The sequence below is a fragment of the Pseudovibrio sp. Ad13 genome (genome assembly GCF_001623225.1).
Taxonomy (GTDB): domain Bacteria; phylum Pseudomonadota; class Alphaproteobacteria; order Rhizobiales; family Stappiaceae; genus Pseudovibrio.
Genome location: NZ_LMCC01000004.1, coordinates 285,120 through 342,790 on the forward strand (window position 1 = coordinate 285,120; position 57,671 = coordinate 342,790).

At 51.3% G+C, this 57,671-nt stretch carries 50 protein-coding genes and 1 pseudogene; 28 read left to right on the forward strand and 23 right to left on the reverse strand.

The features are described 5' to 3' along the window. Positions 1–807: 807 nt before the first annotated feature. Together PsAD13_RS06105 and PsAD13_RS06110 are read left to right on the forward strand one after the other, a co-directional pair. Positions 808–4,149: a M10 family metallopeptidase C-terminal domain-containing protein gene (locus PsAD13_RS06105; protein WP_063317568.1), complete on the forward strand. Its 3,342-nt coding sequence runs from the start codon at positions 808–810 to the stop codon at positions 4,147–4,149. Positions 4,150–4,238: 89 nt separating this feature from the next. After that, complete coding sequence (locus PsAD13_RS06110) at positions 4,239–4,646, forward strand: hypothetical protein (RefSeq protein WP_063317569.1); 408 nt, start codon at positions 4,239–4,241, stop codon at positions 4,644–4,646. Positions 4,647–4,894: 248 nt separating this feature from the next. Here the strand turns inward: PsAD13_RS06110 and PsAD13_RS28050 are convergent, their stop codons facing one another. The 13 genes and pseudogenes from PsAD13_RS28050 to PsAD13_RS06175 form a co-directional block, all read right to left on the reverse strand. Next, positions 4,895–5,200 (reverse strand): tyrosine-type recombinase/integrase, encoded by a 306-nt coding sequence (locus PsAD13_RS28050; RefSeq protein WP_343228952.1) that lies wholly within the window; start codon positions 5,198–5,200, stop codon positions 4,895–4,897. Between the two features lie 9 nt (positions 5,201–5,209). Further along, a complete protein-coding gene (locus PsAD13_RS28055) occupies positions 5,210–5,431 on the reverse strand; it encodes a hypothetical protein (protein ID WP_208986457.1) in 222 nt (73 codons plus the stop codon). Positions 5,432–5,958: 527 nt separating this feature from the next. Beyond that, complete coding sequence (locus PsAD13_RS06125; protein ID WP_063317572.1) at positions 5,959–7,137, reverse strand: NAD(P)/FAD-dependent oxidoreductase; 1,179 nt, start codon at positions 7,135–7,137, stop codon at positions 5,959–5,961. Positions 7,138–7,234: 97 nt separating this feature from the next. Beyond that, positions 7,235–9,280, reverse strand: a complete 2,046-nt coding sequence (locus PsAD13_RS06130; protein ID WP_063291410.1) for a methyl-accepting chemotaxis protein — start codon at positions 9,278–9,280, stop codon at positions 7,235–7,237. A gap of 357 nt (positions 9,281–9,637) precedes the next feature. Further along, positions 9,638–10,726 (reverse strand): TRAP transporter substrate-binding protein, encoded by a 1,089-nt coding sequence (locus tag PsAD13_RS06135; protein ID WP_063317573.1) that lies wholly within the window; start codon positions 10,724–10,726, stop codon positions 9,638–9,640. A 116-nt stretch (positions 10,727–10,842) separates the two neighbouring features. Then, the gene (locus tag PsAD13_RS06140; protein WP_057461017.1) at positions 10,843–11,394 is read right to left on the reverse strand and encodes a TetR/AcrR family transcriptional regulator; all 552 of its coding nucleotides are present in this window, start codon (positions 11,392–11,394) and stop codon (positions 10,843–10,845) included. Positions 11,395–11,797: 403 nt separating this feature from the next. Continuing rightward, positions 11,798–12,010 (reverse strand): cold shock domain-containing protein, encoded by a 213-nt coding sequence (locus PsAD13_RS06145; protein ID WP_057461006.1) that lies wholly within the window; start codon positions 12,008–12,010, stop codon positions 11,798–11,800. 336 nt (positions 12,011–12,346) lie between these two features. After that, on the reverse strand, positions 12,347–13,402 hold the full coding sequence (locus PsAD13_RS06150; RefSeq protein WP_063295228.1) for a branched-chain amino acid ABC transporter permease: 1,056 nt from the start codon (positions 13,400–13,402) through the stop codon (positions 12,347–12,349). Between the two features lie 12 nt (positions 13,403–13,414). Continuing rightward, complete coding sequence (locus PsAD13_RS06155) at positions 13,415–14,443, reverse strand: branched-chain amino acid ABC transporter permease (protein ID WP_063317574.1); 1,029 nt, start codon at positions 14,441–14,443, stop codon at positions 13,415–13,417. Continuing rightward, positions 14,440–15,165: an ABC transporter ATP-binding protein gene (locus tag PsAD13_RS06160; RefSeq protein WP_063317575.1), complete on the reverse strand. Its 726-nt coding sequence runs from the start codon at positions 15,163–15,165 to the stop codon at positions 14,440–14,442. The genes PsAD13_RS06155 and PsAD13_RS06160 overlap by 4 nt, the downstream gene beginning before the upstream one ends. Beyond that, positions 15,158–15,955, reverse strand: a pseudogene (locus tag PsAD13_RS06165) (ABC transporter ATP-binding protein). Before PsAD13_RS06165 ends, PsAD13_RS06160 begins: the two are co-directional and overlap by 8 nt. Positions 15,956–15,966: 11 nt before the next feature. Next, on the reverse strand, positions 15,967–16,866 hold the full coding sequence (locus PsAD13_RS06170; protein ID WP_063317576.1) for a bile acid:sodium symporter family protein: 900 nt from the start codon (positions 16,864–16,866) through the stop codon (positions 15,967–15,969). A 174-nt stretch (positions 16,867–17,040) separates the two neighbouring features. Further along, positions 17,041–18,243 carry a substrate-binding domain-containing protein gene (locus PsAD13_RS06175; RefSeq protein WP_063317577.1) on the reverse strand — a complete coding sequence of 401 codons (1,203 nt, stop codon included), beginning with the start codon at positions 18,241–18,243 and terminating at the stop codon, positions 17,041–17,043. 885 nt (positions 18,244–19,128) lie between these two features. On the opposite strand from PsAD13_RS06175, the gene PsAD13_RS06180 reads away from it, so the two are divergent. Beyond that, entirely contained in the window at positions 19,129–19,524 is a 396-nt protein-coding gene (locus PsAD13_RS06180; protein ID WP_153040851.1) for a hypothetical protein, read from the forward strand. Between the two features lie 54 nt (positions 19,525–19,578). Here PsAD13_RS06180 and PsAD13_RS06185 read toward each other — a convergent pair whose 3' ends face one another. Then, positions 19,579–19,992, reverse strand: a complete 414-nt coding sequence (locus PsAD13_RS06185; RefSeq protein ID WP_063317579.1) for a rhodanese-like domain-containing protein — start codon at positions 19,990–19,992, stop codon at positions 19,579–19,581. Positions 19,993–20,215: 223 nt separating this feature from the next. On the opposite strand from PsAD13_RS06185, the gene ftrA reads away from it, so the two are divergent. Further along, entirely contained in the window at positions 20,216–21,205 is a 990-nt protein-coding gene (ftrA, locus tag PsAD13_RS06190) for a transcriptional regulator FtrA (protein WP_063317666.1), read from the forward strand. Here the strand turns inward: ftrA and PsAD13_RS06195 are convergent. Continuing rightward, complete coding sequence (locus PsAD13_RS06195) at positions 21,196–22,449, reverse strand: TIGR03862 family flavoprotein (protein WP_208986458.1); 1,254 nt, start codon at positions 22,447–22,449, stop codon at positions 21,196–21,198. The two genes, ftrA and PsAD13_RS06195, sit on opposite strands and share 10 nt — an antisense overlap. Positions 22,450–22,646: 197 nt before the next feature. On the opposite strand from PsAD13_RS06195, the gene PsAD13_RS06200 reads away from it, so the two are divergent. Together PsAD13_RS06200 and PsAD13_RS06205 are read left to right on the forward strand one after the other, a co-directional pair. Beyond that, positions 22,647–23,774, forward strand: a complete 1,128-nt coding sequence (locus PsAD13_RS06200; protein WP_208986459.1) for a glycosyltransferase family 4 protein — start codon at positions 22,647–22,649, stop codon at positions 23,772–23,774. A gap of 70 nt (positions 23,775–23,844) precedes the next feature. Then, the gene (locus PsAD13_RS06205; protein ID WP_063317668.1) at positions 23,845–24,282 is read left to right on the forward strand and encodes a VOC family protein; all 438 of its coding nucleotides are present in this window, start codon (positions 23,845–23,847) and stop codon (positions 24,280–24,282) included. Positions 24,283–24,488: 206 nt separating this feature from the next. On the opposite strand, the gene PsAD13_RS06210 is transcribed toward PsAD13_RS06205, so the two are convergent. Together PsAD13_RS06210 and PsAD13_RS06215 are read right to left on the reverse strand one after the other, a co-directional pair. Then, a complete protein-coding gene (locus PsAD13_RS06210; protein WP_063317580.1) occupies positions 24,489–25,451 on the reverse strand; it encodes a glycosyltransferase in 963 nt (320 codons plus the stop codon). A gap of 123 nt (positions 25,452–25,574) precedes the next feature. Next, positions 25,575–26,489 carry a glycosyltransferase family 2 protein gene (locus tag PsAD13_RS06215; RefSeq protein WP_063317581.1) on the reverse strand — a complete coding sequence of 305 codons (915 nt, stop codon included), beginning with the start codon at positions 26,487–26,489 and terminating at the stop codon, positions 25,575–25,577. A 376-nt stretch (positions 26,490–26,865) separates the two neighbouring features. Here PsAD13_RS06215 and PsAD13_RS06220 point away from each other — a divergent pair, with 376 nt between their 5' ends. The 3 genes from PsAD13_RS06220 (at position 26,866) to PsAD13_RS06230 (ending at position 30,987) form a co-directional block, all read left to right on the forward strand. Beyond that, the gene (locus PsAD13_RS06220) at positions 26,866–28,029 is read left to right on the forward strand and encodes an acetyl-CoA acetyltransferase (RefSeq protein ID WP_063317582.1); all 1,164 of its coding nucleotides are present in this window, start codon (positions 26,866–26,868) and stop codon (positions 28,027–28,029) included. Positions 28,030–28,201: 172 nt separating this feature from the next. Beyond that, a complete protein-coding gene (locus PsAD13_RS06225; protein WP_063317583.1) occupies positions 28,202–30,454 on the forward strand; it encodes a hypothetical protein in 2,253 nt (750 codons plus the stop codon). Between the two features lie 134 nt (positions 30,455–30,588). Further along, complete coding sequence (locus PsAD13_RS06230; protein WP_063286871.1) at positions 30,589–30,987, forward strand: RidA family protein; 399 nt, start codon at positions 30,589–30,591, stop codon at positions 30,985–30,987. A 94-nt stretch (positions 30,988–31,081) separates the two neighbouring features. Here the strand turns inward: PsAD13_RS06230 and PsAD13_RS06235 are convergent, their stop codons facing one another. Beyond that, positions 31,082–31,273 carry a hypothetical protein gene (locus PsAD13_RS06235; RefSeq protein ID WP_063317584.1) on the reverse strand — a complete coding sequence of 64 codons (192 nt, stop codon included), beginning with the start codon at positions 31,271–31,273 and terminating at the stop codon, positions 31,082–31,084. Positions 31,274–31,370: 97 nt separating this feature from the next. Here PsAD13_RS06235 and PsAD13_RS06240 point away from each other — a divergent pair, with 97 nt between their 5' ends. The 6 genes from PsAD13_RS06240 (at position 31,371) to PsAD13_RS06265 (ending at position 37,501) form a co-directional block, all read left to right on the forward strand. After that, positions 31,371–32,276, forward strand: coding sequence for a LysR substrate-binding domain-containing protein (locus PsAD13_RS06240; RefSeq protein WP_063317585.1), 906 nt, complete (start codon positions 31,371–31,373; stop codon positions 32,274–32,276). Between the two features lie 487 nt (positions 32,277–32,763). Continuing rightward, entirely contained in the window at positions 32,764–34,233 is a 1,470-nt protein-coding gene (gene cysG / locus PsAD13_RS06245) for a siroheme synthase CysG (RefSeq protein ID WP_208986460.1), read from the forward strand. A gap of 11 nt (positions 34,234–34,244) precedes the next feature. Then, positions 34,245–34,550, forward strand: coding sequence for a DUF2849 domain-containing protein (locus tag PsAD13_RS06250; protein WP_057460990.1), 306 nt, complete (start codon positions 34,245–34,247; stop codon positions 34,548–34,550). Between the two features lie 24 nt (positions 34,551–34,574). Then, a complete protein-coding gene (locus tag PsAD13_RS06255) occupies positions 34,575–36,230 on the forward strand; it encodes a nitrite/sulfite reductase (RefSeq protein WP_063317587.1) in 1,656 nt (551 codons plus the stop codon). Continuing rightward, positions 36,220–36,963 (forward strand): phosphoadenylyl-sulfate reductase, encoded by a 744-nt coding sequence (locus PsAD13_RS06260; protein ID WP_063317588.1) that lies wholly within the window; start codon positions 36,220–36,222, stop codon positions 36,961–36,963. The genes PsAD13_RS06255 and PsAD13_RS06260 overlap by 11 nt, the downstream gene beginning before the upstream one ends. Before the next feature lie 7 nt (positions 36,964–36,970). Beyond that, positions 36,971–37,501, forward strand: coding sequence for a DUF934 domain-containing protein (locus PsAD13_RS06265; protein WP_057460987.1), 531 nt, complete (start codon positions 36,971–36,973; stop codon positions 37,499–37,501). 59 nt (positions 37,502–37,560) lie between these two features. On the opposite strand, the gene PsAD13_RS06270 is transcribed toward PsAD13_RS06265, so the two are convergent. Then, positions 37,561–38,769 (reverse strand): hypothetical protein, encoded by a 1,209-nt coding sequence (locus PsAD13_RS06270; protein ID WP_063317589.1) that lies wholly within the window; start codon positions 38,767–38,769, stop codon positions 37,561–37,563. Positions 38,770–39,018: 249 nt separating this feature from the next. Here PsAD13_RS06270 and PsAD13_RS06275 point away from each other — a divergent pair, with 249 nt between their 5' ends. From PsAD13_RS06275 to PsAD13_RS06285, 3 genes are all read left to right on the forward strand, one after another. Further along, complete coding sequence (locus PsAD13_RS06275; protein WP_208986461.1) at positions 39,019–40,887, forward strand: ABC transporter ATP-binding protein; 1,869 nt, start codon at positions 39,019–39,021, stop codon at positions 40,885–40,887. A gap of 89 nt (positions 40,888–40,976) precedes the next feature. Continuing rightward, positions 40,977–42,455: an aldehyde dehydrogenase family protein gene (locus PsAD13_RS06280; protein WP_063317590.1), complete on the forward strand. Its 1,479-nt coding sequence runs from the start codon at positions 40,977–40,979 to the stop codon at positions 42,453–42,455. Positions 42,456–42,485: 30 nt separating this feature from the next. Next, positions 42,486–43,238, forward strand: coding sequence for an SDR family oxidoreductase (locus PsAD13_RS06285; RefSeq protein ID WP_057460984.1), 753 nt, complete (start codon positions 42,486–42,488; stop codon positions 43,236–43,238). 19 nt (positions 43,239–43,257) lie between these two features. Here the strand turns inward: PsAD13_RS06285 and PsAD13_RS06290 are convergent, their stop codons facing one another. Next, entirely contained in the window at positions 43,258–44,541 is a 1,284-nt protein-coding gene (locus tag PsAD13_RS06290) for a diguanylate cyclase (RefSeq protein WP_063286882.1), read from the reverse strand. 463 nt (positions 44,542–45,004) lie between these two features. Beyond that, on the reverse strand, positions 45,005–46,405 hold the full coding sequence (locus PsAD13_RS06295) for a glutamine synthetase family protein (protein ID WP_063317591.1): 1,401 nt from the start codon (positions 46,403–46,405) through the stop codon (positions 45,005–45,007). Positions 46,406–47,125: 720 nt separating this feature from the next. On the opposite strand from PsAD13_RS06295, the gene PsAD13_RS06300 reads away from it, so the two are divergent. The 10 genes from PsAD13_RS06300 (at position 47,126) to PsAD13_RS06340 (ending at position 54,817) form a co-directional block, all read left to right on the forward strand. Next, positions 47,126–48,217, forward strand: coding sequence for a polyamine ABC transporter substrate-binding protein (locus tag PsAD13_RS06300; protein WP_063317592.1), 1,092 nt, complete (start codon positions 47,126–47,128; stop codon positions 48,215–48,217). 74 nt (positions 48,218–48,291) lie between these two features. Further along, positions 48,292–49,461, forward strand: a complete 1,170-nt coding sequence (locus PsAD13_RS06305; protein WP_063317593.1) for an ABC transporter ATP-binding protein — start codon at positions 48,292–48,294, stop codon at positions 49,459–49,461. Positions 49,462–49,471: 10 nt separating this feature from the next. Further along, positions 49,472–50,473 carry an ABC transporter permease subunit gene (locus tag PsAD13_RS06310; protein WP_063317594.1) on the forward strand — a complete coding sequence of 334 codons (1,002 nt, stop codon included), beginning with the start codon at positions 49,472–49,474 and terminating at the stop codon, positions 50,471–50,473. Further along, on the forward strand, positions 50,473–51,294 hold the full coding sequence (locus PsAD13_RS06315) for an ABC transporter permease (RefSeq protein ID WP_063286886.1): 822 nt from the start codon (positions 50,473–50,475) through the stop codon (positions 51,292–51,294). The genes PsAD13_RS06310 and PsAD13_RS06315 overlap by 1 nt, the downstream gene beginning before the upstream one ends. A 302-nt stretch (positions 51,295–51,596) precedes the next feature. Continuing rightward, positions 51,597–52,292: a CoA transferase subunit A gene (locus PsAD13_RS06320; protein ID WP_057460977.1), complete on the forward strand. Its 696-nt coding sequence runs from the start codon at positions 51,597–51,599 to the stop codon at positions 52,290–52,292. Positions 52,293–52,307: 15 nt separating this feature from the next. Continuing rightward, positions 52,308–52,937 (forward strand): CoA transferase subunit B, encoded by a 630-nt coding sequence (locus tag PsAD13_RS06325; protein ID WP_063317595.1) that lies wholly within the window; start codon positions 52,308–52,310, stop codon positions 52,935–52,937. Between the two features lie 71 nt (positions 52,938–53,008). Next, positions 53,009–53,722, forward strand: a complete 714-nt coding sequence (locus tag PsAD13_RS06330) for a YrbL family protein (protein ID WP_208986463.1) — start codon at positions 53,009–53,011, stop codon at positions 53,720–53,722. Positions 53,723–53,739: 17 nt separating this feature from the next. Then, positions 53,740–53,883 (forward strand): hypothetical protein, encoded by a 144-nt coding sequence (locus tag PsAD13_RS27925; protein ID WP_206599612.1) that lies wholly within the window; start codon positions 53,740–53,742, stop codon positions 53,881–53,883. Positions 53,884–53,892: 9 nt separating this feature from the next. Further along, entirely contained in the window at positions 53,893–54,117 is a 225-nt protein-coding gene (locus PsAD13_RS27930) for a RidA family protein (protein WP_206599762.1), read from the forward strand. Positions 54,118–54,190: 73 nt separating this feature from the next. Continuing rightward, positions 54,191–54,817 (forward strand): LysE family translocator, encoded by a 627-nt coding sequence (locus PsAD13_RS06340; RefSeq protein WP_063317671.1) that lies wholly within the window; start codon positions 54,191–54,193, stop codon positions 54,815–54,817. A gap of 82 nt (positions 54,818–54,899) precedes the next feature. On the opposite strand, the gene PsAD13_RS06345 is transcribed toward PsAD13_RS06340, so the two are convergent. Next, entirely contained in the window at positions 54,900–56,639 is a 1,740-nt protein-coding gene (locus tag PsAD13_RS06345; protein ID WP_208986464.1) for an iron ABC transporter permease, read from the reverse strand. 33 nt (positions 56,640–56,672) lie between these two features. After that, positions 56,673–57,659: a Fe(3+) ABC transporter substrate-binding protein gene (locus PsAD13_RS06350; protein ID WP_244273179.1), complete on the reverse strand. Its 987-nt coding sequence runs from the start codon at positions 57,657–57,659 to the stop codon at positions 56,673–56,675. Positions 57,660–57,671 lie beyond the last annotated feature (12 nt).

A 57,671-nucleotide genomic window follows, 5' to 3' on the forward strand; every position in this document is an offset into this window, starting at 1 on the left:
CGTTAAGTTCCCAAAAGTGAAATTTCCTCAAGAACGTCGATCAACCGCAAGCTGGTTATAATGATAAATCTTCACAACCTCAGATAGGTTATGAATAAACGCAATCGCACGAAATAGCGGTAAAGTAATTTGTCGTATTATTGATTAAATATTTTAGCATTACGTTTGGTAACTTAAAAATTATCATCTTTAACAGCGTTGACTTTAAACCTCATTTAAAAAAGAATTCTAGCACTGCATGCAGTGTGCTTAGGTTAAATCTACACAAGGCATTGAAGAACCAAAAGAATTCTGATGTGCTTGCTCTGGAGGGGCGGCACTTCACCTGAACTTGGGGCTGTCGAAATGTTTGATTACTATGAGGAATCTCTTGCCGAATGTATCGATAAGCGCACTCGTTCTTCGCGAGCCACAACTAGTACCATCGCCAGCCGGTTTCTGGGAGGAACCGACAGCCCAGAAAACTTATGGGAACCTCTTAGAGGCAGCATTTACGCAGCCAGTATTGCTCTTACTCGCAGATTGAAGCCTACGCTTTTACTCAGTCCGGGTTCATCAAATTTGGGCAGTCTGATTAGCTCTTATCGGGCTCATTCTGAGGCATTTACTGCTGCAAGATCTAGGGCAACCTCTAAGCAAAGAATGCCTCAGGCCGCAGCTTTCATAGCCTCTTAGCCAATCAATTCCTTCAGTCATCCTTCAATGCCGTTGAATGCATTCGTGCATGCGATGTCAGGCTTTAATTGGCCGCACCATAAAACCAAGCAGCATTAAACACCCAAACTTTGTATAACGGGAGAGACAAAGATGCCAAATTCAAACCAGCCCAACGATCAGTGGTGGGTTAATGACCAAACGCCGGATAATCCGTTTGGTAAAAGTGAAGATTACGAAGCTTATATTGATTACGTCAGCGCACTGCCTCGCAGCCTTACACCTGAGATCGCAGCACAGCCGCTGGTGATCAATGTCAGCGGATTGAATGATTACCCGGAATACAAAGCGGCAGCTATTGGCGCTTTGGAGGTGTGGTCTGCTGTTACTCCTCTCCAGTTTGAAATTGTAGATGATGTGCCGTTCGACTCTGAAACACAGTGGATGGAGGTCGTTAGTCCTGCGATAGGTGAGCAAAGCGACGGTAGCGCTTTTTCAAGCAACCGCTATGTCAGTATCGGTCAGAAGTTCCACGATACAGAGCCAAACAAAACAGACATCGGCGGTTATGTTTTTGACAGCTTCATCCATGAGTTCGGTCATGAATTTGGCCTGAATCACCCGGGTCTTTATAACTACAGCGGCCCTGGAGGCGTTCAGATCAACTATCTGAACAACGCGACCTGGATTTATGATCGTCAGCAATACAGTGTGATGTCCTATTTTGATGGCATTGACGTTGGAGAAACAACGCGTTGGTCAGCTTCCACACCATTGATGGCGGATATCGAAGCCACCATCCGTCGCTTTTTCTCCGAGGTCGACGAGGATGGTGCACGGACTTACCAGAAGATCGATCTCAACACGGGTGACAACACGTACGGCTTCAACAGCACAGAGTATGGCTATGAGCTAACATCCTCTGGCATGCAGCACGATATCGGATTTACTATCCACGATACCGGTGGTGTTGATACCATTGACTTCTCCGGATCAACGGCAGGCACGATCCTTGACCTGCGTGCTGGTCAGTTCTCCAGCGTCAATGGGCACAGCAACAATGTGTCTATCTTTGCTGGCCACAATGCAGACCAGACCGAATACTACATCGAGAATGGCATCGGTAGTGAATACGATGACATCTTGATCGGTAACGATGGCGACAACGTTCTGGACGGTCGTGGCGGTGCTGACAAAATGGCTGGCGGCAAAGGAGACGATGTTTACTTCGTCGATTCCGCTGATGATATCGTACGCGAGGAAGCCGACGGCGGAAACGATACGATCATTGTGCTGAACAGCGACCTGGACCTGGGTGAAATCGAGAACGTCGAAAACATCATCTACGTGGGTGGCACTCCGACCCAACCAGTCGATACCGGTAACGACGACACCTCAAGCGATTCCGGCGATTCTCTGACCAGCCTCATCTTTGGTGATGAAGACAACAACACCCTTGAAGGTGGAGCTGGTGGCGACACGATCTTTGGTCTGGATGGTGATGACCTCATCATTGGTGGTCGTGACTCATTGGCGAGCCGTGATATCAACAACACCATTGCATTCGAAGATCTTGAAGATCAGACCGAGAGCGATGACGGAAATGACGTGCTTTATGGTGGTCGCGGCAACGATACCATCTTTGGCGGTGCTGGTGACGACATCCTTGATGGCGGCGACGGCGACGACACACTGATGGGTCAGGATGGTGTTGACATCTTCCGCGGTGGTGACGGCGTTGACACAGTGGACTACAGCCACGAGAGCCCATTCCAGCTGCTTGTCAATCTTGAGACCAATGTTGCCAGCGGTGGTACTGCATCAGGTGATACGTTCTATAGCATTGAAAACCTGATCGGCTCTGACGACCGTATTGACCGCTTCATCGGTACAGACGACAACAACCATTTCTGGGGTCGTGGTGGCGGCGATGTCTTTAACGGCGGCGGCGGCGATGACATCCTCGACGGCGGCAACGACGGTGACCTGCTGTATGGTGATGAAGGCAATGATACGCTCATCGGTGGCTCTGGTCAGGATTATCTTGACGGTGGCGAAGGCATCGACACAGTCGTTTACTCAGGAAGTTCTGAGGGAGTAACGGTTGACCTTGCCAACGGCACAGCACGCGGTGGCGACGCAGATGGTCCAGTCCAGATTGTAGGACGAGGCACAGTCATCAGGCATGATATCATCGTTGACGTTGAAAACGTTGTTGGCTCTTTCTTCGATGATCACCTCATTGGCAATGACCAGACAAACGAACTCTCGGGCGGTTCAGGTAACGACATTCTGACCGGTGGTGAAGGTGCTGACATCCTGAACGGTGGTCGCGGCAGTGATACTGCGGACTATTCCGACGCAACCAGCGGTGTCAATCTCAATCTGGGACGCGGCAAGTCAGAAGGTGACACTTACATCTCGATCGAGAACCTCTCAGGTTCTGGACATAATGATCGCATGAAGGGTGATAACGCTGCCAACACCTTGACCGGTCAGGGTGGCAACGATGTTCTTCGTGGTGGCAAAGGCGATGATGTCCTCTTCGGTGACTTCGCTGATCAAGGTGAACCTATCCCACGCCCAGGTATGGGTACAGGGTACGCGACGCTTGGTCCTGATGCGACGAACAACTCAATCGCGACTGCATTCGATATCTCCAATAACTTCTCTCTGACAGAAGATCCTGACATCTTCGATTCAACAACTGTTCTTCATACAACAGTTAATGCGACCGGAAATGGCCAGGGTGGATACTATGGTATCGAGCTTGCTGCAGGTACGACCATTACTGTCGATATCGACGGTATTGCAGATCCAAACGTCCATGACAGCTGGGTCAGACTGCTTGATGCTGATGGAAATATTGTCACCCAGAACGATGATGGTGGCGGAGATCCCGGCTCTACAAGCAACCGTGATTCAAGCATAGTCTTCGTTGTTGAAGAAACCGGCACCTACTACATTCTGGAGGGTGCTTGGTCACCGGACGTTCCAGGTGATGGTTGGTCAGAAGCAGTGCCAGAGGGTTCAACATACAAACTCAACGTATCCGTTGAATTCCCACCTGAGCCAATTCAGCCGGGTGAAGCTGGTAATGATAAGCTCTACGGCGGAAAAGGTAGTGACTTCCTTGACGGCGGCCTAGGTACTGACATTCTGGTTGGTGGCGCAGGTGAAGATTCCTTCCGCTTCTCAACAGAGCTTGGCAACGACAATGTCGACAAGATCAAAGACTTCAGTGTTGGTGAGGATCTGATCCTTCTCGACAATGATATCTTTGCTGAACTGGGCGGCACTGGCGCTCTTGATCTGACTGCATTCCACATGAGTGCTGCAGGCGTTAGCCAAGATGCTGCTGACCGCATCATCTACGATACCGACAGCGGTGCTTTGCTGTATGATGCAGATGGTTCAGGAGACATTGGTGCAATTCAGTTTGCACAGCTTAAGACTGGTCTGTCACTTTCTGCAGATGACTTCGTTATCGTCTGATAACTTACAGGAGGGGGGCTCTCACGCTCCCCTCTTACTATCTTTATGCATCTAAACTGTTCTGATGACGCAATCCGATGGGGAAAAGAATGAAACCTCTGATCAATCGTAGTGCAGCTTTGTTGGCAGCCGGTCTATTGGCCGCTGGAACCGATGCGTTCTCTAAGACCACCGAAGCACAAGCATCAGACATTCGCGGCACCCTCACGTTCGCAGGTGATACAGAAATTCCCAAAGGCCAAATCAAAATCTACATTGAAGACACTGCCATTAAAGACAGTACACGAGAACTCACCACCGAGACCCATCTCAAAAGCTCAGGCAAATCAAAAGCCATAGACTTTTCCGTCACTCGCCCCTCCAACATTCAGGCGTCACCAAGACTCCGGATCATAGCCCAACTACAACGCCCCGACGGCTGGCTCCTCGCCCAAGGCAGCATTAAACTTAAAAGCAACAAGCCATTGGCTATCATGCTTTACAGGACGATGTATTGAAAGGGCATGGTGTTCTATGAAGACTTAGCCTTGACATTTTTACACTTGGGTCAGCTCAAGCTGTCTAGGGACAGGCCGCGGCAGCAATCATGCATGTGGCAACCCGCAAAAACTTTGCCATTGTCGTGAGCTTAGAATGGCCAAACAGTGCTTGGATCTTCCAGATATCGGCACCAGACTCCAGAAAGTAGATTGCAAAACAATATCGCAATGTATGCAGCGTTAGATGTCTGGTGAATCCAACTTGTCTAGATGACACATGGAACAGCTACGAAAAATGCTGTACCGATAGATGTTGCAGCGATGTTGCGGGGAAAGAATCCGCTTGGGCGTGGGCACATTTTTTCCTGACCAGTTGGATGTTCCCTCCACAGTTCCCGCAATAACTCCAGAAGATTTGTTGAAAACATTATGTAGCGATCCTTGCCTTTCTTAGCTTGCGCAATGTAGATGATGCTATGGGTGCTGTCGATATCACCAGTGGTTAGCTGAATGACTTCGCCCGTGCGCATGCTGCAGCCATAAGACTGAGATAGCATGGCGCTTACTCTCAGATTGAGAGCCTAGGTCAGAATGCGCTTGACTTCCTTTGGACTGAGCACAAGCGGCACCCGGCCCGGTTCACTGATATGGAAAATCTCGGCTACCAGATCATGTCGCAGCAAACTTACCCGGAAAAGAAACTCGACGTCTGGTATAGTCTGATTGTTGGTGCTGATGCTCACGCCGCTTTCAATCAGGTACTGTTGGAACCTCGTCGCATAATCTGCAGTTGCAGAGATCATGAGAGCCAGACCACAAAGTGTTTGCAAGTAAGCAAGTGACTGGTCTGAGGTGCTGGCCCGGATTACGCGCACTTATATACGGAATGATGCTAGTATGAAGCGTTGTTATAGTCGCTGGTTTGTGAGTGCTTATGAGGAAACTCTTTGTTAATCGAGTTAAGATCAATTCGACAAACAGCGGTAGTTCTAATGACGTAAATTTATGAAACGAAAAGAGCCTAATTCGTTGTATATTCTAGGAGAGCGAGCTCTAAAAATTGTGTCAAAAGCACTTTTGGAGATGACGATACCTGAAATGAAAATTGCGACACTAAAAGTGCGTGATTGGCACAAAACTGGTACTATACACTTCTACTCAGTTCAATTTACCTAGACTACGCCAGTGTCATAAAATGATTTAATGAAATTGTTATTTGTGAACAATGAAATTTAGTTGCTTGGTAAGTTTTTTCATATGTAGAAAGCTATATGATATTCGACATTACAAACTCTACCGCATCATTACAGACTTTATTTTACCGTCACATCTAAGCAAACTGCCCGGCTGCATGGCCGGAAGACCAGGCCCATTGGAAGTTGAAGCCGCCGAGGTGGCCGGTGACGTCGACGACTTCGCCGATGAAGAAGAGGCCGGGGACGGAGTTGGTTTTCATTGTTTTGGAGGAGAGGGCCTTTGTGCTTACGCCGCCTAAGGTGACCTCAGCAGTGCGGTAGCCTTCGGTGCCGACGGGCTTGAGGGTCCACTCGTTGATAGCCAGAGCGGCTTTGCGGAGCACCTTGTCGGAGGTGTCGGCCAACCGTCCGCCCAGCTTATGCTCCTCAGCAATGTGTGTGGCCAGCTTTTTAGGCAACAAGCTTGCCACCGCAGTCTTAATGTCCTGCTTCGGCTGGCTTTGCTTAGCGGACTTCAGGGCCTCAAAAACATCTGTGTCTGGAAGTAAGTTGACGCGAATGTCTTTGCCTTCTTCCCAGTAAGAGGAGATCTGCAGAATGGATGGCCCGGAAAGGCCGCGATGGGTGAAGAGTAATCCTTCACGAAAACTGGTCTTTTTGAAAGACACAACAGCATCCACTGAAACGCCTGCCAGATGTTTGGTCCGTTCCCGCATCGTATCATCAAAGACGAACGGTACGAGAGCAGCGCGAGGGGTGACGAGCGGCAGATCAAACTGTTTGGCAATCTCGTAGCCAAAGCCGGTGGCACCCATCTTTGGAATGGATGGACCTCCGCATGCCATAACCACAGACTGCGCTCGCATGGTGTCTCTGGAGGTGCCAACGGTAAAGCGATCATCAGGCTTGGTAAGAGAGGTGACACTGGTGCCCAGCTGAATGCGAACGCCAGATTGCTGGCAGAGCTGGAGCAGCATGTCGATGATCTGCTGAGCGCTGTCATCGCAAAACAGTTGGCCCAGTGTTTTTTCGTGCCAACTGATGCGGTGCTTGTCCACCAGCGCGATAAAATCATGCTGGGTGAAACGCTTCAAAGCAGAAACAGCAAAACGCGGGTTCTCAGAAAGATAGTTCGCGGGAGAGGCGTGCAGGTTTGTGAAGTTGCACCGCCCGCCACCGGAGATCCGGATTTTGTCCGCTGGGCGCTTGGCATGGTCAATCACCAGCACAGAGCGTCCGCGCTTTCCAGCCTCAATGGCACACATCAGGCCGGCGGCACCTGCACCTATTATAAGAACGTCAATGTTTTGCATGGCGCTCTTATATGGGCTTTCCAGCCAAGGTCAACTCGGGATCAAATAAAAGAGGAGGGCCGGAGCCCTCTCCATGCATTTCAGCAATGTTTAACGCTTAAGCCGCAACAACATCTCTCAGGAAGTTGGAAATGGTCTGGCGCAGCTCCGTTGCCTGTTTGGAAACAGAAGAAGAAGCCTCAAGCACGTCATTGGCAGAGTGGTTGGTTTCCTGAACCGAGCTCGTGACAACGCTCATGCTGTCCGCCACATCCTGAGTGCCCTGTGCAGCCTGCTGAATGTTCTGGCTGATGGATGATGTCGCTGCATTCTGCTGAGCAATCGCAGTGGCAATGGAGCTGGTGTACTCATTCACCTGATGCATTGTACCAGCAATCTGCTCAATAGCGGTCACAGCTTCCTTCGTAGAACCCTGAATACCGGAGATCTGAGAGGAAATCTCTTCTGTCGCCTTGGAGGTCTGGGTTGCCAGCTCCTTCACCTCGGATGCAACAACCGCAAAGCCCTTACCCATTTCGCCAGCACGCGCTGCTTCAATGGTTGCGTTCAGAGCCAGCAGGTTGGTCTGCTCGGCGATGTCACGAATGAGATTGACCACTTCGCCAATCTTCTGAGCCGCAACATCCAGATCCGCCACATGATCGTTGGTGGCAGTTGCAACACTGGTTGCATCATCAACAGTCTGCTTGGTCTGGGAGATCTGGCGCCCGATCTCTTCGATGGATGCAGAGAGCTCTTCAGCAGCAGAAGCCACGGTCTGCACGTTTTGCGAAGCCTGCTCAGAGGAACCAGCAGCGCTGTTGGCACGGTCAGATGTGGTTGTCGCTATGTGCGTCAGAGAGTCAGCGGTTTGCTGCATCTTACCGGTGTTGTCATCAACCCGGTCAAGAACGCTGGAAACCTGGTCATTAAACACACTGATCAGCTGATCCACGTGCATCTGGCGGTCACGCTCCTGTTCATGCTCTTTCTCAGAAAGGCTCTGCAGTCGCTTTTGCTCAGCAACCGTATCGCGGAAAGACATAACAGCGTTCGCCACCTGGCCAACTTCATCAACGCCAGTCGCACCAGCGAACGTCACAGTGGTGTCGCCTTCAGCCAGTTTGCGAGCATCGCTAAGTAGGGCTGTTACCGGAATAGATACACTGCGAATGATCGTGTAAGCCGCGCCAATACCCAGCACCGTCACAATGCCGGAGATGATGAGGGCCAGCATAAACTCCCACTGTGCATTCGCAGTCAGTTTTTGCGCATGCATCACCAGTTCGTCCGCAAGGTAGTCTTCAAAATCCTTCAGCGAGTCGATACGTTCGGTCGCCAGGTCAAACCACTCAGTACCGGAGATGGAGGAGATATCGCCACCAAACGCAGCGGCATACCCCAGCTTACGGGCAGCATCAACCTGGCTCATGATAGGCCGGTTGAAGATCTTCTCAAGAAACTTCACCTGAGGCCCGGTCATCAATGATTGCGCAGTTTTGAAGTGCGTATCCTGACTAGCGCCAAGACGAACGAAGCGATGGTAGATAGTCGGATTGAATTCCTGCGCACTAAAGCCGTTTGCGCCAATTGCGCGCTCTATGCCTGCGTTCTCTTTTCCAAGCAGCACTTCTTCATACATGCTCAGCTTGCGAACAAGGCTTGCATCGCGGCTTACGGCAATTGTACTTGGCAAAAACTTGAAGGCCTCGTTGATTGTGCCACTGTAGTAAGCAACAGTTTCGCCAACGGTTGTATTCAGGCTTTTGACGTTATTGCGGATCCGGGCAATGTTTGCCAGACGGCTGTTCACCATGTCCACCTGAGCCGCAAGGCCCTTGTCAATGGAAGCAAGGTGGATGTTGTCCAGCGCAGTCTTATAGATGCGGATTTTGCTGTCAGTCAGCTTGTGCTGGTCAGCAAGGCCCTCTGCAAAGGCTTTGCCCTTTGCGCCAAGATATCCGGCGGAGCGGCCACGTTCTTTTTGCAGTTCGTGAACAACAGCACTCAATACAGGAACAAACTCTGCAACCTGACCAATAGAGGATGCTTCCACCTTTTTGTTATAGGCGGTGGTGGTTTGTGAGCCAGCAAAATAGAGCATGGGCACAAACGCAAGCATGAATATCGCGATGATACGATACTTTAAAAGAATACGACGCATGAGAGCACCTGAAAGGGGAACTCGAGTTCCAAATTTGAGCGGGGCACTGCTGCCCGTTACACTGTTTCGTTATTACACGCACAAATTGAGTCAGTAATTCTTTATAGAGCGTTTATTCTATAGCTTGGATTTGTACTAACTACCTACTTATTCTCACCTAAGTAATATAAGTAGGTGAAATACTTAGTTCCTAAGTATATGTGTAGATTGCAATTGATTACTATTTCGGAAATATACTTGAGTTTTCAGCGAGTACAAGAGCATCGACGATAATTAGTGAGCTTTTGATGATTCGTTTAAGCAGTCTATGGAAAGGGAAGCAAAACTCCCCATTCCAAAATCTCGGTCAAGTGATGCTTACGTAGACCACACCTGCGCACGGTCCTGATAAAGCTGTCCCTCCATGCGCGCACCGTACAGAGAACAAGCTTTCACGTAGCCCATGTAGGAACCGTGGATCTTCTCGCTCATTGCATCGCCAGCAGGATAAGCCGCAATCACTTCACGCGCAGCCGCGCCAATCGCTTCAATCACATCCGGTGGGAAGGAGGAGAGAATAGCACCGCGTTCCACCAGTGTGGAAAGAGCGATGGTGTTGTTGTAGCGGAATTCCGCCGTGCTCTCTTCAGCCTGTGCTGTCGCCGCCTGCGCCAGAACTTCCTTCAGCCAAGGGCTCAGGTTCTCATAGGTGTTCTGGTTTACGATCATTTCCAGACCCGGACCCGGCTCATGGAACGCTGGCAAGTGGTAGTACGGCGCAATCTTGTAAAGGCCGAGAGCAAGATCGTTCCACGGGCCAACAAACTCAGCCGCATCAACCACACCGGACTGCAGGGCAGGGTAGATTTCTGGCGGAGGTGTGACAACAGTCGTCGCACCCACTTTGCGCAGAATGTCGCCGCCAAGGCCAGCAATACGCATCTTCAGCCCGACAAGATCATCCAGAGACTTGATTGGCTTCTTGAACCAGCCACCTGCCTGAGCGCCCGAGCTGCCCGCATAAAATGGTTTCACACCATGCGGTGCATACGCTTCGTCCCAAAGAGCCTGTCCGCCACCATGACGCAACCAGCCGGAAAGTTCAGTCGCATCCAGGCCAAACGGGAGAGTGGTGAAGTACATAGTCGAGCGGATCTTGCCCACCTGATAATAAGGCGCGTTGTGACCGATATCAGCAGTGCCAGAGGAAACGGCAGAGAATGTTTCGAACGGAGGAACCAGTTCGCCGCCACCAAAATACTTGATGGAGATCTTGCCGTCAGAAAGCGCCTCGATGCGTTTGCCCAGCTGCTCAGCTGAGGTGCCCACGCCCGGGAAGCCCTTTGGGAAAGAGCCGACGAGTTTCAGGTTCAATGTGGCGTTTGCAAGTGCTGGCGCAGCAAGGACAGAAGCGCCGCCCGCAGCACCGGTTGCCATTGCTGTTTTCAGAAAGTCACGGCGTTTCATCTGCCCGTCTCCGCTAATTCATAAAGTACATAGGTATTAATGCTAGCAGAGGGCAGGTGGGGCTGGCGATATATTTCAGCAGTCAGGGCTGAGAAGAAATCAAGTCAGAGAGAGCTTTACTTGAGTATCTCGAACATGCGCTCGAGTTGCTCTTCCACATTCAGCTGGTCCTCATCAAGAACCTGAAACATCCCGTTGCTGTGAATGCCTTCAACAGCCAGATAGACAAGGGTTGCCAGCTCTGGGTCTTCAGACTCGTCCTGAATGCGCGCGTACATGTCTTTATGGAAGACGCGGACGGGGTCAAGCAGGCTCGGGTCGTCTGCAATGGCGGCCAGCATACCGGAGGCTGCCTTGTTGTCTTCTTTAATCTTGCTGCAAAGCCCCTTCAGGAATGCCCGCATAAGTTTATGACGATAGGGATCATCAGCAAGCTTCTGCTCTTCTGTGGCAATGTTATCGCGCGTGCCATCTACATGGTATTGAACCATGGAGCGGATGAGAGCTTGTTTGCTTGGGAAGTTATAGAGCAGCCCACCTTTGGAAACACCTGCATGCTTGGCGATTGCATCCAACGAAAACTGCCCACCGCCTTGTGCTTGCACATAGTCGATGGCCGCTTCAAGAATGCGATGCTGCGTTCTGCTGGCTTTGGTCGTGCCCTTCACAATGAGTCCCTTGCCCAATTCTGCGAGAGGTCGCAGAGAAAAAAGTTGTTCTTATAAGCGCAGATCTGCGACTTTTGTCAGTATAGGCCATCAGTGGCAACTTTGCGAGGCCAAGTCGTCATGTGAACCACGAAATTTATGAAGTGAAAACAACGATGTTCGTTGAACCAGATAAAATAGCCGTGATTGCGGCTCTTTTAAGAAGTTCTCAGCTGAAAGATGGGGGAGAGAGAGCATTAGGCAAGCTCTGATCAGAACAAGGAGACGGCTGGTCTGATGTAAAAAATAAAAGGCCTGACGGCGCCTGGCAATTGCCGGCGCGCATCAGGCCAATTATGTGGCGGTCACAAAGTTCATTCAGCTTGCGCTGAAACAAACTCTGGAGCCTCGCAAATCGTACAGATTAAGCAAGCTCAATCTGGGAAGCCTGCAAACCGCGGCCACGACGATCTTCTTCAGCAACAAAAGTGATCGCTGCACCTTCAGCAGGAACTGCGATGCCAGAGCGTTCGAAAGCTGTGATATGAACAAAGATGTCTTTGGAACCGTCAGCTGGAGTAACGAAGCCGTAGCCTTTGTCGTGGTTGAAGAATTTGAGGGTACCGTCTTGTCGCATGGAAACGTCCTTTAAGCCAAAAAAGTCAACTCGCCTGGTTAAGGCGGGTCAGTCGTGACGAGCAATGTAATCAAAGGCAGAAAAGGACATTGTTCCGATACATGCACCGCAACATTGCCAGCCGTGTCTCTAATAACAGCCCGCAGTCATAAGGTCTGAGCTCTCATTCTTTCTAAAAGAAATCAGTCCTAATGGTTCATATAGGGAGGCGGGTCATATGTCGCCCCTCTAATACTACGGGATAAGCAAATCTCTTAGCTTGCTCGTCCCTACCGATGTAGTTGCTCCTTAAGAAATCCACAAGGTGCAATTTAAAAAAAGAGCCCAATTGAGGCATTATGTTCCTCTTAAACGGCCCACGATGCCCTTAGGGAACCAGTAAATACTGCAGATAAATAACATTCCCAACCAAAGCAGCCAGCGTTCCGGTGAAACCACCTCTGACACTATAGGCAGACTACCCAGCGATTCCTGAAGGAGGCCCAAGAGGTTCTGCAAATAGGACTGGGTGAGAAGGAACAGGACAGCCCCGATAACGGCGCCGTACATGCTCCCCATTCCGCCAATCACAACCATCAACAGAATGTCCACCATTATATCCATGGAGAGCGTCGTCGCTGGCCCAGTGTAGCGCAGCCAGAGTGCCATCAAGGACCCTGCGAGCGCTGCCATTACAGCAGACAGAATTGTCGCCACGCTGCGATATCGCACGACCTTGTAGCCAATCGCTTCCGCACGGAATGCATTCTCTCGGATAGCTTGCAGAACGCGGCCAAACGGAGAGTTCACCATGCGCAGCAAAACAAGGAACAGACACAGGCTGCTGAAGAAGACCACATAGTACGTGATCAGTTTGCCATTGAGGCGAACCCCGAGCACCTTCTCCTTCACCAGCTTGAACGCAGGCGTCATCTCCCGCGGGATACGATAGCTCAGCCCGTCCTCACCGCCAGTGAAGCCGGAAAGTTGCGAGACCAGCACCAGAAACGCACTCGCCACAGCCAGCGTCATCATGGCAAAGAAGATCGCCTTGACCCTCAGTGAGAACAGCGCAATCACAAACGCAAAGGCCCCGGCCACCAGCGCACCACACACAGTGCCAAGCGCAATCGCGCTGTAAGAGGCGCCCATGTTCACCAGTGCAATGGCCGTCCCATAAGCCCCGATACCAAAGAACATGGTGTGCGCGAACGACACCACACCCGTATACCCCAGCAGTAAATCATAACTGGCCACCAGCACAATGAAGATGCAGATGCGAGCAGCCGTATCTAACGAACGCGTACCGGGAAACAGAAAGGGCGCAAACAGCAACCCAAACAGAATGAGCAGCAGGACAGCACTGAGCATTTTGCTGCGTGGACGGTCACCAGAAAGGAGTTTCACAATCATCTGACAAACTCCTCAATGCGCTTTGACAACGGGGTAAAGCCCCTGAGGTCGCCACATCAGCACAGCCCCCATCAGCAAAATGGTCGAGACCAACGCCAGTTTGGGGATCAGGAAGCCGGTGTAGTTGGTCAGCAAACCCACCAGCATAGCGCCGATGAAACAGCCCTCAATGGAGCCAAGCCCGCCGATAATCACCACGATAAACACGGAGATCATCACCTCAGCCCCCATGTGGGCCGTAATGGTTTCCTGATACATGCCCCACATCACACCGCCGAGCCCCGCTAAAGCACAGCCCACCATGAACACCGCCAGAAACAGCTTCTCTATCGGATACCCCAGGGCCTCCACCATCTCGCCATTCTGAACCCCAGCCCGCACCAGCAGCCCGATGCGTGTCCGGTTTAAAACCAGCCGCATGGCAACAAACAAAGCCAGCCCGATTACAATGGCCAACACACGGTATTTCTCAATGGCAGCGCCCAGCACCACAAAGGACCCCTGAAACGCAGCAGGCCGCGCCAGCACGATCTCATCCGGCCCCCAGATCACATAGATCAGCTGCTGCGTCACAACCAGCCCGCCCATGGTCACGAGGATCTGCTTCAGGTGTTGCCCGTACACCGGCTTAACAATCAGCCGCTCAAAGCCATAGCCCGCAAGACCCGTCACCAGCATGGCAAATGCTACAGCCAGCAGAACAGCCCCCAGATTAAGCGCAATGCTGGGGCTCTCAATCCAGCCACCCAGCAGGCCCAAAATGGTAAACCCCGCAAAGGCCCCAAGCGAAATAAACGCCCCATGCCCGAAGTTGATCACGTCCATCAGGCCGAAGATCACAGTAAGGCCAGACGCCATGATGAAAATCATCATCCCCATCGCCAGCCCCGCCGCCGTCAGCGTCAACCAGGTGGAGCCGGAACCAATCGCGAGCAAGCCGATCATCATCAGCACAGGTACAAGCAGCAGCGGTGCCTTTGCCTCGATAGTCTGAGAGAGGGAAGGGCGCTCGATGCGCGGTTTAATCAGGCTGTCACTCATTGGTGTGCCTCCAGTGAAAGTCCCATCAGCCTCTCCTGCAATCCGGCATCAGCTGCCAGCTCTGCCATGTCACCGGAATAAACAATCCGCCCGTCATCCATCACGGCGACGGTGTCTCCCACTGCGCGCGCCATGGAAAAGTTCTGCTCCACCAGTAAAATCGTGGTCTGCATCTCTTTCAGTTCTTTCAGGGCTGCGATCATAGCGTTGATGATTGCTGGAGCCAGTCCTTTGGTTGGCTCATCAATCAGGATCAACTTCCTCGGCTCAATGATTGCGCGAGCCACTGCCAGCATCTGCTTTTGCCCGCCGGAAAGATTCCCCGCAGCACTTTGCCAGAATGTTTTGAGGGGAGGGAACAGGCCAAAGATCCATCCCAGCCGTTCCTCATCAATCGCATTGTTCCGTGCAGCCAGAAGCATGTTTTCGTGCACGGTCAGGTCGGTAAAGATGCCCATATCTTCCGGCACAAAAGCAATCTCGCGCTGGGCAATGGCAGGTGTCGTCTCTTTCTGGATCTCCGTTCCATCAAACTGGATCGTCCCTTTTGAGGCCTGCCACAGCCCCATGATGGTCCGCAGCGTCGTGGTCTTGCCAGCGCCATTCCGCCCTAGCAGAACCGTGACACCACCGCGTGGAACTTCCAGATCAACGCCCTGCAAAATGTGGTAGGGGCCAATATGCGTGTGAACGCCGTTTAGGCTGAGAAGAGCATCAGACATGCGCACCCTCTGTTTTCTCTTCAGGTGCAACACCCAGATAAGCCTGCTGAACCACAGCAGAGGCGATCACCTCAGTAGGGTCTCCATCTGCCACCAGCTCTCCGTTGTGCAGCACGATAATCCGGTCAGCCAGTGAGCGGATCACATCCATCTTGTGCTCAACCAGCAAAATCGTGCGGTCCTTGTCCTGCTTCAACTCACGGATCAGGTCCAGCACAACCGGCACCTCATCAACGCTCATGCCTGCTGTCGGCTCATCAAACATCAGCACCTGCGGACCAATGGCAATCATCAGCGCCACCTCCAGCTTGCGCTGATCTCCATGTGACAGCTCGGACGTGATCTGCTCGGCTTTATCCAGCAAATGCACCTCTGCCTAAATGTGCTCGGCCCGTTCAATAAGCTCCACATGGCTGTCCGCCATAGAAAACAAATCCATGCCCATCCGCTGATGAGCCTGCACCGCCAGCCGTGCATTCTCCCGAACGCTCAGGCCGGGAAACAGATTGGTCATCTGAAACGCCCGCCCGATGCCCCGCAGGGTCCTGTCGGCAACTGAAAGGCGCGTGATGTCTTCGCCATTAAACCAGACATGACCAGCGCTGGCGGCTAACTGGCCGGAAATCAGGTTGAAGTAAGTGGTCTTGCCAGCACCATTCGGCCCCACAATGGCAGTTAGTGTCCCGCGATGAAAATCACAGGACACTGCATCCACAGCCACATGCCCACCAAAACGAATGGTCAGATCATGCGTACTCAGAACCGGCTTTTCGTCTTTCCGTAATTCCAAAGACCTGCCCTTTATGAGAGTTCATTTTGGGCGCGAAGGCTCGGGTTTGCCCGCGCTTTCCGCCGTGCCCAGAGGATGAAGAGGAAGGCACAGCCATACATGGTGATGCCGTAAATACCGGAGGCCAGACTGTATGGCGGCAATGCTTCGCCGTTCATTGCGATCAAAGCCCCAACGGTGATCCCAAGCGTGGCATTTTGGACGCCCACCTCCATAGCAATCGCAACACTGTCAGGATGCGAGAGCTTCATAAGCTTGGCGCCGCCATACCCAACCAGCAGCATCACAACATTCAGCAAAATAAGGACTGGCCCTAGCTCCAGAATGTTGGCCGTCAGCACAGACCAATTAGTGGCAATGGCTCCAAGCACGATCACCACAAACAGCACGGAGGCCAACAGCGACACCACTTTGGAAATTGCCGCGGTAAACGATGGCGCCATATGATTGACGAGAACCCCAATCGCAACGGGAACAGCCGTAATCAGTGCCATGGAAATGCCAATAGACGTCACATCAATCTTGGGCATGGCCGCACCAAGAAAGTAGTTTGCGGATGCCGCTGCAAAAACCGGCACCGTCAACACGCACAGCACACTGGTCACGGCTGTGAGCGACACCGCCAGCGCGACAGAGCCGCCGCTGAACCGTGTCAGCATGTTGGAGGTGACACCACCCGGGGCGAAGGCAAGCAGCATCACGCCAAACGCCATGGTCGGCTCCAGCTCCACCACTTGTAAAATGAGAAAGGCAACAACGGGCAACAAAAGCAACTGCCCCAGCATGCCAATGCTGAACGCACGCGGCATCTGCACCACGCGTTTAAAGTCCTGCAATGTGAGGGAGATCCCGAGAGAAAACATGATGAACGCCAGCGAAAGCGGCAAAAACAGCTTTAAGAGAATGTCCATGGTCTTGTACTTCGCTCTTTGAGGCTCTGATATTCCGTAAGCGGGACAATCTGCAACTGAGGATGAGGTCAGTAATCCTGCAAAAACCCCTCACGGCTCCAAAGCGTTATCTTTTGCGATTAAGGAGAGCGAGCGAGTGGCCCGCTCCCTCTCTGAGCTATGTAAAACGGGGACCTACTGGTTCTGAACTGGGATATCCATGTCCTCAATCTTGAGTTCGCGCACCAGTTCAGGAATGCCCCATTCAACCTCTGGATCCACACGGATCTTGAAGTGATACATGGACTGCAATGCCTGATGATCCTCAGCGCGGAATTTCATCAGTCCCTTCGGGCCTTCAAACTCCATGCCTTCCATTGCGGAGATCAGCTCTTCCGTATCCGTGGAGCCAGCTTTACGGATCGCCTCGACAGCAGCGATGCCTGCCGCCATACCACCCGCCGTAAAGAAATCAGGCGGCGAGCTGTAACGAGCCTCATGTTCTTTCACCAGCCAGTCATTCACTGGGTTCTGAGGGATCTCGTAGTAATAGTAGGTCGCGCCTTCCATGCCCGGCATGGCCTTATAGGCTTTCAGAGCCGCCAAAATGTTGCCACCCGTTGCGATCTCAATCCCATGGCGTTCAGGGTTCATCGCGTTGATCTTCGCCAGCGGGTTTCCGCCACCAGCCCAGATCACAAACAGGAACTTGCGTCCTTCCTGACCCTTCAGAGCCTCAAAGATGCGCTGGGCACTCGCAGTGAAATCCTTGGTGTCCGTCGGTGCGTACTCCTCAAACACCAGCTTGGCATTGGTCTTTTCAATCGCATTGCTGAAAGCAGCCACACCATCACGCCCAAACGCATAATCCTGAGCCAGCGTGGCAATAGACGCTCCGTCCTGCCCAAGGGCAACAGCATTCGCAATCGCATCCTGAGAGGAGTTCCGTGACGTGCGGAAGATGTAGCGGTTGAAGTTGGCGCCTGTGATGCTGTCAGCAACTGCAGGCTCCACGATCAGCAGCTTCTCGTATTCCTCAGCAATCGAGAGCATCGCCAGCGCAACACCAGAGGAGACCGGCCCAATTGCCAGATCAACCTCATCGTCGCCGTAAGCCTCGGCCAGCATGGCACGTCCAATATCCGGCTTGAGCTGGCTGTCTTTTTCGATGACCTCAATTTTGCGGCCATCAATCTCCATGGTTCCGCCGGTGGCATATTCCAGCCCCATCATCAAACCCACATGAGATTGCTTGGCATAGGCCTCAAAAGGACCGGTTTTACCATAGACGTGGGCAATCTTGATCGGCTCTGCCGCAGAGGAAATATTTGATGAAACAGAAAGCGCAAACGCGCTGGCCGCCAGGCTAACCGCCGCGGCCCTAAGTAATTTATGCATAATGAAACCCCTCCCACGTTGCCCAGGGGCCTCCTTAAACGCAAACACCGTCTCAAAAGACTTCGCAAGCCTGCCCTCAAACAACGTAAATATAGTTGACGCATGTATTCAGGAAGGAGTCAATGATTCCAGATTGAGCCAAATTGTTAAGATTTGAATGGATCACTTGTATTTGCTTATCCGGAAAATAAATTTCAGCTATCCAGAATTTTATATCAAAAAATCGATTTTCGTGATCAAGGCATCAGTCCAATATTTGCAATTACTCTTTGTAGTTTCAGTTTAAAGAGATGCTTCTTGCGACTTACTGTAAGTCGTTGTGACTACTCCTGCTTTCACTGCGACAAGCTGACGGCCATACGCCATGGAAAAGCCGTATTTCGCCCTGTTTACACCTCAATTAGCCGTTAGGCCGCGTCTCTCTGCAGGTGTGTCAGATAAGTGTTTGTTCACCATCTCTGAAAACCTGATGATAACAAGATCCTGATACCTTCAATAGCAATAAGAACACTGGTTTAACAGGGCGTCATTAAGTACTGAGTGCGTAGCAGTCAGTATTACCAAAATAACAATAAGCCCTGAAAAGGGATTATCTGCATATCACTATGCGGACAACTGAAGGGTGACCCGTTTCCATTGCTTGGTGGGTCTTCCTTGTTTCAAGGCAGGTTGTCTTGCCCCGACGATTTTAAAGGCCGTACCTCCCCCTCCCAATCGGCCTTTTTATGCCTGCTTTGTTTGGCACCGAGGTATCCTCCCACCTCGGTGCCTTTTTTATGCGCAGATGCAACCTTTGAATTAAATGGAAGCATCCTATTCATCTTAAAATTGCAAAATGTTCCTAATGCATCTAATTAGCTCTAACTTACGATAGGAGTTAATATTTTGAAAAATTATCTAAAATTATTTGTATTGCTAGGTGCTGCAGTTCTGTTGAGTGGGTGTGTAACCACACGATCTTCCTTGCCGGATTTATTCGTTGAGCAGGCGGATGATGTTGCGCGAGCAAATTACATCGACAAACATTGTCCTTCCATGGAGATGAAGAACCAGGACTTGCTAGCTCAATCCGCACTGCTTGTGTGCCTGACCAGCAAAAGGGCAAATAGGAAATGTGCTGTTAAAGAGTACATTACGATCTATGCGAAGCGGTATGAGCACTACACCAAAACGTACAAGGGAAAGACGTCAGCTCAGCTCTGCAAAATGGCGCGTGATGATGCTGAAATGAAGACCATGTTTCAAAAAGACCGCAAGAAGAAAGCTAAGAAGAAAAGCTAGGCTTGGCGTAGCAAACTAGTGGTGGCACCGAGGCTAAGCCTCGGTGCTTGTTATTTAAGCGGGCTGTAAAGCTTTCGAGGAAACCAACTCAAAGCCTTCGTCGATCCAGCCGGTCATACCGCCCAGCATAATCTTCACGGGACGTCCCAGCCGGGAGAGGTTATAAGCCGCCTTGTCTGCACCGTTGCAATGCGGCCCAGCGCAATAGACCACAAAAACGGTGTCCATCGGCCACTTGGCAAGGTTCTCTTCCGTCAGATCCCGGTGGTGAAGACAGATCGCACCATCCACGTGTCCTTTCGCAAAGCGGGCTGCACCGCGAACATCAAGCAAAACGAATTCTGCAGTACCATCGGCCAAATCTGCCTGCATATCAGAGCAGTCTGTCTCGAACTGCAGGATTGAACGGAAATGCGAGAGTGCCAGCTTTGGGTCAGCTGGGGAATATTCGAGTGCGCGTGAGGACATGTATTTCTCCAAATCTGCGAGGATGCTCCTGATTAGGGAGAGGAGCACTAAAAACACTTATTTTAAAGCAGCTTGCAGGAGAGGTGCCTCCGCAAACAGCCTTGGGTGATGACAGGAATTTCGCCTGCTCCCATAATCTGAAGAATTTCCCAGTTGTGAAAAACTGGCTCAAATGACTATATTCGTAAAAAATACGCCAATCTCTTTCGAGTTGATTTTTCCGATGGCCCAAACCACACCCCGCAGCCCAGAAGGCCCGCTTGTCGCAACGCTCATCTATGACGGTTTGTGCACCTTCGAGTTTGGTCAGGCCTACGAGCTGTTTGGCCTGCCAAGACCGGAGTTCGGCGCAAAATGGTACAGGTATGAGACGGTCGCCATCGAGGACGGTCCTATCCGTGCCGCGGGTGGTCTGGAGATCAAAGCCGAAAAACAGCTGGATGCGCTGGATCACGCCGACATCATCCTCATCCCCGGCTGGCGTGGCATTGATACCCTGGTGCCGGAGGACCTGATTGAGGCGCTCTGTAAGGCCTACAATCGCGGAGCCCGTGTTGCCTCCATCTGCTCCGGTGCTTTCGTACTGGCGCGCTCTGGCCTGCTCAATGGCCGCACAGCCACAACGCACTGGCGCTATGCCGAAGCGCTGCAAACCGGATTCCCATCCATCAACGTGGAAGAAGACCGGCTCTATTCAGAGACCGACAGGGTATTCACCTCCGCAGGCAGCGCAGCAGGCATTGACCTTGCGCTTCACATCATCCGGCAGGATTACGGCTCACAGATCGCTAACAGCGTTGCCAAACGACTGGTTGCACCTCCGTTCAGGGAAGGAACGCAAACTCAGTTTGCAGAACAGCCTGTACCCGAGGAACGGGAAAGCAAACGCTTCGCAGCACTTTTTGAGGAACTGGAGAAAAAACGTGCCTACACCATGTCCGTGCCAGAAATGGCAGACCTGATGGGCATGAGCCAGCGCACCTTCATCCGCAAATTCTCAAAGGTAACCGGACTTGCACCCGCAGAGTGGCGGCGCACCAAGCAATTGGAAACTGCCAAGCTCCTTTTGGAAGCGGAAGAGACGATGGACATGGAGAACCTTTCTCACCTCTGTGGGTTCGGCTCAGCAGCAACCTTGCGACATCACTTCAGAAGCAAATACGGCACCACGCCAACAGCCTACAGGCGCCAGTTCCAAACCCGTCAGTCCTGAAGGTATGCTTTGATGCCAAGTGCAGCTGAGCGGCCTGTGGCAAATACGGCCTGCAGAAGATAGCCACCCGTTGGCGCTTCCCAGTCCAGCATCTCGCCCGCCACAAACACACCCGGCAGCTTGTTCAGCATGTAGTGCTCGTCAACCTCGTCAAACGAGATTCCGCCCGCGCTGGAGATCGCACGGTCAATGGGGCGCGGAGCAGTCAACTGCAATGGCAATGCCTTGATACGCGCTGCTAGCTCATCTGCCTCAATCGGCAGCGGTCCTGCTTCCCGTATCAAAGCGATCGCAGCAGCGGGCAGACCTGGTGCTTTGCGCAGGAAGTTGCTCATGGATTGCTTACCACGTGGCCGCGCCATCTTGGCCGCGAGCTTGTCAGCAGAGACATCCGGCTTCAGATCAATCTCAATCTGTGCCGTCCCTGTTGCAAGGATTGTATCCCGCAGATCAGCTGAAAGCGCATAGATCACGCCGCCTTCAATCCCACAGGCATCCAGCATGGCATCACCAACAACACGGCGATCTCCGTGGGAGACAGCTATCTTCTTCAGAGGAGTACCTTTGTGGCGGTCCTTGAAGTGATCCGAGAACGCAATCTCAAACCCGCAATTGGCAGGGAGCAGCGCGTTCACGTCAATCTGCTTGTCACGCAAAGTCGAAACCCACGCGCCATCAGAGCCAAGCTTCGCCCAGGAACCGCCACCAAGTGCCAGCAAAACCGCGTCAAACACCTGTGCTTCAATGGGCTCATCGCCTTTTTGAAGCAGGACACTTCCGGCTTCATCAAGTCCGTGCCATCGGGTGTTCGCATGCAATGTTACGCCTTGCTGATCAAGCAATTTCAACCAGTTACGCAACAGCGGAGAGGCTTTGAAGCTTTTAGGAAACACCTTGCCACTGGAACCTTCAAAGGTCGGCTGCCCCAACCCTGCGCTCCATTCCCGCAAAGCAGAAGGAGGAAAATCCCGCACTGACTGCAACAGTTGCGCATGTGCAGGACGATAGCGGCTCAGAAAAACCTCCAGATCCTCACTGTGGGTTAGATTGAGACCACCAAGCCCAGCCATCAAAAACTTGCGGGCAGGGGATGGGCGTTGATCAAAGAGGCTCACACGCACTCCGGCTTCTGCCAGATGTTGAGCAGCAAACAGCCCGGCAGGGCCCGCTCCGATGATTGCAACATGCTTTGTCAAAGATCCATCCAGTCCGCTTATGGTCATTGAGGCTCCAGCCAATGACATTTACAGCTCTAATGCCTTTGTTTTCCGCCAATTACAAGCCGGAAGAGCGCCACATCCCACAGGTGGAGCGCAGAGAACATCAGGGATTTTCACCTCCTTAAAGAAGCACCCCTGATATTAGAAGGAAGACTTCTAAGGAATGTACAGTCCCCGCACTTCAAGCTTTGCTGAATGCAAACAGTAAAGTGGGGGCCGCATTGAGAACTGCAATCGTAATGCCGCGTAACATGCATTTTTGCCAGTCTCGAGCCACATCAATAGATCTGTGCGCTCATGATCTTGCGCTTCATAGCCAGAACAAAAGCAACCTGCGTATTTTTGCAGGAGGTGAGGAGGATCTGTTTGAAGATGTTGATGTTTTTGCAGTGACAGAACCGGGTAGAAAGCCAACGCCGGCAAAGTTTTATGATCCGCTGTCGGAGTTTGGACCACAGCTGATCGTCGTGCATCAGCATCTGGAAACGGCGTTTCAGATCATCACGGACTTTCCCGGTACCCCTGTAATCTTGCACAGGCATGGCAGGTTCGAGCGCAACAGCGCGTTCAAACGCTGGAAGTACACCCGCAAAATGAACCGCCTTGCAGGCATCATCTGGGTTGGAGAAGATGCCCGCAATAATTTCTGCGAAAATTTCACGGGTGTAAAAGCCCGCAGTGTGGTGGTGCCCAATGGCATAGATTGCGAGCTCTGGTCCCCAGCCCCCAAAGAAAACTCTGTGATCTATGTGGGGCGGGCAAGGGAAGACAAAGGCGTGTTCGACCTGGCGCAGGCTTGGCTTGCCTGTGCAGATCGTTTGGATCGGACGGGGTGGAAACTGAATCTGGTACTGGCCGTTACCGACGAGGGAGAGCAATCAACAGCAAACTCTCTCCGGCAGATGCTTTCAAGCCACGCGGACAGTGTCTCGATCGAGACCAACCTCAATGCCTCAGATGTCCAAAAACGCCTCGCAAGATCATCCATCGCAGTGGTGCCCTCCATCGTGGCAGAAGGTTTTGGCCGCACCGCGATTGAAGCCATGAGCTGCGGCGCTGCGGTGATCACCACACACTCTGGCGGCTTATGGGAGGCGGTCGGAGAAACTGGCAAGGTGATCAACCCAAGAGCACCCAAAGAAATTGCGTCAGCGCTACTCGATCTAGCTGACAATCGCCCTTTGCGTGAGGAGATGGCAGAAGCAGGACGGGAGAGAGTGCTCCGTCTCTTCAACATCCAGCAGATCGCAGAAAACTATGATGACATGCTCATGAGCCTGTGGGACGACTTCGTCAGCGGCTCCGACAATACACAGGGTCTCATCGACCACATGCTCGTGTCAGAGTGAGGTGAATGAAGACCGGGACTGGTACAGCAGGGCGAAGATCAGATCGCCCGCAACCCAGGAGATCAACAAAATGCACCCTGATCATGTGACAGTGGCTGTCCGCAATCTGGATGAGGCGCATGCTTTCTTCAACCTGCTTGGCTTTGAGGAAGCAAAATCCCTCGTTATCTCCGGTCCCGTGTTTTCAAAGTACATGGGCATTCCAGATCTGGAAGCCGAGCACGTCACGTTGGTTCTGAAAGGTCATAGCCCCAGGTTCGAAATCCAACTGCTGCACTACCGCAATCCAGAGCCACGCAGCGAGCCTTATCCTGAAGACCTCTGCCGAACAGGCTACAATCATTTGTGTTTCGCGGTCGATGATCTGGAAGACAGACTGTCAAAGCTTCAAGCAGCCGGGTTCAAGGCCCGTTCTGAAGTCATGGAGTTCAACGACAGAAAACTGGTGTTCCTGTTCGGGCCAGAAAAGATCACGATAGAATTAGCACAGTGGACCAAGCCAGAGTGAAGCGAGTTCGCAAATACGATCGCTTCTATTAGCTAAAGAGTTGGTTGCAGGGAAGAGAGCTCGCAGGAAGTGTAGTAGCGTGAACGGCAACAGATGTGCTTACAACGCCTGAGCAATCCCACATTACTTCTCAAAGAAAACTGCTGTCTCCAGCACATCACCAACAGTAGGGACTGTGCAATTCCTGCAAGTTAGAGAGGTAAACCTCACACCAACAACACCTTGGCTGCTTCCTTGTAATTCCGTGCCTTTGCGTTCTCAACAAACAACAATCCCTTCAGGTACTCCAATCGTGCTTTGGCCTTCTTGATACGCTGTGCCATGTGACGTGCCACCTTTGGCGAGATATGCAGGAAGCCGCGCTCCCGAAGCTCATCGCGCAGTGCTTGGCCCACATCATTCGCCAGCGTGTCCTTGCTGAAATATGGCTCCTCTTCATCGTACAACCGCGCAACAGCACAGAGCAAAGCCATATCAGCCACCATCCGGTAAGGACGACCGTTACGTGCTGTCACCTGACTGGGATGCAGCCGATACCGGACAAGCCGCTCGTTGAGAGCACCAATCTTCCCATACTCCAGCAGGCGCAGATAAAGGTCATAATCCTCCGCGCCATCAAAATGCGGACGATAGCCGCCAAGGGCCAACACAGCATCACGGCGAAACATAATGGTCGGGTGGTACAAACAGCACTTCTCAAAGAGGCGCTTGCGGATCTCAACCGAGCTTTTCGGGCACTCCATCTGGTCAATGATCTGCCCGGCCTCATCAATCACAGAGACTTCTGTCCCGCACAACTGCCAGTCAGGGTTCCGGTTCATAATCCGAACCTGCCGTTCCAGACGAAGCGACTCTGACAAATCATCCGCATCTAGGCGGGCAATCAATGGGCTCTCAATCACCGCAAGCCCGGTATTAAGCGCGTTTGAGATACCCTGACCTGGCCCTTCAAGAATCTGAAACCGGCCCTTCGGAAAATGGCCTGCAAAATGCTCCGCAATTTCCCGGGTTTCATCGGTGGAGGCATCATCCACCAACACAACAGCAAAGTCTGTGAAGCTTTGTGCCAACAGGCTGCTCAGCGTCTCTCCAAGCGTGTTTGCGGCATTGCGTGCAGGGATCAACACGCTGACAAGAGGGGCGGGATCCTGCTGTTGCTTTTCAGCCATTGAATAAGCCACCTATCTGCTTAAGCTCTTTTTGCCTTCCAGCTCAGGCTGCGAAGGAAGCTAAGCGTTTGTTGTGTTGCGTCGTTTCTTTGAAAAATCAGGAACATCGGGTGGAAGGCTGGGTCAGGTCTTATCCTGCCGTGCAGCAGTCGCCCCCCTCTGAGATGAATGGGTCTGTTCCAGAAGATCTGCTTCAATGGATTTCGCGACCCGCAGATATCGCCCAACCGCATAGTTGGTGGAGGCAATCAAACCCCACCAGCCATATCGGCAGTACCCGCGCACCAGATAGCCCTTCAGAAAGGCTGCGGGAAACTCATAGAGCAGTCGCGACTTCGGCATCCTGCGGCCCCGTCCACGCATCTCATGCACTTGCATGGTGGAATAGCGGTTCATCTTCTCAAAGTGGAAGGCAACGCTGGGAATGCTGCGGTGGTCCATATGCCCCTTCAGCATGCCTATCTTGGCATCGCTGGGCGGACGAACCGTGTCATGCACCGAGCTGGCAGAAAAACGGCCTACACTCCTGCGGTAAAGCCGGATTTGCTTATGAGAGTAGGCGTGTTTTGCAGCGGTCGTTTCGTGAGGCCACACATCGCAGATGTCCACCTCCCAAAAATCGTTCTGTGCAAGAACAGAGGTCTGGAACAAGCCCAATATCTCATCACGCAGTGCAGGTGTGACCACCTCATCGGCATCAATGTTCAGGATCCAGTCATTCCGGCACTGGTCCTCGCCAAACCGCTTTTGCAAGCCATAGCCATTCCAGTCATTGTGCAGCACACGGGCGCCCATGCGCTGGGCAACAGTGAGGGTCTGGTCCGTAGACCCGCTGTCAATCACGATGACCTCATCAGCCCAGTGAATGCAGCTGGCAATCGTCTGCCCGATCCGGTCTTCCTCATTCTTCGCGATGATGAAAACAGACATCGGAATGCGGGCCTCATCAGATCGCTCATTAGCGGTTGGCTTTCCTTGCTGGGCCCGCTTTGCTGCAATGTCGATGATTTTGCTCTGGGTGGAGATATCGGGCCTCAAACTCTTGGATTATCCGCAATAATCTAGAGTTTACTCCCCCCTACACATTCCGAAATTCGTCCAATATGAAGGACTGTTTTCACCCAATAGAAACCCATCAATATCAAATAAGGGGAGATGACTGAGAAAGTCGCCGCGCACCGCCAGTCAAACCCTGCTTATGCGGAGAAGCCAGACCAATACCCATCACTCAGCTTGGGTGAAAAGGACTGCCAGATCGACAAAACCTAGCATAAAGTCCCTCGGATAGCCCCGTTCACTACAACTTCCGTATGATTGCATCTCGCGCGCAGGGGTGAAACGATTTGCGCGCATTTGAGAGCCGGGTTTGAGGCGAGACTTTCGGCACCCACTTTAATTTCTTTGGGAGAAGAAAATGGCCGCAATTATTGGTTGGGCACACACACCGTTTGGCAAACTGGCAGATGAGACTGTAGAGACACTCGTCACAAAGGTTGCCAAGCAAGCGATTGCCGATGCCGGTCTCGCCGCTGAAGACATTGATGAGATCGTTCTGGGTCACTTCAATGCAGGTTTTTCCAAGCAGGATTTCACAGCAAGCCTCGTGCTTCAAGCAGATGACAAGCTGCGCTTCAAGCCAACCACCCGTGTTGAAAACGCATGTGCGACTGGCTCAGCAGCCGTGCATCAGGGCATCAAATCCATCAAAGCAGGCGACGCTAAGTTCGTGCTCGTCGTTGGTGTTGAGCAGATGACCACCACGCCGGGCCGTGAAATTGGTGCAAACCTGCTCAAAGCCTCTTACCTGCCAGAAGATGGCGATACTCCGGCTGGTTTCGCTGGTGTCTTCGGCAAAATCGCAGGCATGTATTTCCAGAAGCACGGCGACCAGAGCGAAGCGCTGGCCCACATCGCTGCGAAGAACCACAAGAACGGCGTGGAGAACCCATACGCACAGATGCGCAAGGACCTCGGCGTAGAGTTCTGCCTCAATGAGAGCGAGAAGAACCCGTTCGTGGCTGGCCCGCTGAAGCGCACAGACTGCTCACTTGTGTCTGACGGCGCAGCAGCCATCGTCCTCACGGACACCACCACAGCGCTCTCTGCCAAAAAGGCTGTTGCCTTCCGCGGCATGGGTCATGCGCAGGACTTCCTGCCAATGTCCAAGCGCGACATCCTCAAGTTTGAAGGCTGTACGGAAGCTTGGAAGCGCGCGCTCTCCATGGCCAACATCACCGTTGAGGACCTGTCCTTTGTTGAAACCCACGACTGCTTCACCATTGCAGAACTGATCGAATATGAAGCCATGGGGCTGGTGCCAGAAGGTCAGGGCGCGAAAGCCATCCTGGAAGGCTGGACCCAGAAGGACGGCAAATTGCCGGTCAACCCGTCTGGTGGGCTGAAAGCCAAAGGCCACCCAATCGGTGCGACTGGCGTGTCCATGCACGTCCTCACATCCATGCAGCTGGTGGGCGTAGCTGGCGGCATTCAGGTGGACGGCGCAGAGCTTGGTGGCATCTTCAACATGGGCGGCGCAGCTGTTGCCAACTATGTGTCTGTGATGCAGCGCCTCAAGTAAACCCGGCAAAACCAGACAAATGAGTATCAGAGCCCCGGTCCGCCGGGGCTTTACTTTTGCATTGTGGCCTTGCAGCTCACCAATCGCTAACTAAGCCCTCAAACCAGCATCATCACACCAATGTGATCGTGGTAAACCTTTTGTCTGACGCAAGGTTAGGAGAGGTGTGTCGATGCCAGGACAAGAGGCAGCCCCCAAGTACGATGATTGGCTGAAAAAAGTCTATTCAGAGATGAACTGGAAGTTCCATGATCTCGTTGGCGGTGGCCGGAAGAAACGCTCTGCAAGCGTCACCAGCAAAACCTCTGAGGCAAGCGCGGCGATTGGCTCGCAAGTGGACGAAGACACACCAGAGTGGACCACAGAACCTGATATCGCAGATTACATCGTTGAAGGCACACCGGCTGCGGAACGTAAGAAACGCCCTCTCTCAGCAGCTTTGAAAGACGCCGGCATCAAATCCACCGAAGGCTTCACCCAGCGCCTCAACTCCTACCAGTCCCAAAAATCCCATTATGATGAAGACCCGTTGGGCGCAGCCTACGCAGACCCGGAGGCGGTCAAATGGGATCGGCTGGTTAAAGGCACTCTGGGGGAGAGCGATAATAAAGCCCGGCAAATGGTGCTGATGCAGCACGAAATCGAGCTGAAAAAACAATCCCGTCAATTGACCCGCGAAGTGTTTCAGGATCAGTCAACTGCACCTGAGTTCAGAGCCTATCTCCGTCAGGCCAGCGATACCCCCTCCAACCAGATGGACACAGCACAGCGTGAAACCATCATGTTCTTCAGCCAGAACATGAAGGTGTTGGGCAATGAGCTAGTAGCCTCAACCAAAGAGCTGATGCGCGAAAAAGCCTTTGGCGACACCATGATGAAGACCCTGCATGAAGCCAAAGCCAATGCGGTGTCTGAGCGTGAAAAGAAACGACTGGCCGAGCTGGAAGAAGAGGCCATCGCCTATGGCACCGCCACCTCCAAGCAAATGGCCTTCGCGCTCAATTGCACCAACTGTGTGGAAGCTGCAATTAACCGGGGAGCTGAAGTCGAAGCAGCCGTCCTGCAATTGTCAGATGAGCGGCCCAAAGCCGTTTTCGCCACCTCTGGCTTACAGCGCACGGCAGAAGAAATGGTGCTGGCTCATCTGGACAAAAGCAACAACATGAAGAAGAGCCTGGCCTGGGCAGAAACGCAGCCATGGGCCCAGATGGTGAAGGTCAATATTAAAAAGGAAGGCCGCAACTTTTCCATCACATCAGAGACGCGAAAAGCACCGGAAATACCGGCAAGCACCGGTGACCCGATGGTCGATAACCACGTGGACATGCCTCACAAAGCTGTAACCAAAACCGAGCTCGCAACCACGCCGGAGCTGGTCTTCAACGGCCTTCGCTCAGGCCAGATGATGGCCTCCATGTCTCACCGCGAGACTGGTGAAACAGGACCGGACGGCAAACCATTTGTGGGCATTCCCAGTGAGGCCTCCATGGCATGGGCAAAAACTTTGCTGACAGCTCAAAAAGAAGGACAGGACATATCGGATCAACTGCCAGACTATATGGAAGTGAAGGAAGTCTGGTACCGCGAAAACCGCTCTGGCCTCAAAGGGAAACTCAAACGCGGCAAGCCTGAAAAGAAAGTCCATGTGGTGACGTATAAGGAGACCTCGGAGTCTGTTCAGGCGGCCCAAAAGCTTCGCGCAGCACCCAAAAACATGGCTGGAGATCTGGCAGAGCTCGCAGATAACATTGCTGACCTGAAGGCAGATCAGGCCCGCAAAGCTGAAAAGCTGAAAGCACATAAAGAGGAACTGGAGAAATTCCTCAGCTCCAAAGGCGAGGGCATGCTGGAAAGTTTCGGCGAAGCCCATGAAGCCTTCAACGCCCTGCAGGAAAACATTCTCCAGCAGGTGATCGCAAAAATGAGCAAGGGCACCAGTCTCAAGAACATCAAGAAATGGGCCAGCAAACAGCCTTGGGTAATGATGTTCGAGATCGAGTTCAAGCCTGACGAAAGTGGCAAGAAGAACCATTACAACGTCGTCGTTAAAGAAAAAGAGGAGGAAGTAGAAGAGACCGACGGAGCACCAGAAGGGGGCCGTACAGAAGCAGACGGCAGAACAAAAGACCAGGAAGCCTCACTGACAGGTGCATTAGCAGCCCTCTCAAAGCCTGCAGTTCAAAAAGAACTAATCCTCAATTACACTGGCGAAAAGCACAACGGCGTACCTATCGTCGAAAAACCAAGTGACCTGGCAAAAAAATGGGCAGATATGATTATGAAGGTCTATGGCTCCAACGCCAAACTACCAGCCTATCTGGTGCTCAAGGATGTCGTCTACAAATCAGCTTCCCGAAATCTGATCCGGCGCGGTAAATACATCTCTTGCAAGGCCGTGGAGTTTATTCCTTCCGCCTTCAAGTAAAAGAAGCAAGCCAGTCTCACGACAACATCATTTGGATTTTCACCGCCCTCTGCTAGGTTCTGCGGGCGGTTTTATAGTTTGCATGTCTTCTGTTCGTTTGAAGCTCCCGAAGGCACGTGCAAGAAAGGTATTTCATGGTCAAGCGTTTAGTGCTCCCACACGAGTTTCAATCCGTTTCAGAACAACTCAACATGTCACCAGCCATCTTCTCGGGAAACCACATCTTCCTGAGTGGCATGACCGGTGCGGATATGAGCGGCCAGATGCCGGAAGACCCCGAAGCCCAGTTCCGCAACACCTTCAAAAAGATCGAATGCATCCTGCGTGAAGCCAACGTCGATATGGATGCCGTTGTTGAGATGACCAGCTACCACATCGGCCTGCGCGATCACTTCGAGCTGTTCGACTCCATCCGCCTCGAGTTCTTCTCCAAACCCTACCCAGCCTGGACCGCCATCGAAGCCGCCGGCCTCCGCCGTGAAGGCGCCCTGGTAGAAGTCCGCGTCATCGTCAGCGCACACTATGGCGGGTGAGGTGGACCTGCATTCTTAGTTTGAATTTGTTAGTTTGGGATGATTTAGAAGATAACAGAGGGTGATAAGAACCATATGACGACCTTATGTCGCTTCATCTGATAAATGGCTCTGGCACTAAGTTGACCCCAATATCCTTTTGTAAGTGTGCTGGCAGATCACGTGCATCTAAACGCTCACTCCCGCTTTTTATTGAAAAGAAAATATCTCTAAATCCTTTAGCTAACCTATTGAAAATATTTGATGATACTTTGATTTTCTGAGCTTCAACGGTGAAATCTGACATGCTTTTTCTCCTGTTGTTGTTGGGGAATTAATGCCGGAGGTTGTATTCACAGTCCAATCGAATATAGGGAAGAAAGCATAAGGAGATTTTATCAAAGATGCCGAACAGTCTGCCTCCACTCAACGCTCTTCGCGCCTTCGAAGCGGCAGCGAGACATTCCAACTTCACCCGTGCTGGGGAGGAGCTGGGAATGACGCAAGCAGCGGTGAGTTATCAGATAAAAGTGCTGGAAGATCGTGCTGGGAAACCCTTGTTCAATCGGGTAGGAAGACAAGTTGTTTTAACGGATGCAGGTGCGCAACTTGCGGCAGTTGCAAATGAGGCTTTTCAGTCTATTCGTGCTGGCTTTTCGGCGGTGCAAGGAACGCAGGATGGGACACTGAAGCTAAGCGTGGTTCCCACCTTTGCCATGAACTGGCTCTCGTTGCGTATCGGAGAGTTTCAGATGGCGAACCCAAAAATTGCTGTTCAATTGGAAGCCTCTGGCGGCGTTGTTGATTTTGCATCCTCTGATATTGATATGGGGATCAGAAACAGCCCTAAAAAATGGCCTGGGTTATGTTGTCACAAACTAGCCGAAGTTACGTATACTCCCATGTTAAGTCCAAGACTTGCTGACAGCATTGGCGGTGTGAACAAGCCTGAAGACCTGCTGAAACTTCCCATTATCGATACAGGAGATCCTTGGTGGAGAAACTGGTTTGAAGCAGCTGGCGTGAAAGATCCCGATTTTTCAAACCAACCCGTTTCTCAAATGGGCACGCAAACTGTTGATGGAAATATCGCGATTGCGGGGCATGGTGTTGCGATTCTGACACCGTTGTTTCATTCAAGTGCGTTGCGGGATGGCCTGCTTATCCAGCCCTTCCCATTAAAGTGCACGGCTGAAAATCCAGTTTGGCTTGTTTACCGTGAAACGCAGAAAAACAACCCCAAAATAAAGCTGTTCCGAGACTGGATATTGAGCGAAATGGAAAAAGACAAGGCTGGCTATGCTGTCTGATCCTGTTTGGAAGATTTAACAGGATAAGCTGGAACTGATTTCATCCATGTCGCACTCCGCATTAAACGCGTGGTAGCAACCTGTAAAACGCGAAGAACCAGATTCTTTAAAATACGAGTTCGTCGAAATTGATAGGTTTTCATTTCTGGTGTTCGTTGCTCTAACGGATGTTAGGGGTATGTAGATTTATTTTCTCAATCAGCAAATGTGATGGTAATTTTGAGAGCTTATGTGGTCATATCTGCTGTAAATGTAGAATGATGTTTCACGAGTACCGTTTTTAAAGTCAGGGCATCTTTCCTCCGTTCGAGCGCATGAAAAAAATCTTTTCTACGCACTCATCCAGCTTTGGAATGCCATACCGGGCTTAGAGGAACTCTACTCTGTAAACTCGCTCCCAATGAAGTGCATTCCCGAAAAGTGGGAACCGGTTTTCGGATAAGAATTCACTCCAGCATAAATGATCCCAAAACGCTTGGAGAGCGCAATGGCTTTGGTAGAGAGCTTCAACACACAGCAGGACGAGAGCAATAAACTCGCTGTCTTTCCAACCTTTCACAAGGTTGAAGGCAAAATGGTTGTTGTTGTTGGCTGTGGTGATGAAGCTGCTGCAAAGGTAAGACTTCTGGCGCAAACCAAAGCGCACATCCGCGTTGTCAGCCATGAGCGCCCTAGTGCAGCTTTGGCCGAAGCGGTGGCAGACGCGGACGGCGTCTTCATGCTTAGCGTGTTCAACCCGGCTTATCTGGATGGCGCAGCCCTGGTGTTTGCTGCCACTGATGAAGAAGAGCTGGACCGTGAGATCGTAGAAGCTGCTCGTGAGAAAGGCATCCCGGTCAACGCAGTGGACCGTCCTGAGCTTTGTGATTTTTACACAGGTGCGATGGTCAATCGTGCACCTGTTGCCGTGGCGATCACCTCAACAGGCGTTGGCCCTGTTTATGCCCGCCACATCCGCGCACAGGTTGAAGCTCTGTTACCACGTGAAGCCGGTCAACTCGCAAGGTTGGCAGACAGCTTCCGTGCTACAGTTGGTAAGCTGATGCCTTCGGGAAGTGCGCGTCGTCGCTTTTGGGCTGAATTTTTTTCAGGGACTATAGCTGCGAACACTTTTGCTGGTGAGACACAAAAGGCTCTGACCGAAGCGCATCGCTTGCTGAACAGTGAGCAGGATCAGCGGGGATATGTCTGGCTTGTGGGTGCTGGCCCGGGAGCAGAAGACCTGCTGACCCTGCGCGCACAGCGTGTCCTGCAGGAAGCAGATGTCATTTTCTATGATGCATTGGTACCGGATGCCGTGGTTTCCATGGGCCGCCGCGACGCAACACGCATCAGCGTAGGAAAACGCAAAGGAACGCACAGTTCAACGCAAACGCAAATCAACCAGTTATTAGTCTCTGCTGCCAAGTCCGGCAAACGGGTTGTCCGCCTGAAGGCAGGGGACCCAATGGTGTTTGGCCGCGCTGGAGAAGAGATCGCCGCGTTGCGTGAGCATGATGTGGACTTTGAAATTGTACCCGGTGTCACCGCAGCGTTTGCTGCCGCCGCCAGTGCGCAAATTCCTTTGACATTACGGGGTGTTGCCTCCTCACTGGTGTTTGCCACAGGGCATAACCAGCATGGAGATGTCCTCCCGGACTGGGCGGACCTTGCTCTGAATGGGGCGACAACCGCCGTCTACATGGGGCGCAGCGTTGCAGGAAAAGTTGCCAACTTGCTGGCAAAATCCGGGTTGGACTTATCCACGCCCGTCATGGCGATTGAGAACGCAGCCCAGACAAAAGAACGCAATTTTGCAGGCACCCTGCAAGACCTTTGTAATTTTGAGCAGCACGACAGTGTCACCGGACCCACACTTATCATCATTGGTAAGGCAGTGGCCCACGCAGATCAGTCGCGCTCGCTCCCTCTAAGTCCAATTAAATTCGAGAAGTTACCGGCTGTTGTCGCAGCCTAGGGAGAGACCCGATGAAAACTATTACCGCCAACAGACTGGTCGATGGTGATGTCGTCTGGCTCGGCCACAACGGAGAGTGGGTCGAGTTTGTTGAGGCCGCCTGGATCCTCAACACCGACGAAGACATGGCCTCAGCTCTGGATTTCGCGAAAGCCGGTGAAGACAAACAATACGTTCTCGGCACCTACGCGATTGATCTGGAACTGAAAGACGGCCATTTGCAGCCAAAGAGCCTGAAAGAGCGTATTCGCGCACAAGGGCCAACCACTCGTCTCGACCTCGGCAAGCAAGCCGAACGCCATCTGCGTTCGGCCTAAGTCCTTTTAGATTCAGGAGTTTCCATGTACCGCTACGATGAATTTGATCGCGACTTTGTTAATCAGCGCGTGAGCCAGTTCGAAGATCAGGTCCGCCGCCGTATGTCTGGCGAGCTGACCGAAGACGAGTTTAAGCCGCTCCGCCTGATGAATGGTCTTTACCTGCAGCTGCACGCTTACATGCTGCGTGTCGCAATTCCATACGGCACGCTCAATGCAAACCAGATGCGTAAACTTGCCCATATCGCAAGGACTTACGACAGAGGTTACGGCCACTTCACAACGCGCCAGAACGTCCAGTTTAACTGGCCAAAGCTCTCTGATACACCGCAGATTCTACATGAACTTGCCGACGTTGAGATGCACGCCATCCAGACCTCTGGCAACTGTATCCGCAATGTAACCTCCGACCAGTTTGCAGGCGCAGCCGCAGACGAGTTCGCAGACCCACGCGTTTACGCCGAAATCCTGCGCCAATGGTCTTCGCTACACCCGGAATTCCTGTTCCTGCCACGCAAGTTCAAGATTGCAATCACAGGCGCTGAACAGGACCGCGCTGCCGTACAGGTGCACGACATTGGCCTGCAGCTGACCCGCAATGAAGACGGGGAAATCGGCTTCGTGGTGTTTGTAGGTGGCGGCTTGGGCCGTACGCCGATGGTAGGCCGTAAGGTACGGGATTTTCTACCGGAAAATGACTTGCTGGCCTACAGCGAGGCGATCCTGCGCGTCTACAACCGCTATGGCCGCCGCGATAACAAGTACAAGGCTCGCATCAAGATTCTGGTTCACGAAACCGGTCTGGAAGAACTGAAGCAGGATATTGAGGCCGAGTTCGAGGCAACCAAAAACGGCATTCTCGATCTGCCAAATGAAGAAGTGGTCCGCATCAACGAATACTTCGCACCACCATCTTTTGAAGCCCTGCCAAAGATCAGCACAGAGCTGGAAGCAGCCAAGCGCGAAGACCGCGATCTGGCCTTGTTCTCCAGCCGCAACCTGCATGCGCACAAAGCTGAGGGTTACACATCTGTCACCATCTCGCTGAAGCCAATTGGTGGTGCGCCGGGGGATGCAACAGCCGATCAGATGGACGTAATTGCTGATGTAGCACAACGGTTTGGACATGATGAATTGCGCGTCACACATGAGCAGAACCTCGTTCTGCCACATGTGAAGCTGCAAGATGTTCCCACTGTCTACAAGATCCTGAAGGCAAACGAGCTCGCAGATTCAAACGCTGGCCTGATCACCGACATGATCGCTTGCCCGGGTCTGGACTATTGTGCTCTGGCAAATGCTCGCTCAATTCCAATTGCTCAGGAAATATCCAAGCGATTTGAAGAGGTTAAGCGCCAGAACGAAATTGGTGATTTGAAACTGAAAATCTCCGGCTGCATCAACGCCTGTGGTCACCACCATGTCGGCCACATCGGCATTTTGGGCGTAGACCGCAAAGGCGAAGAGCTCTATCAGATTACACTGGGTGGTTCTGCAGATCAGAACACATCCATCGGCAAAATCATTGGTCGCGGCTTCCCGGAAGCAGAGATCACCGATGCCGTTGAGACTGTTGTCGATACCTATTTGGCGAACCGCCTGGATGAGGAAGAAAGCTTCATCGACGCCTATCGCCGCTTGGGTGATCAGCCATTTAAGGACGCTCTTTATGGAGCATAGTCAATCACATAAGGCCTCTTTGGAGGCGCAGGTGAAGCTGCTGAACCGGATGTATTCCGAGCGCGATGCTAAGGACATCCTGCAGCATGCGCTCACAGAGCAATTCTCTGGAGAGATCGCTCTGGTGTCCTCATTCGGCGCGGACAGCTCCGTGCTGCTGCACATGGTCTCTCAGATCGACGTGCGTACGCCAGTCCTGTTTGTCGACACCGGTAAACTGTTTGGCGAAACAAAGCGCTATCGTGACGAACTGGTTGAGCAACTTGGGCTTTTGGACGTGCGTGTCATCACGCCTGAACCAGAAGAACTTGCTGAGAAAGACTCAAAAGGTGCTCTCTGGATGTCTGATACTGATGCGTGCTGTCACATCCGCAAAGTGGTTCCACTCGCAAAAGCGCTTGGTGGCTTCGAAGCTTGGATCTCTGGTCGCAAACGCCATCAGGCTGACACTCGAGCCAGTCTGGAGCATTTTGAGGTCGAAGAAGGCCGTATCAAAGTGAACCCGCTGGCCAACTGGACCGCTGCCGAAGTCCTTCAATACGCAAAGGATAATGGCCTGCCACCACATCCGCTGGTCGCAGAAGGGTATCCCTCCATCGGGTGTATGCCTTGCACAGACAAGGTTGCTCCGGGCGAAGACCCACGCTCAGGCCGTTGGCGCGGTCAGGACAAAACTGAATGTGGAATTCATTTCTCAAGTGCGTCCAAGGGCGGCGCAGCCCAAAGCATCTGAGGTTCAAATGACAACAGAACTCAAAAAGACCACTGAGATCTTCAAGAACGACGAGATCGTTGCTGATGACTGGGCCTATATCGCAGAGGATGAAGCCCTGCCAGCCGAGGGGAAGTTTATCTTCTCTCTGGAGCGTTTTCTGGCAGAAGAACAACAGCTTAAGCAGACAAATCTGACTTTGGGTGTTGTACTTCGTGCAGGTGAAAAAGCGGAAAAGCTGGCTGATCATCTTGAGGCGCTGGAACTCATTGCAGTAGACTTCCCAAGCTTTGCAGATGGTCGGGGTTTCTCTGCTGCCCGCATCCTGAGAGATGGATTGCGCTACGGTGGCGAGATCCGTGCGGTTGGTCCGTTCATTCTCGATCAGATTGGCTTCATGCTCCGCGTCGGCATCAACAGTTTCGCGCTGGACAACCCACGTCTACGAGCTGATCTGGAGTCCGGCAACCTCAATGAGGTCACCGCCTACACGCAGCCAGTCTTTGCGCGAAAAGAAGCGCCCGCTGGTACGAGACCATGGGCGCGACGTCCGATTTGATTTTAGAGCAAGATACTCGAACTCAATGAGAAAAGGCGGGTCAAACACCCGCCTTTTTCTTATTCTGCTGGTTGAGCCTGCAGCTGGTTGGACGCTGAAAGCATCTTTCCGTTGAGCTTCAGGAACAGCCAGACTGTTGCGATCTGGATTACAATCAGCGGGGCGTACAGCGCGAAGTAGGCGATGGACATGGAACCAAGAACACCAAGCTTCACAAGGCCTGCATTGATCACGAAATTACCGAAGACGAACAATGCAACACCAGGGCAAACCAGCGCGTAAGAACCTGGAGACTTGTCCGGACCAGCAATCCAGCGGTCATAGTAGCCAACCCGCTTCATGACTGCCCAGCCGATCAGACCAAACAGGATCTGGATTGCGAACAAGCTGATCAGAAAAACATAGATTCCACCAGCAGTTACCGGTGCATCGAAGTTATGCGCAAGGCTCATTTTGATGCGGTAGATTGCAATGCCAACAACGGTCAGGAACGGAATAATGATCCAGAGTGTTGGTGTGGTTTCGCCCGCAGCTTTGTGCTCCATCATAGAACGGAAGCCGAGGATCAGTTTGATTGTCCCCATCACAATGGCTGCGCCGATGAACAGAGCGCTACCAGCAATGCCGATTGCCGCAATCACCTTGGTTTGACTCATAGCTGCCGGAGCAGAGAAGCCAACGCCAATCATGGCAAATGCGAACACGGAGATCATCTGACCGAGGCTGTTGTTCTTTGCGCACTCATATCCACCCTCTGTCAGGACACGGGAGATGAAGTCCAGATAGATGCGGAAACCCAACACTCCGATGGCTGCAAAAGCCAGCAGGGAGAAGGGGAACAGGATTTCGCGAATGCTCCAAAGGCCTGGTACAAATACCGCACCCGCGATGAAGCTGACATTGACTGTCATGGCAAGAGCCAATGGAATAGTCATCAGCTGACTTTCCGCATTGGAATTCTTAAAGCCTTCAAAAACCTTGGTTTGCTTCCACTTTCCGTACTCGGAAAAATTCCAGAACAGCAAGCGAAAGTGCAACACTGAGAAGAAGATAATACCAACCGCGGCCACAACAATCAGCGCCTGCATAGCGATGGAACCGTTGTTGAAGGCTTCAGTCAAAGAGGCAAAGTTGGCGATAGGAGATACCTTATGTGGTGTCATCCACATAAGGTACATAAAGAAGCTAATTGCCAAGCCACCTGCACCAACGGCGGACAAAAAGTACAGAGGAGAATACCGCTCACCTAAATTAGAAAGATAACGCATTGGGCTAATCCTTTTTTGAAGTTGAAATTAGTATATTAGAAAATACTAAAATAACAATACATAAAATTAGAAAAATCTAATATAAAGATAATGCATTGAATTTAATAAGGTAAAATAAGCGTTGTGCTCGAACTTGCGCAAAATGACACAGTCTCGAGTTCAAATTTGAGTAGATGAATTCTTCTGGGTTTTCACAAGCCGAGTCGCGCGATAGTCTAAGTGTTCTCTTTTTGTCTCCCGGAGCAGATCGTGCTGAATGCGCTTTATCAGTGGGCAACCAATCATGTTGACCCATTTGCCAAAAATCATATGGAATGGGAGAGCAAAACGCATTTGCAACAACTGCGTTCTCTCGTGTTCATCTTTCCAAAGCACACTCTGGTTCTATTGCTGGTGGTGCTGGTCGAAACCATTCTGACTGTCTTCCTGCTGTCATTTGTTGGCTTCCTGATTGATCAGATGGAAGCGAGTGGACCAGAGCTGTTCTGGCAGCAGAACATGTGGCTGATTGTGACTGCTGCGGTCGCATTTCTCGTTGCAAAGCCAGTATTTTCAATTGCTTATGAAGTTCTGATTTCACTGACACTTCACGTTAATATTCTCACCTCATCGCGTGTCACGTTCTTTGATCGACTGCTCAATCAGGACATGACGTTCTTTCAAAAGGAGTTTGCGGGAAACCTCGCCAGCAAAACCTTTGGAGGTGGGCGAGAAGTTGCAGAACTGTTCTGGGCGGGGATTGGAATTGTCATCCCAAACTTTTTCTTTGCAGGGTCGCTCCTGATCGCATTGTCATGGCTGCATTGGTATCTTGGGGTAGTCATGCTCGTCTGGATCGGATTGTTTGCTGTCCTTGCGTATATCCGCGTGCCAATCATTCGCGATGCTTCAAAAGAAGGAGCAGATATCGCGCATGCCGTGAATGGTTCTGTTGTTGACGTTTACTCCAACATTCAGACTGTGAAGCTCTTTCAGGGTAATGATCGTGCGCTTGGCCATTTCACAAATCAACTCAGAGGTTTCAAAGAGGCAATAGTTAGGTTCCGCTCCACAGTGGTTACATCACGGATGCTTGTTGCACTCGTCGGAGCATGTGGTCTTGCTGCATTTACAGGCCTAAGTCTTGCGTTGTGGCATCAACAGGCAATCACAACAGGTGAAGTTGCAATTGTCCTTGGTTTTGCCATTCGCCTGGAAGGCAAACTGCTGGAAATATTTGCTCAGTTAACCGGTCTTTTCCGCTCTTATGGCTCGTTTAAATCCACCGCCAGAACCATGGAGCACTCGCTTGGCCTTGTTGACGATTCTGAGGCCACGAACTTTCACTATGAGAAGGGCCTTATTGAGTTCAACAATGTCGACTTTGCCTACGGCCAGCAAACCGCGATTGTAAAAGATCTGAATTTCATCATCCAACCCGGTGAGAAGGTAGGTATCGTTGGTCACTCAGGTACTGGCAAATCAACCGTCGTGAATCTGCTGCTGCGCATGTACGACGTTGAAGGTGGAGCTATCACCATTGATCATCAGGATCTGCGAAGCGTTACGCAGGAATCTCTACGTGTAGAAATCGGGTTGGTGACACAGGACACCTCGTTGTTTCATAGGTCTATTTTCGACAACATCTCGCTTGGTAAAGATGATGTCGAGATGGAAGATGTTCGTGAAGCTGCCCGCCGAGCGCATGCTTTGGAGTTCATTGAGGCACTGGAAGACAACAAAGGCCGAAAAGGCTTTGAGGCATTCGTAGGTGAGCGTGGCATCAAACTTTCCGGTGGGCAGCGTCAACGGATTGCATTGGCCCGTGTGTTCCTGAAAAATCCGCCAATCCTGATCCTGGATGAAGCAACCTCGGCGCTAGACACCAAGCTGGATGCGGACATTCAGGAGATCCTGAACGATGTGATGAAGGACAAAACCACCCTCGCTATTGCCCATCGCCTGACCACAGTTGCCAGAATGGACCGTCTGATTGTGATGGACAAAGGGCAGATTGTTGAAGCAGGAACGCATGCGGAATTACTGGCAAAAGACGGGATATATGCAGAACTGTGGCACAATCAGTTTTATGGAGTAAAGAGCTCGGCAACAGATTTGACACCAACAGAAACCCAGTAAAACTCCCCCAAGAAGAGAATTGCGCCGCCCTCTTACATGAACTAGCGTTCGGATGACCAGCACAAAGCTTATCATCCGAGGGGGGCGGTATGACAGAGTTTAGCGCGACACTAAATTCTCAGAATTTGAGAAAATACCGGTCAATTATCAATGGCTTACAGTGTGATGCGTCCTCTGGAGAAACCATTGATATGATCTGTCCAAGCACGGGCTTGCCATACGCAACGATTCCTCGGTGTACTGCATCTGATGTCGGGAAAGCGGTTTCTTCTGCAAGAACAGCGCTCACCTCAAAAGAATGGGCCTCACTATCTGCGGGGCAACGCGGAGAGCGTTTACTAAGGCTCGCGGAGTTGATTTCGCAAAACCGGGATCATCTGGCAGAGCTTGAGGCACGTGACACCGGTAAACCCTTAAGCCAGGGCTATGGGGACATCGATACTGCCGCCCAGTACTTCCGGTTTTATGGTGGAGCGGCTGACAAAATTACGGGTGAGACGCTACCGATCGCGGTTGATTACCTCGCAATGACAGTTCGCGAGCCGCATGGCGTCGTTGCCTCCATAGTGCCATGGAATTACCCCATGCAAATCTTCGCGCGCGTTGCTGGAGCAGCGTTAGCCATGGGCAATACACTGGTTGTCAAACCCTCTGAAGATGCCTGCCTATCCATTATTGAAACGGCCAATCTTGCAGTCGAAGCTGGTTTTCCAGCTGGAACACTCAACGTTTTGACAGGTTTGGGAGAAGAGGCTGGAGCTGCGCTCTCCTACAATCCTGAAGTGGATTTCATCACCTTTACAGGATCGCCAGATGTGGGGACACTGATCCAATCCGCAGCCGCGCGCAATCATATCGGGTGTACATTGGAACTTGGCGGTAAGTCCCCGCAAATAATCTTCGAAGATGCTGATCTGAACAAAGCACTACCTGTTATTCAGGACTGTATTTTGAAGAATGGCGGTCAAACCTGTTCTGCTGGATCGCGTGTTCTGGTGCATCAAAGTCGTTGGGAAGAGACAGTTGATACACTCAGAACCGCCTTTAGAAGCACTGTCTCAGGCCAATACAAGGATAATCTAGATCTCGGACCATTGATTAACGCCAGACAACTCCGCCGTGTAAACGCCTTTTGTGAGCAGGCAGAGACAGACGGCATTCCGCTGATTGGGGAGGGCACAATCGCCCCGGACGCACCAACAGAAGGCTATTACACCACAGCAAAAGTCTATGGTCCGGTTCCAACAGATCACTCACTTGCTCTGGATGAAGTTTTTGGCCCGGTTCTTTCACTCATTCCGTTTCGGACGGAAGAAGAAGCAATTCGCATTGCCAATGGTACCCCCTACGGGCTCGTAGCCGGCATTTGGACCAAGGACATCGCAAGAGCAACGCGTGTTGCCAAAGCCATCCACTCTGGTCAGGTCTTTGTAAACACCTACGGTGCAGGTGGAGGGGTTGAACTGCCATTTGGTGGGGTCAAGAAATCTGGTCACGGCAGGGAAAAAGGCTTTGAAGCACTTAAAGAATTCTCTGTTCTGAAGACCATTGTTGTCAGTCACGCTTAAGGCGGACTTTCACACGTGGGGAGGAAAAGCGTGTCAGGACGATTGGAAGGAAAAACCGCGATAATCACGGGTGGTGCAGCTGGTTTTGGGGAAGGAATCGCTCAAAAATATGCGCAAGAAGGTGCAGCGGTCATCATCGCTGATCTCGATGGAGTTGCAGCAAGAAACCTTGCAGATGCAATCGGTGACACAGCGTATGCCATTGAGACAGACGTGACCGTGCGCTCCGATGTGAAAGCGATGGTTGCTTATGCAATTGAGAAAACTGGGCGGCTGGATGTCGTCGTCAACAATGCTGGCTACACCCACCGCAACTGCCCTTTAGCACAGGTAGATGAAAACAATTTTGACCGCATCCTAGAGGTGAATGCCAAAGCTATCTATCTGACAACGCTTGAAGCTTTGCCTGAGCTGGAAAGACAGGGCGGTGGTGTCATCATCAACACCGCGTCCACGGCGGGCATCCGTCCCCGTCCCGGGCTCACCTGGTACAACGCCTCCAAGGGCTGGGTCATCACAGCGACCAAATCCATGGCGGTAGAGCTTGCTCCTCAAAACATTCGCGTCAATGCCTTATGTCCAGTGGCCGGAGAAACCGGCATGCTGGAACTCTTCATGGGAGAAGACACCCCGGAGAAGCGCCAGCAGTTTCGTGACAGCATTCCTTTGGGGCGCTTCTCTAAACCAGAAGACATTGCAAACGCAGCACTCTGGCTCGCTTCAGACGAAGCCCAGTTTATCACCGGTGTAGCTTTGGAAGTCGACGGAGGTAGGACAATCTGACGGCAGAAGTGCCGCCAGACTACATGGCATCAAGAGTGGTTGCAGAAGACGTTACAATGCGGTTGCGGCCAGATTTCTTGGCTCTGTACAGGCAACGGTCCGCAACCCTGAGAGCGCTCGCCAGTGAGTTCTCAGTGCCCGCTGAAAGGCCGACGCTGATCGTCGGTGCAAACGTATGCTCATCATTACCGGGATCTGTGACTGGCATAGAACTTCTAAGCTCAGAGAGAAACTGCTTGGATGTTGGTTCATCAATATCGGGCAGTGCAACGCAGAACTCGTCTCCGCCAATTCGAATGGCGACGCTTCTTGGCGGCAGGAGATCCGAAATGCGATGCGCGACAGAGATAATCAGGTTGTCTCCGGTTTCATGGCCAAACTTGTCATTGATCTGCTTAAAGCGATCAATGTCGATCATGGCATATCGCATCTCCTTGCCAGCAAGCATCTGGTCTTTATGAAGTTTATCGACGACGTTGTAGAGGTGGCGACGGTTAAACAGGCCTGTCATCGGGTCACGATGCGCCATCTCGGTCAGTTCACTTATGCGGTCCAACTGATTGAGGTTCTGCGAAACCCGCAACATCAGTTCCTCAGGTGTGCACGCCTTGTTCAGGAAGTCGTTAGCACCGGATTTCAGAAACTTCGCAGTAAGGGCTGGGTCATCTGTTGCCGAGATTCCAATGACTGCCAAAGTACTGAAGCTATGTCTCCGTCGGATCTGCGTCATGACTTCAAAGCCAGTCGCTCCCGGCAGTAAATGATCAATAATCAGCAGCTTGATATCAGGGTTTTGCTTGAGTGTTTCCAACGCTTCTTCACCGGAAGTAGCCGTGATCACTTGAAGGCAATAGAGCTGAAGCCGCTTCTTTAACAACGCCAGTGCATGTGAGGAATCGTCCACGATCAATACTTTGGTGCTGAGGTTCCTATCGACACGGTTGACCAGCTCACCAAGGTAACCAAGGCTCGCAGGAGAATCTTTGAGGACGTAATCTACAATCCCCTTCTTCAGAATTGATCGTCGGGTACCCTGATCAAAACGCCCCGAGAACACGATTGTCGGTAGTCCGGCGTCGATAGTGAGATCTACAACCTCACCATCCGGCGCATCTGGAAGCGTCAGATCAACAAGAGCAAGGAATGGCTTTACCTTACCTTCTTCTAAAATAGTTTTTGCCTGAGCATACGTTTTCGCTGTCGTGACATGATAATGCCCCGCACGCTCAATCTCGCTTTCAGTTACGCGAGCAAAGAAATTGGCATCTTCAACGAGAAGAATGCTCTTTTTCTGATCTGGCATGTGATGTCCTCAAAAACCAGCAAATGCGATTTAAATTGCGTTTGCAACCTATTAACCGCCATCAATAGCCTCGAATATGGTTTGTAATAAACAACATTTGAAATGTATTTAAAATTAGACATAAAGTTGTGATAAAATTAAATAAAATCAAAAATTGCATGATAGACTAGGAATTCTGAAATTAAATACCCAGTGAATTCAAAAATATGTAAGTATAAATTCGTATAATCTCACATTTTTGTGATGTTTTGACGAAAATTCGATCCGCATATGTATTTGTAATTAGTTAAATTCGAAATATAAATCGGTTTAAATTAAGTTTCCTGGAAGTATCTCTTAGGAACTATGCTGTGACTGGCTCTAGTGAATATTATGAAAGTTAAAATTGCTGGACATAATACACTCAACTAAGGGGTGTGGTATCCACAGTTTCGCGTGAAAGTCACACCTCATCCAGTGGGAATCAAACGTTCATCAGCAGGTATTCTCGTTCCCAGGCGCTGATAACGGACATAAAGGTCTCGTACTCTTCAAGTTTGATGGCCCGATATGTGGCAACAAACTGTTCGCCGAAAATCTCCAGCAAATCATCGTCTGCTTCAAACTCATCAACGGCATGAAGCAATGTACGCGGAAGTTTGCTCATAACCTCACTGTTGTCGGTATCTCTCGGCTTATCAGGCTCAATCCTTTTCTTGATACCCAGGTATCCGGCGGCAAGGCTGGAAGCGATAACGAGATACGGATTGGCATCAGATCCTGGCACCCGGTTTTCTAACCGTCGCGCATCAGGAGATGAACTAGGAACACGAAGCCCCACAGTACGGTTGTCGTAGCCCCAGAACAGGTTGGTTGGAGACCCGCTATCACGCGCGAAACGGCGGTAGGAGTTCACATAAGGCGCCATAATCGGCATTAAAGCGGGCATGTAACGCTGATGCCCACCAATAAAATGATAGAAGGCAGGCGTTGCCTCATTATCTGCACTGTTGAAGATGTTCTGTCCTGTCTCCCGGTCAAGGATAGACTGATGAATATGCATAGATGACCCTGGCTGGGAGGACATCGCCTTGGCCATGAAGGTGGCGTAAATGTTATGGCGCAGCGCGGCCTCGCGAATGGTGCGTTTGAACATAAACGCCTGATCCGCCAGCTCCAAAGGGTGGCCATGTCTCAAGTTGATTTCCATCTGAGCAGCACCCTCTTCGTGAATAAGGGTGTCGATCTCCAGTCCCTGAGCCTCAGAAAGATCATAGATGTCGTCAATCAACTCGTCGAACTCATTGAGAGCGGAGATTGAATAAGACTGCCTGCCAACTTCAGGGCGACCAGAACGACCAACTGGAGGTTCCAGCGGATAATCGGGATCGGTATTGGGCTTAACCAGATAGAATTCCACCTCAGGGGCGATAATTGGCTGCCAACCCTCGGCATCATAAAGCTCAAGTACGCGCTTTAGAACATTGCGCGGAGCAATCGGGAAGGGCTTCCCATCCTTGGTGAAAGCATCATGCAGGAGCTGAGCTGTCGGGTCAGTCTCCCAAGGCACAATGGTCAGCGTTGAATAATCGGGCTTGAAATAAAGGTCGCCATCTGTCGGATTATATTGAAACCGATCATCATCCTCAGGGTAATCGCCAGAAATAGTCTGGGCGAAAATAGAGGAGGGCATTGTCAGCGTGTTGCTGCTGAAAAACTTGTTTGTCGGCATCATCTTGCCGCGTGGTACCCCGGCAACGTCAGGTACAACACACTCAATATCTCCAATGTTCCGGGCTTGCAGCCAGGTGCGGGCTTCTTCAAGGTCGCTCACACCGCGCATATTAAGCGCCGCTTCATCATCCGGATTAATTTCAGAACTCATAGGACTTCCAATTGGGTTTGCTACCAAATGTTCGTGGCAGCGTTTCACTCATGAAAAGTAATTCAGCTCTTTCCGGCTGCTATAAGATCCAGCTTGCTTCTGGTTGGGATAGTAGTCTAGCAGAGGTCAGCTCAAGTCGGAAACTATGTTGTTTTGTGGAAGTTTAATTGTACCTTCTCTTTAATCGTTCCGAGTGTGTAATTGCGCCTCATTCTAACAAAATTACAATGCTTACTTGAGGTGATAATGTGGTCATCTAAGCCAGCCTACAGCATTGAGAACTGGTCGTTTTCTTGAATTTTGGATGATGAACAAGAGCCAACAATGTCTGAGGACACTCTGTGGCTTCTTTCAGATTCCCAGCACGGTTGAAGACACTTCAGATAGCGGACCGTTGACCAGACGGCAGTGATGAAGAAGTTTCTAGTGCTTCTGAGATTAAAGTCGGAATCATTGTTCTCAATAAAACCTTTGATTCTAGCCAGCACCTTCTGGACACGGGTTAAGGCTGCACACTAGAAACCCTGATAGTGTTGAGAGGATCTGAGAGCTGGGTGCCTGAGGCACCCAACGAACCTACGGCATTCCTGTAAAATATTGGGTTGGAATGTAGGCCGAAATTAATCTGCCACCAGAAGGATATACCATGGCGGCTATATGCAGAGGCTCGCTTCGCAAAGGTGCTTTGAGCCTCTGTGTTTGAGATTGGAGTATTTGAGAATGAAAACCGTAATTTTGCTATCGGGAGCAGCAGCGCTGGCTCTCTCTTTGTCTGCCGCCAATGCTAAGGATCGTATTGTAAATGTCTACAATTGGTCCGACTACGTTGATGCGCAGGTTCTCAAAGACTTCGAGAACGAGACCGGTATCACTGTGAACTACGATACCTTTGATTCCAATGAGGTTTTGGAGACAAAGCTGCTGACTGGCAAGACTGGCTATGACGTGGTTGTCCCAAGTGCAACCTTCCTCCAGCGTCAGATTCAGGCGGGCGTCTATCAGAAGCTCGACAAGGACAAACTTCCAAATCTCAAGCACATGGATCCACTTCTGCAAGAGCGTACTGAAGTGTTCGATCCAGGCAATGAGTTCTCCGTCAACTACATGTGGGGCACCTCTGGCTATGGGGTAAATGAGGAAAAGGTGCGTGCACTCAATCCTGACGCTCCAATCGGCAGTTGGGATTTGCTGTTTGACGTTGAAGAGCTCTCAAAAATTGCGGGTTGTGGTGTATATGTGATGGACGAGCCGGATGAAATGTTCCCGGCTGCGCTGCATTACCTGGGCCTAAACCCAGATTCCAACAATCCGAAAGACATTCGAGCGGCTGGCGAACTTCTGGAAACGATCCGTCCTTACATTCGCAAATTCCACAATTCTGAATTCGTAAACGGCCTTGCCAACGGCGACATCTGTTTGGCATACGGCTGGTCTGGTGATGTATTGCAGGCAGCGGATCGTGCTGCAGAGGCTGATAAGGGCGTAGAAGTCACCTACATCCTGCCGAATGAAGGCGCACAGATGTGGTTCGATCAGATCGCAGTTCCAGCTGATGCAGAACACGTTGAAGAAGCACACGAATTCATCAACTACCTGATGCGCCCGGAAGTGATCGCGAAAATGTCGGATTATGTTTACTACGCCAACGGCAACAAAGATGCGACAGTTCTGGTGGATGAAGAAGTGACCTCAAACCCAAACATCTACCCGACAGATGAGGTGAAGCAACGCCTCTACACCATCGGTGCCAAGCCGCTCAAAGCACAGCGCTTGATGAACCGCACCTTCACAACTGTCAAAACCGGTCACTAAAAACTATGGGCCTGCAAGCGTAGGGTTGCTCCGTGAGATGCAATCCTACCCTGAACCACTGACCAGGCAGGCCATTGAAAAGGATTGGAGTATTGGCGAAGAAACCGCTTGGCCCCGTACGTCGTGCATTTTCACCTTGGGACGACCCGAGCGAGCAGCCTTTTATTGAATTTCGGAATATCATCAAGCGTTTTGGCAATTTTGTTGCCGTTGATAACCTTTCTCTCAAAATCTACAAGCGTGAGTTCCATGCCCTGTTGGGCGGGTCTGGGTGCGGTAAAACCACTTTGATGAGAATGCTTGCAGGGTTTGAGGCCCCATCTGAAGGTCAAATCTTTCTGGAAGGGCGAGACCTCGCCAACGTGCCGCCATATAAGCGCCCGGTCAATATGATGTTCCAGTCCTACGCGCTCTTCCCGCATATGAACGTCGAAAAGAACATCGCCTTTGGCTTGGAAATGGACGGCCTGCCTTCCAAAGAGATCAAAAGCAGGGTCATGGAGATGCTTAGTCTGGTCAAGCTGGAAGGATTTGCCAAACGCAAGCCGCACCAGTTGTCCGGTGGTCAGCGCCAACGCGTTGCACTCGCGAGATCCCTCGCCAAACGCCCCAAAGTACTCCTCCTCGATGAACCTCTTGCTGCGCTCGATAAGAAGCTTCGTGAAGAAACCCAGCTGGAATTGATCAATCTGCAAGAACAGCTGCGGATGACGTTCCTGATCGTGACCCATGATCAGGAAGAAGCGATGACCGTGGCAGATCGCATCTCGGTTATGGATAAGGGCAAGATCCTTCAAAATGCGACACCGGGAGAAATCTACGAGCAACCCAATTCCCGATTTGTGGCGGAATTCATTGGTGACATCAACGTTCTGGACGGGCAAATCACCAATAAGGAACTTGAGGACGTCAAGATGTTCTCATCTGTTCTGGGTAGCCATTTGGATGTGTGCTATCCAACCTCTGCAAACGTGGGCGATCATGCTGCTCTAGCCATCCGTCCGGAAAAGATGCGTATCTCCTTTGATAAACCAGAACGCTTGGGTACCAATGCCATTCAAGGAGAAGTCTGGGATATCGCCTACATGGGCGACGTGTCCATCTATCATATCAAAGTGGCTGAGACAGAGACGCTGCGGGCGATTGTTGCCAATACAGCACGGCTGGTTGAAAGACCGATCACTTGGGAAGATCAGGTCTGGCTGTCATGGGACAGCGATGCCGGCGTGATCTTGACACGATGAGAGGTGCCAAATGACTGACCCTAACCTCTCATCAACCGACCTCATGAGATCAGAAACGATCCCACCACCACGTCATGAACTTCAGGCACCGGAGAACTCACCGACCAATCCAACCGGAAAATGGGGCCGCTTCGCACTCATCTGTGTGCCATACGTCTGGCTGCTGCTCTTCTTCCTTGTTCCGTTTGTGATTGTTGCAAAGATCTCGTTGTCTGAAGCAGCCGTTTCAATTCCGCCTTACTTGCCGGTAATCGATTGGGGAAGGGGGGTGCTTGGACTTTGGGAAGCTGCGCAGCGCTGGTCGCTAGATAATTACATCTGGCTAACAGAGGATGACCTCTACTGGCGCGCGTATGTCTCCAGCTTGCAAATAGCTTTCATATCCACATTACTGACTTTGCTCATTGGCTTCCCACTTGCTTACGGCATGGCAAGGGCACCAAGAAGCTGGCAGCCAACGCTGGTTATGATGGTCATCCTGCCGTTTTGGACCAGTTTTCTGATCCGGGTCTATGCGTGGATCGGCATCTTAAAAACCGATGGCCTGCTCAATCAGGCACTGATCACAATCGGTGTCATTAATGAGCCTCTGGTTATCCTCAACACCGACATCGCCGTCTACATTGGCATTATCTATTCTTACCTGCCTTTCATGGTCCTCCCGCTCTATTCTTCCTTAGAGAAACTGGACACGACCCTGATAGAAGCTGCAGAGGACCTTGGCTGTCCACCCTGGAAGACCTTCTGGCGGGTAACAGTCCCTCTTGCCATGCCCGGCGTGATTGCAGGGTGTTTCCTCGTCTTCATTCCAGCCGTAGGAGAGTTCGTCATTCCCGACCTGTTGGGAGGCTCATCAACACTGATGATCGGGAAAACCCTATGGGTTGAGTTCTTCTCCAACAGGGACTGGCCAGTTGCGTCCGCGGTGGCAATTGTTCTTCTGGTATTGCTTGTGATTCCAATCTTGCTGTTTCAGCGGCACGAGACCCGACGCAATGAAGGGGACGTGTAATGCCGTCAAAACCGAGTTGGTTTAATCTCACATCACTGGTTTTGGGGTTCAGCTTCCTCTACTTGCCCATCGTCATTCTGATTGTTTTTTCATTCAATGAATCTCGGTTGGTCACGGTTTGGGCCGGCTTCTCCACCAAGTGGTATGCATCCTTGCTGCAAAACGAACAGCTGTTGGAAGCTGCGTGGGTCACATTCCGTATCGGCCTTACATCTGCAACTCTTGCAACGGTTCTTGGCACATTGGCAGCGCTGGTCTTAGCCCGGCAAGGACGCTTCTTCGGACGGACTTTGTTCTCGGGGATGATCTACGCACCACTCGTGATGCCAGAAGTCATCCTCGGGTTGTCATTGCTGCTTCTGTTTGTGGCTATTGATCAAAATCGCGGTTTTTGGACAATCATGATTGCCCACACCACATTCTCCATGTGCTACGTAGCGATTGTCGTGCAATCCCGCCTTTCTGGATTTGACCGCTCCTTAGAGGAGGCTGCAATGGATCTGGGCTGTCCTCCTGTTAGAACATTCTTCCGCATCACCCTCCCTCAGATCCTGCCAGGTGTGCTCGCAGGTTGGATGCTGGCATTCACATTGTCACTGGATGACTTGGTGATCGCGAGCTTTAATTCCGGACCCGGATCAACCACTTTGCCTATGAAGATTTATTCTCAGGTGAGATTAGGTGTGACGCCAGAAATCAATGCTATTTGCACGATACTGGTCGTTATCGTGACGATTGGCGTCATCTTGGCATCTCTCCTCACCAAAAGGCAGAGGTTCAAACGCATGGAAGAAGAGCGACTCGCAGCAGCTCATCTTTAAGAATTTTCATGGGTCTGAGTGTTACATTCTAAAAAATTGTGCACCGCAAACACCCATTCCTCCCAGCTTTGTGGTTTTCACCTCAATAAATAGTCGCTCTCTGTACAAAGGGCACTTGGCGAGAACATAAAACACAGCTATCAACATTGCTGTCACTATACCTATTTTCCCTAGGAGGGAACGGCAGGATGCTGATCCGGATGGAGGGTCAGGTCCCATTGCCAGCATGAAAAGGCGGTATTGCTTGCGTTCTGGAGAATGAGAATCGTGAGTTCTACCAACTCATGTATTGGGAGTTTATAATGAATAAAGTTTATCCAAGTGCTGCCGCTGCTCTGGAAGGACTTACCTTTGATGGCATGACCGTCATGGCAGGTGGGTTTGGTCTCTGTGGCATTCCTGAAAACCTGATTATTGCGCTGCGAGATTCTGGTGCGAAAGACCTGACCGCCATCTCTAACAACGCAGGCGTTGATGACTTCGGTCTGGGCCTGCTGTTGCAGACGCGCCAGATCAAGAAGATGGTGTCGTCTTACGTTGGCGAAAACGCAACTTTCGAGCGTCAGTATCTGGATGGTGATCTTGAGCTAGAGTTTAACCCTCAAGGTACCCTTGCTGAACGCATCCGTGCTGGTGGTGCAGGCATCCCAGGCTTCTACACCAAAACCGGTGTTGGCACCCTGATTGCTGAAGGCAAAGAGCACAAAGACTTTAACGGTGATACCTACATCATGGAAACCGGTTTGGTTTCAGACGTAGCTCTCGTGAGTGCATGGAAAGCTGACAAAGAAGGCAACCTGATCTTCCGTAAGACAGCGCGCAACTTCAATCCGGTCATGGCAACAGCTGGCAAGACCACTGTCGTAGAAGTTGAAGAGCTCGTCGAGATCGGTGAGCTGGATGCGGATCAGATCCATACTCCAGGTATCTTTGTTGACCGCATCGTTGTTGGCACATTTGAAAAGCGCATCGAGCAGCGCACTACGCGCGAAGCTTAAGGGAGGGCAGTAATCATGGCTTGGAATCGTGACGAAATGGCCGCCCGTGCGGCAAAAGAACTGCAAGATGGTTTCTACGTTAACCTCGGCATCGGCATCCCGACACTGGTCGCAAACTACATTCCAGACGGAATGAATGTAGCTCTGCAGTCAGAAAATGGCATGCTGGGCATGGGCCCGTTCCCGACTGAAGATGAAGTCGATGCAGATCTGATCAATGCAGGTAAGCAGACCATCACTGAACTGGATCGTACCAGCTATTTCTCTTCTGCAGACAGCTTTGCGATGATCCGCGGAGGTCACATTGACCTCTCCATCCTCGGTGCTATGGAAGTCTCCGAAGATGGAGATCTCGCAAACTGGATGATCCCTGGCAAAATGGTCAAGGGCATGGGCGGTGCAATGGACCTTGTTGCAGGCGTTAAACGCGTTGTGGTCATTATGGATCACACCAACAAACGCGGCGACAAAAAACTCCTCCATAAGTGCGCCCTACCGCTCACCGGTGTAAAATGCGTCGACCGCATCATCACCAACCTCGGCGTCTTCGACGTAGTCGACGGCGGCCTGAAGGTCGCAGAAATGGCTGAGGGTATTACTCTGCAAGAGATCAAAGAGAAAACTGAAGCTAATTTGGTAGAGTAACAAAACTTCACTTAGACAAGACAAGAGAGGGCAATTTGTCCTCTCTTTTTATTTGTATGTAATGAGAATAATTGTTAAATACTCTCCTTCTCAACGAAGGTATTTGTTCTGTGATCACTCTAAATGAAGAGCTGTTGATTGCGTCTGGCGGGATCCGCAATATCTACCAGCACCCAGAGAATTCGAAGATTTGTATCAAGGTCGATCGCAATTCCAAAGGACCAGCTGCAGGGTCTACATTGGCTGAAGCTCGCCTCTTTGAGAAATTGATGAATCAGAGAGAACAGAAGGAGTTCTCAGCTATTTCGAATTACAGAGGTAGAGTTGAGACGAGTCTTGGCTTTGGTGCAACCTTCGATCTGATTACTGACGAAAATACAGAGCGCCCCTCTCAAATATTGATGAAGATACTGCAGGAAGATCAATCATTTATTCAAACTGATCGCTTTAAAAAGGCTTTGAGGATCTTTCGACGGGATTTGGTGCGAGATGCTGTATTATGTCAGGACATTCGCCCATGGAATATTTGTGTTCAGAAACGATCAAACGGAGATCTCAAGCTCATTCTGATTGATGGTGTTGGACATAATAAGAAGCAGTGGTTCGACGGCATCAAGCTGTTTATTCAGCTTAAGATGCTTTATTATTTCTTTAGCAAATACATCTATCCGGAAAATCGGCTTCTGCAATTCTACAACAATCGCCGGAAGAATTATTCTTGGAAACCTGGCCCTTTGTTCTCTAAGAACACAGACGTCAAAGATGAAGCCGATGCAAGTTTATAGATTTCGGAACTCTCAAGATGCCACTTCAAAGAAAAAACTATCTCTGCATTCCTGAGGCAGTTGGTCGATATGTACATGCTGTGGCCCATCAGGGAACACTGCATATCTCGGGCCTGACTGCTTTTGCAACCATGGCTCAGGCGCAGGAAACAGATCTATAGGCAAGAGAGATTGTCTCTCAGATTTCCGCAATTGCTGAAGAAGAAGGTGTTAGCTTCGCGAACCTTATTAAGGTGATGATCTTTGTTACTGATTTGTCCGCTTTGGGAGAGCTGCGCTCAGTTCTGGCTGATGCTTATGGTGACCATCGTCCAGCGAGTTCACTCGTAGAAGTTCAAAAGCTTTTCCATCCTGATCTTAAGATTGAAATTGAGGCGACATTAGCGCTCACATAAAGCTAAGAAACTTGCTCTGGTCGGGAAGTTGAGGCATTGTTCGCTTCAGTTTTCTGAACGGATGGAGCACTATGTGATCCCAATAGACGTACTGGCTGGTTTTTTCACTGTCACTGTTTTGCTGGCATTGGCACCAGGCCCTGATAATATTTTCGTGCTGACACAGTCTGCAGTGTGTGGTCGTATGGCGGGTATTGCGGTGACGCTTGGTCTTTGCACTGGTCTGATTTTTCACACGACGGCTGTGGCGCTCGGTGTATCCGCGATTTTTCAGGCGTCCGAGTTGGCGTTTACCTTCGTCAAGGTGCTTGGTGTCGGGTATCTGCTTTATCTCGCGTGGGGAGCCTTCAGAGCGAAGCCTGAGCCGGTGCAGCAAAATAAGGTCGATCATTCTGCTTTGATTCCTTTGTACCGTCGCGGTGTAATCATGAACATCACCAATCCGAAGGTCGCGATCTTCTTCCTTTCGTTCTTTCCGCAATTTGTTGATCCTGCTTACGGTCCTGTTATGCCGCAGTTCTTGCAATTGGGGGCGGTATTTATGCTCTCTGCAATTCTGGTCTTTGGTTCAGTCGCCTTCGCAGCTGGTGCCATCGGCGATCGTTTGAGCAAGTCTATAACTGCTCAGAAAGTTATGAACCGGATTGCCTCTGTTGTTTTTATTGGAATGGCGCTGAAACTGGCAGCTGCGACCAGATAACATCGGATACAGATTCATTAGATACTAAAAAAGCCGCTGAACATCTTCAGCGGCTTTTTTATATTGCAAACTCTTTCCGTTCTTACTCAGCAGGTACCATTGAGGTGTCCTTGGAAAAGCGCTTGTTGCCGCGTTTCTCGCGGAATGTATCGGCACTTGTCTTTGCCAGCATAATCACCGGAATGATGCCCACCAGCACGATGCAGAGGGCTGGCAGAGCAGCATCTTCAAACGCTTCACGAGAAGCTGCGTTGTAAACCGTTGTTGCCAGTGTCTCGAAATTAAACGGACGCAGAAGCAACGTTGCAGGCAGCTCTTTCATGCACTCCACAAAGGAAAGTAGTGTCGCGGAGAGAATGACTGGCTTCATCAACGGCATGTGAACGCGGCCAAGGGTGCCCCATGCAGTCTGCCCCAGGCTACGAGACGCCATATCATAGTGCGGGGTAATCTTGCCAAATCCGCCATCTATCTGTCCGTATGACATAGCCAGAAAACGGACGACATAAGCGTAGATGAGCGCCGTACCAGATCCAATCAGAAGCAACCCAGTGCCAAACCCAAACAGGGCTTCAAAACCCTCTGAGATCATGTTGTCCAATGCTGCAACTGGGAACAGAATGCCTACGGCTAGAATGGTGCCAGGTACGGCATAACCAATCGAGGCTACCCGACCCAGTGTCGTGGTAACTCTGCTTGGAAACAGGCGGCGGCGATAGGCAAGGGTCAGGCTGATGCCGATAGAAACAGCAGCGGCCAAAGCAGCCAGCCAAAGAGTGTTGCCGGCAGCAGCCCAAAGGGCTGGTTCAAACAGATCTTCCACACGGCGACTTGCACGGCTCAGGAGCAACAATGACGGAAAGACAAAGCCCAGAATGATAGGCAGCGCACAGACAGCCACAGCAACCCAGCCACGCCAGCCCTTCAGCTCGTAGCTCGGCAAAGCACGATAAGTACCTGTTGTCTGATGAAAACGCTGTTTACGGCGGCCATAATACTCAATGAACATCAGCGCCAGCACAAACACCAGCATGATTGTTGCGATCTGAGCTGCGCCCGTCAGATTAGAGCGATTGAGCCAAGTGTCATAAACCGAAAATGTAAGCGTCTGCACGCCGAAAAAGGACACTGCACCAATGTCGTTCAGGCACTCCATCAGAGCAAGGGTTACACCAACCACAATGGCAGGACGAGCCAGCGGCAATGCGACCTTCCAGAACAGGCGAAATGGGCCTGCGCCGAGGGTACGGGACACATCCAATGCGCAAGCTGATTGAATAAGGAACGAGGCGCGTGCACTCAGATAAACATAAGGGTAGAGGACAAAACCCATGACAAACATGGCACCACCAAGAGAACGGATCTCAGGGAACCAGTAGTCACGAGAGGTCTTGAAACCAAAGATATCGCGTATCAGTCCTTGCACCGGACCAGTGTAATCCAGCAGTTCAACATACGAAAACGCGATAATGTAGGTCGGGACTGCAAAGGGCAACAGCAGCGCCAGATCAAACCAGCGCCGCCCGGGAAAACGGCACATGGTAACCAACCATGCCGTGCTGACCCCAACGACAAACACGATCACACCAACACCGACCATCAGCTGGAATGTGGTGGCAATCGAACGCGGTAGAATTGTTGAGACAAGGTGCGGCCATAGATTGCCCGAAGAGCCCATAGCCATAATAACAATTGCAAGAACCGGCATCACAACGAGGCCGGTCAGAAAGTAGGTCCCAAACGCAAGAAGCCGCTCCCCTCGAGAAGAGGGGGCGGCGGTTCTGTATTGTGGCGATCCACTATGTCCGTGTCTGGATGTCATGGAATGGCTTCAACTCAATTTACCTGTTGGAACTTAGCTGGATGGACCGTTATCAAAGCCAACGATATCAACCAGCTCACTCGCTTTTGCGCGTTGAGCAGCAATCTCGTTGAGAGAAACTTCATCAGCTTTGAAGGAACCCCAGGAGGCAACCAGTTCAGATGGTGCGATGCCTGGCTCTACTGGATACTCGAAGTTCTGTGCAGCATAGATAGCCTGCGCTTCATCGGAAGCAAGGAATTCCATCAGCTTTACAGCGTTGTCTTTGTTCGGAGCATTTTTCGCCAGAACCATGCCGGAGATGTTCACGTGAGTGCCACGACCTTCGGTGTTCGGGAAGAGAATGCGAACTGACGCTGCCCAATCCTTCTGCTCAGGATCTTTCTCGTTGGTTTGCATTTTGCCCATGTAATAGGTGTTGCCCAATGAGATGTCGCATTCACCTGCGAAGATGGACTTAACCTGCGCACGGTCATTGCCGGTTGGCTTACGTGCCAGGTTGTCACGAACAGCTTCCAGCCACTTCTGTGTCTCAGCTTCACCCTTGTGAGCAATCATGGAAGCAATCAGACCGATGGAATAAACGTGTTGACCAGAGCGGGTGCAAAGGCGGCCTTTCCATTTTGGATCAGCCAGCTCTTCATAGGTGATGCTGTCTTGGGCAACACGGTCTTTGGAAGCATAGATGACACGAGCGCGCGTTGTCAGGCCAAACCAGTGGCCTTCAGAGTCACGCAAGTTTGCCGGGATGTTGCCGTTGATTGCATCGCTAACGACTGGCTGAGTAACACCGAGGTCTTTTGCACCCTGTAGGCGGCCAATGTCTACGGAAAGAAGAACGTCAGCTGGAGAGTTCTTACCCTCAGCCTTCATACGTTCGCCAAGACCTTTCTTAGCGAAAACAACGTTTGCTTTGACGCCAGTCTCAGCAGTGAATGCATCGAGAAGTGGTTTGATCAATTCTGGCTGGCGGTAAGAATAGATATTCACTTCGCCTTCTGCCTGAGCTGATGCGACCATACCGGTTGTACC

Excerpts from the sequence above, each read along its gene's own strand:
- PsAD13_RS06105 (WP_063317568.1), top strand. The coding sequence starts at position 808 with ATGCCAAATTCAAACCAGCCCAACGATCAGTGGTGGGTTAATGACCAA.
- PsAD13_RS06110 (WP_063317569.1), top strand. The coding sequence starts at position 4,239 with ATGAAACCTCTGATCAATCGTAGTGCAGCTTTGTTGGCAGCCGGTCTA.
- PsAD13_RS28055 (WP_208986457.1), bottom strand. The coding sequence starts at position 5,431 with ATGATCTCTGCAACTGCAGATTATGCGACGAGGTTCCAACAGTACCTG.
- PsAD13_RS06125 (WP_063317572.1), bottom strand. The coding sequence starts at position 7,137 with ATGCAAAACATTGACGTTCTTATAATAGGTGCAGGTGCCGCCGGCCTG.
- PsAD13_RS06130 (WP_063291410.1), bottom strand. The coding sequence starts at position 9,280 with ATGCGTCGTATTCTTTTAAAGTATCGTATCATCGCGATATTCATGCTT.
- PsAD13_RS06135 (WP_063317573.1), bottom strand. The coding sequence starts at position 10,726 with ATGAAACGCCGTGACTTTCTGAAAACAGCAATGGCAACCGGTGCTGCG.
- PsAD13_RS06145 (WP_057461006.1), bottom strand. The coding sequence starts at position 12,010 with ATGCGACAAGACGGTACCCTCAAATTCTTCAACCACGACAAAGGCTAC.
- PsAD13_RS06150 (WP_063295228.1), bottom strand. The coding sequence starts at position 13,402 with ATGATTGTGAAACTCCTTTCTGGTGACCGTCCACGCAGCAAAATGCTC.
- PsAD13_RS06155 (WP_063317574.1), bottom strand. The coding sequence starts at position 14,443 with ATGAGTGACAGCCTGATTAAACCGCGCATCGAGCGCCCTTCCCTCTCT.
- PsAD13_RS06160 (WP_063317575.1), bottom strand. The coding sequence starts at position 15,165 with ATGTCTGATGCTCTTCTCAGCCTAAACGGCGTTCACACGCATATTGGC.
- PsAD13_RS06170 (WP_063317576.1), bottom strand. The coding sequence starts at position 16,866 with ATGGACATTCTCTTAAAGCTGTTTTTGCCGCTTTCGCTGGCGTTCATC.
- PsAD13_RS06175 (WP_063317577.1), bottom strand. The coding sequence starts at position 18,243 with ATGCATAAATTACTTAGGGCCGCGGCGGTTAGCCTGGCGGCCAGCGCG.
- PsAD13_RS06185 (WP_063317579.1), bottom strand. The coding sequence starts at position 19,992 with ATGTCCTCACGCGCACTCGAATATTCCCCAGCTGACCCAAAGCTGGCA.
- ftrA (WP_063317666.1), top strand. The coding sequence starts at position 20,216 with ATGGCCCAAACCACACCCCGCAGCCCAGAAGGCCCGCTTGTCGCAACG.
- PsAD13_RS06195 (WP_208986458.1), bottom strand. The coding sequence starts at position 22,449 with ATGTCATTGGCTGGAGCCTCAATGACCATAAGCGGACTGGATGGATCT.
- PsAD13_RS06205 (WP_063317668.1), top strand. The coding sequence starts at position 23,845 with ATGCACCCTGATCATGTGACAGTGGCTGTCCGCAATCTGGATGAGGCG.
- PsAD13_RS06210 (WP_063317580.1), bottom strand. The coding sequence starts at position 25,451 with ATGGCTGAAAAGCAACAGCAGGATCCCGCCCCTCTTGTCAGCGTGTTG.
- PsAD13_RS06220 (WP_063317582.1), top strand. The coding sequence starts at position 26,866 with ATGGCCGCAATTATTGGTTGGGCACACACACCGTTTGGCAAACTGGCA.
- PsAD13_RS06225 (WP_063317583.1), top strand. The coding sequence starts at position 28,202 with ATGCCAGGACAAGAGGCAGCCCCCAAGTACGATGATTGGCTGAAAAAA.
- PsAD13_RS06230 (WP_063286871.1), top strand. The coding sequence starts at position 30,589 with ATGGTCAAGCGTTTAGTGCTCCCACACGAGTTTCAATCCGTTTCAGAA.
- PsAD13_RS06235 (WP_063317584.1), bottom strand. The coding sequence starts at position 31,273 with ATGTCAGATTTCACCGTTGAAGCTCAGAAAATCAAAGTATCATCAAAT.
- PsAD13_RS06240 (WP_063317585.1), top strand. The coding sequence starts at position 31,371 with ATGCCGAACAGTCTGCCTCCACTCAACGCTCTTCGCGCCTTCGAAGCG.
- cysG (WP_208986460.1), top strand. The coding sequence starts at position 32,764 with ATGGCTTTGGTAGAGAGCTTCAACACACAGCAGGACGAGAGCAATAAA.
- PsAD13_RS06250 (WP_057460990.1), top strand. The coding sequence starts at position 34,245 with ATGAAAACTATTACCGCCAACAGACTGGTCGATGGTGATGTCGTCTGG.
- PsAD13_RS06255 (WP_063317587.1), top strand. The coding sequence starts at position 34,575 with ATGTACCGCTACGATGAATTTGATCGCGACTTTGTTAATCAGCGCGTG.
- PsAD13_RS06260 (WP_063317588.1), top strand. The coding sequence starts at position 36,220 with ATGGAGCATAGTCAATCACATAAGGCCTCTTTGGAGGCGCAGGTGAAG.
- PsAD13_RS06265 (WP_057460987.1), top strand. The coding sequence starts at position 36,971 with ATGACAACAGAACTCAAAAAGACCACTGAGATCTTCAAGAACGACGAG.
- PsAD13_RS06270 (WP_063317589.1), bottom strand. The coding sequence starts at position 38,769 with ATGCGTTATCTTTCTAATTTAGGTGAGCGGTATTCTCCTCTGTACTTT.
- PsAD13_RS06280 (WP_063317590.1), top strand. The coding sequence starts at position 40,977 with ATGACAGAGTTTAGCGCGACACTAAATTCTCAGAATTTGAGAAAATAC.
- PsAD13_RS06290 (WP_063286882.1), bottom strand. The coding sequence starts at position 44,541 with ATGCCAGATCAGAAAAAGAGCATTCTTCTCGTTGAAGATGCCAATTTC.
- PsAD13_RS06295 (WP_063317591.1), bottom strand. The coding sequence starts at position 46,405 with ATGAGTTCTGAAATTAATCCGGATGATGAAGCGGCGCTTAATATGCGC.
- PsAD13_RS06300 (WP_063317592.1), top strand. The coding sequence starts at position 47,126 with ATGAAAACCGTAATTTTGCTATCGGGAGCAGCAGCGCTGGCTCTCTCT.
- PsAD13_RS06310 (WP_063317594.1), top strand. The coding sequence starts at position 49,472 with ATGACTGACCCTAACCTCTCATCAACCGACCTCATGAGATCAGAAACG.
- PsAD13_RS06315 (WP_063286886.1), top strand. The coding sequence starts at position 50,473 with ATGCCGTCAAAACCGAGTTGGTTTAATCTCACATCACTGGTTTTGGGG.
- PsAD13_RS06320 (WP_057460977.1), top strand. The coding sequence starts at position 51,597 with ATGAATAAAGTTTATCCAAGTGCTGCCGCTGCTCTGGAAGGACTTACC.
- PsAD13_RS06325 (WP_063317595.1), top strand. The coding sequence starts at position 52,308 with ATGGCTTGGAATCGTGACGAAATGGCCGCCCGTGCGGCAAAAGAACTG.
- PsAD13_RS27925 (WP_206599612.1), top strand. The coding sequence starts at position 53,740 with ATGCCACTTCAAAGAAAAAACTATCTCTGCATTCCTGAGGCAGTTGGT.
- PsAD13_RS06345 (WP_208986464.1), bottom strand. The coding sequence starts at position 56,639 with ATGACATCCAGACACGGACATAGTGGATCGCCACAATACAGAACCGCC.
- PsAD13_RS06350 (WP_244273179.1), bottom strand. The coding sequence starts at position 57,659 with ATGGTCGCATCAGCTCAGGCAGAAGGCGAAGTGAATATCTATTCTTAC.